The following is a 45,510-nucleotide window of genomic DNA, read 5'->3' as shown; positions in this document are numbered from 1 at the left end:
CCGGAGCGCTTCGCACGCCGTCCCCGTCCACCCGCACTGCCCGACGTGGCCTGGATCAACCAGCCCGCCGAGCAACCCCAACCAGCCCCGTAGACACAACCTGTCTCACTTGACTTGACAACTACCGTCCCGACCTCCTTGAGGGGATGTAGTGGGCGTCCGCGTTCCCGGACAGGTGGACGTCGCGTCGACCCTCGAAGGTGTCGGCATGCAAGGGGAAAGGTAGGATCTGTTAAAAGCAGGAAAAATATCCGATCGATGACCCTGTGGCCGCCCAGGCGTGCTCGCTGTCCGGCTCGGTGTCTCAATCGGAAGGCTATCGAAGCTTGCACGCCCGATTCATCCGATCTATGGGCAGGTGGATGGGCTGCCACGCAGCGCGGAGGCCGTAGTCGGGTGTCGAATCGTGCCGAGGCTGAATGGATGGCGCCATGCCTGCGCCTCGCACTGCTTGTGCCTTAAGGTGGCGGCCGTGGAATCCCGGGAGGCCGTGGACCGGCAGGTGAAGTTCGGCACGGCACGACTGGCGCCGGACCCGTACCGCCCGACCAGCTGGCTGCTCACGGTCGACGGCGTCCTCCAGTCCTATGTGGATCTGGCCGACCCGACGTACCTGCGCATGCCGTACGCCACGTGGGCCGCCCGAGTCCTGGACCTGCACTGGCCCGCCGGCGAGCCGGTGTCGGCCCTCCAGGTCGGCGGAGGTGGTTTCACGATCGCGAGGTACCTGGCCGCGACCCGTCCGGGTTCGCCCCAGACGGTCTACGAACTGGACGGCCCACTGGTCGACCTCGTGCGCTCGCACCTGGACCTGGACGCGATCGCGAACCTCCAGGTGCGGGTCGAGGACGGCGAGTCGGGAATCGAACGCACCCCCGACGCCACCGCCGACGTGGTGGTCATGGACGTCGCCCAGGCGGGCGCCGTGGCAATCCACCTGGCCGCCGTCGAGTTCCTGCGCGAGATCGCCAGGGTCCTCCGCGCCGACGGCCTCTACCTGGGCAACATGTGGTCCGCGGCGGACATGACCCTGCCACTCCGCGCCGTGGCGTCCCTCACCGAGGTGTTCCCGCACGTCGTGCTCCTCGCCGAACCGGGCCTGCTCCTGGGCAAGCGGGCGGGCAACGTGGTCCTGGCCGCCTCCAACCGCGAGTTGCCACACCAGGCCCTCACCACGTGGGCGGAGTCCGCCGGCAACCGCGTGTTCTGCCTCTCGGCCACCCAACTGGCGGCCTTTCGCGGTGTAGCACCCCCGCTGACCGCCGAGCACCCGGCGGAAGCCGTCACCCCCGTGCCCCGCTGGGCCCGGTAACCACCGTTCCCGGATGAGCGTGCGCCACCTGTGGCGCGTTTGCACCCTCCGGCGGTGGATCACGGGGAGACCGGCGACGGGACCGTGTGATCACCGCGGCCGCGGTGGTCGAATCAGCTCTTGAGGCTGTAGAAGTGCACCGGCGAGTTCGGTTTGAAGCCGATCCGCAGGTACACGGGCGCCCCGGCGACGGTCGCGTGCAGGGTGGCGCGGGTCAGTCCGGTAGCCCGGCCGCCCTCGTACAGCGCCTTCCGCGTCACCGCCTCGCCGTAGCCCCTGCGCTGCCACTCCGGGTCGGTGGCGACGAGCGCGACGAAGAGACGGCCTGCTGCTTCGACGGTCGCAGCGCACGCCACCGGAACACCCTCCCGCAAGCCCAGGTAGGCGTACGCCTGGTTCTTCCACAGCGTGGAGCCGGTGAGCCCGTCGCGGCCGTCCTCCAGCGGGAACCCGTAGGCGCGCGAGTTGAGGTCCGCATAGGCCCGCAGCTGTTCGTCGGTGGTCACGCGCACGAACGTCAGGTCGGGGTGGCTCGGCTCGGAGGTGGGCAGCAGGTCCCCTGCCATGCCGGTGCCGGGGAAGGCGTGCTGGAGACCTGCTCGCTCGGCCGCCGCGTTGAGCACGGCGCGTGCGTCGTCATCCAGGAGGTCCTCGAAGAGCCACAGGAAGCCGGGGTGCTGCTTCGAGCGCATGATGTCCGCCGCCTGGCTCAGACGTTGCTCGACGAGCTCCGCGTCCGCGCCGACATCGGTCAATGTGACGCAGTTCCAGAATGCGAACCGGCATTCGGCCCAGCGGACGGCGATGCCCGGGAGGTCTCGCACATCAGCACCCGAATCCCGATCGAGAACCATGCCACGCCAGACCACGGCGAGCTGCTCCATCGATTCGATCGAGTCCGCGGGATCCGTCATCGAGACTCCTTGTGGATTGTCGGGTCGACAGAGCCTACCGAGTAAGATCAAGTCTCGCGTGGCGGGTTCGGCCCCGTCAGTCGCCCCCTTCTTCGCCGGGACCGAGGCAGCGTCCGGGATCGCCTGCGAACAGTCTGCCGACGGCTTGCGCTGATCGACGCCGGCTTGCTGCGTGTGCTGGGTGTGTTCGTTGACGGCGGTCGGGGCGGGATGGTCTGACTACGAGAATTGCGGATACTCTCAGTTGCATTGAATTACGAAAATTGCGGACAACGCCGGTGGTGGTGTTATCCGGTCGCGCGAAAGGCGACTTCGGCTCACGTTTTCGGTAACGATCGAGTCGCATCGGCCGAAAATTGCGGACAAGCTCCTATCGGTGTAACGGTGATCCGCCAAGATGGCGATTGGGGGGTGTTGGACGACGGTGAATTGCATCGAGTCGCACGATGCGCGAGCACAGATTGGCGATCCGCATGGAATATGGGGGGAACCGCAGGCGTCGGTTGGCTCTGGTCGCGGCGGCGCTGTGCGTGGGGGCGTCGCTGCCTGTGTTCGCGCCGGTCGGGGGCGCGCAGGACGTGCCGGCGACGTTGCCGCCTCTTCAGGTAGTCGTCCTGGTCGACCAGTCGGGGAGTCTTGAGGACGCCGACGTCGTCAAGGAGAAGGAAGCCGCGCGGACGATTCTGTTCAGTGCCCTGGCGCCCGGCTCGGTGATCTCCGTGGTCGGTTTCGGGAGTTCCGACCGGCCTGGGCAGAGCGCGGTGGACGTCGTGTGCCCGCCGACTCGGCTTGATGCGGCGCAGAAGCGTGATTCGGTCGCGAAATGCATCGGGGACCTGCACAAGAGGACCGAGGAAGAGGGCGACGGCACCGATCACGTGGCCGCGTTGCAGCAGGCCCTTGATTTCGTCGGCTCGGGTGGGCCGGAGAAGAAGGTCGTGTTCCTGCTGACGGACGGCAAGCTCGACGTGTCCGGGAGCCCGCAGTGGGGTGATTCGCCGGACCGCCGCAACGAGGCGGCGAGGGCGAAGGTGGGCGATGTGCTGGCCCAGTTGGACGGCGCGGGCGCCCAGGTGTGGCCGCTCGGGTTCGGTGCGGTCGACGTGGGTGCGTTGGGTGGTTTCGCCAAGGGCAAGAGCTGCACACCGGCGGCGCCGGATCCGCACGAGCAGGTTGTGCCCACGTCTACCGAGCTGACCTCGGCGGTGGCGAACGCGTTCAGTTCCGCCAGTTGCATCAAGTACGGCCCGCCGGACACGGGCAGCGTCCCCAAGGGTGGCTCGGTCGACCTCCACGTCGACATCCCGGTCATCGCGAGTGACGCGTCGATCCTCGTCTACAAGCGTGACGCGCGGGTGCAGGTCTCGTACCTGGCTCCGAATGCGAACAACGCCGCTCCTGCCGAGGGCGGGAAGGACTTCGAGTTCGCGGGGCAGGCCACGGAGACGGAGTCGTTGCGCATCACCGACCCTCAGCCGGGGAGGTGGACGGTCCGGCTGTCGTCGGCCGAGGTGGCCGCGATGGACGTGGCGGCCACGGTGGTCTACCAGGCGGCGGTCAAGGCGTATCTCACCGTCAGCCCGCCGCAGCCGGCTGCGGGGCAGACCGTGGGTGTCGACATGCAGGTGTGGGCACGGGGGCGCGCGGTCGTCGACCGGCAGGCGCTCGAAGGGTTGGCGTTCGTGGTGACGTTGACCGGCAGCTCGGGTTTTCCCGCGCAGCAGGTGACGTTGGCCGATCCGGACGGCGACGGCACGTTCGGCGGGCAGCTCAAGGTGCCGGACAACGCGACGGGTGACCTCACCTTCACGGGCCAGGTCACGGGTATCGGCGTGGGCGGCGACACCCGGGTCTTGTCGACCAAGGTGCAGAAGGCCGCCTCGCTCCTGGAGTCGCGGATCCTGTTCGACGACAACAGCGCGTCGGCGACGCCGGGCGGCACGGTGCCGGGCACGGTCGAAGTCACCAACAACTCCGGCAAGCCCGCCCGTCTGCGGCTGGAACTCGTCGACGTCACGCAGGGGACGTCGCTGACCGTGGAGCCCTCGGACGTGGAGGCGAAGACGGGTGTCACCAACACCGCGTTCGCCCTGCGGTTCGGCCCGGACACCCCGGAGGGCGTGAGCGGGGCGAAGCTGCGGCTGGTCGACGACGCGAATCCGTCGGCGGTGGTGGCCGAGCGGCTGTTCTCCACGACGGTCAAACCCGCGCCGGGGATCGTGGAGAGGTTCTTCTGGGTGTGGGTGGCGCTGGCCGTGGTGTTGGTCGTCGCGGTGGTGTTCGGTCTGTTGAGGCTGTGGGCGCGCAGCAGGGCGAAGCGGGTTCGCGGGTTGAGCGCCCAGTTGTGGCGCGGTGGGTTCGCGATCTCGGATCTGGTGCCCCGCGACCCGGACGGCAAGGTCTTCACGTTCCTCGTGCACGACGACTTCACCGGTCTGCAACTGCAGCACGCCGGGCCGGGCGAGGCGAACGTGTACGAGGTGCGTCGCGCCGGTCGGACGATCGTGCTCACCCCGCCGGGGCGGCCGTCGGTCGTGGTGACGCCGGGCGAGCACCACGACATCGGCGGTGATCTCGCGGTAGTGGTGTTGGACGAGCGGGGTACGACCCCTGGGGCGCCGGCCGATCCGTTCGCGCCGCCCGCACCGGACCCGTTCGCGATGTCGCAGGCACCGTCCGCGCCGCTGGACCCGTTCGCGGGCACGACGGGAGCCGCCGCGCCGACCGCGCCGTATCCCTCGCGCGGCGGTTCGCCGGGGGACAACACCTACGCGGACCCGTTCGCCGGTGGCTCCGCGAACGGCCGCGATCACGCGCCCCCGCCCGGACCGGCGCCGTCCGCCGACCGCGGCTACTACGTCGACCCCAACAACCCCTTCGACTGACCGGACCTGGAACGGACCGCGCCGGAACCGCCGCTCCCGAGTGGGGAGTGCGGGCGCCGACGCATCCGTTCCCGCACAACCGATTCCGCTGCACGCTCGCTGTGCGCTCGCCACCGTGAGGACGGTTACGCAATGAGGATCTATCAACCGATGTTGTTCGTCGGACTCGGCGGGACAGGTTGCAAGGTCGGGGCCGAGTTCGAGAAGCGGTTGCGGGAGGAGCTCTGCGGTCCCGACGGCACCCGGCTGCTGTCGGACATCCAGAACCCGAACTTCCTGCCGTACCAGCTGCCGTCCTGCTTGCAGTTCGTCTACGCCGACCTCAGCGCCAACGAGCTCCAGCGGGTCCGCCGCGAGGTCGTGCCCGGCCGGGAGCACGAGCAGGCGGCGCAGAAGACGATGCACCAGATCGCGGACCTCGTGCCGGCCCGCCTGGGCAACTCGGCGGAGGTGTCGGAGAGCCTGCGGATCAACCTCGACGACCAGACCGTCGGCTGGTTGCCGTCCAGGGAGAGCGATCCCCGGATCGGGCCGCTGGTGCGCGGCGCGGGCCAGTTGCCGACCGTGGGCCGCGGCGTGCTGTTCGAGACGATCAGGCGCAACCCGGACACCGCGCTGCTCGGGATCAAGGACGCGATCGCGGACATCAACGAGTCGGCGGGCGACCTGTTCGTGGTCAGCGGCAAGCGCACCCAGCGCGTGGACCCGGTGATCGTGTTCGTCGTGTTCTCCGTCGCGGGCGGCACGGGCAGCGGCATCTACTACGACTACCTGCACCTGATCGGCGAGCTGATGAAGCGGGGCGGCAAGGAGGCCGAGATCTACCCGCTCGTCCTGATGCCCTCGGCGTTCGACGACGGCCAGGGCGGCGGACGACCGGCGGACCTCAACGCAGGTTCCGCCCTGGTGGACCTGTTCCGGCTCATCGACGACCAGAACGCGCAGGGCACGACGAGGCAGCTGGACGAGTCGGGCTCCTACGGCGCGGTCTCCGTCCGCTACCCGCAGCTCGACCAGGTGCAGTTGCTGCCCAACACGGTGCAGACGGCGTTCCTGTTCGGCCGCCCGGTCGGCGGTGTGCGGCGGGACGACCTGAACCGGTCCATGGTGTCGCTGATGACCTCGCTGATCGGGGCCGGTCCGACCGAGGACGACGAGAACGACGAGGGCGCGAACCAGCCCTACCACTCGTTCGCCGACGGGTTCATCAACGGCAAGGTGGACCGGCACGCCATCGCGGACACCGGTGTCGGCCGACGCGGTGTGACGACGAGCGCGGTCGCCGCGCTGACCACGCCGTTGCTCGAACTCACCGACGTGGTCAGCTCGCACCTGCTGGCCAACGCGGTCAACGAGCTGCTGGTCCCGCCCGGCGCGGCCGAGACCAACAAGCAGCACATCCGGCAGTTCATCACCGCCTCCGGGCTCGACCGGCTGTTGGAGGCCACGCCGTCCCGCATCCCGCCGCCGGGCAACCCGGTGGGTTACGGCGCGGTCGCCGCGGCCATGACCCAACGGGCCGAGGCGATGAAGCTCAACGTCGACCGGGGCCACGAGGCGCTGGCCGGGCCGATCGCGACCCTGGCCCAGGACTTCGACCCGACCGCCGCGGCCGCCGTGCTGCTGCGCGACCTCGACCTGTTCCGCTTGGAACGGGTCGTGTTCGGTCACCGGGACCTCGTGGACCCGCTGGACAAGGGCGGGTTCCGGTCCCTGCTGGAGGGTTGGCGGACACCTCCGCCCGCGCCGCCCGGCCTGAACGTCGCCACGCCGCCGTTGCCGAAGGACCTGCGCCGGAAGATCACGCAGCGACTGCGGATCTCAGACGAGTCCGTGCAGGCCGTGCTCCGGCAGCAGGACGCCTGGTACGCGTGGCAGACCCGGCGGATCTGGAACGGCGCCTGGAACGACAGCCACCGGCTGTGGAGCAGGCCGTGGGGCGCGTTCGTCGAGGAGCTCGGCGCGATCCGCGACCAGTTCCTCAGCCACGCCCGCAACGACCCGCACCAGTTCGACCTGCGGTCGCGGGACCTGTACAAGTCCCGGGTCGGCGTGACCTACCTGCTGCCGGCGGAGGACCGCGGCCTGGAGGGCTTCTACCAGAGCGTGTTCACCCGGTTGAAGCAGGACTTCGCCCAGTACCTCAGCCCCAACCCGCACGAGGGGCACGTGCTCAACCTCCTGCTCGGCCAGGACGGCTGGGCCACGGCGTTCGCCAAGGGCAGGCAGGACCCGGAGGCGGCGGTGGCCTACATCCGCCAGCGGATCAAGGAGGCGGTGACCGAGCGGCTGCGTCCGGGCGACCGCAGTCGCCCCGCCCTGGTGCCCCGCATGGACGACCTGCTGGCCAATGCCGTGCAACGGCGGGACGGCAGCGTCACCGAGGGCGACCTGAACAGGTTCCGGCAGAAGTTGGCCGAGCTGGTGCCCGGCGGGTTCGCCCCGGACGGCCACGGTCCGCTCAAGGCGTTGTTCACCTATCCCGCGGCGCAGCGCAACGACGACATCGAGCGGTTCCTCCGCCGTGAGGTCTCGCTGCCCGTCGACATGGTGGGCGAGCCGGAGTTCCGCGCGGTGCAGGCCGACACCATGGTCGTGGTGCTCAACCGCAGCTCCATGGGCGTGACCGAGGTGCCCGAGCTGCGCCGGGTCGTCCGGCTCTGGGCCGAGGCGCAACGCCACCCGCAGCCGCAGGACACGCTGTCCTGGCGGCGGCGGCTGAGCCAGGACAGCGACTACCTGCTGATGGGCGAACAGGACCGCAAGCAGGTGCTGCACCGGCTGCTGTGCGCGGCGTGGGACGGGAAGATCACCATCGACGGTCCGCCGGCCAGCCCTCACCACGTCACGGTGGAGGTCGGCGGGCGGGACGCGGTCGCGATGAAGCTCGAGCTGAGCCCGCTGGGCAGCCTGTCGTCGTGGGCGACCCTGATGCAGGCCTACGAACGCTGGATCCTCACCGACGACAACCCGACCCGGCGCAGTCTCGCGCGAAGGCTCATGTCCTCGGTGCCGGAGGGGGCCGACCGGTTCCCGTCACCGCCCAAGCCGCAGTTCGCCGCCATCGTCGACCTCGCCGGAACGGAACTGCAGAAGATCAAGGAAGCGGAACAGCACGCGGTGCTGGGCCGGGACCCCCAACTCGCGGTCTTCCGGGAGTTCTGGTCGCGGACCCTGCCGGAGGCGCTGCGCCAGCCCGTCGGGATCACCACGAAGAGCCTCCTGGACCTGCGGGAACAGGTCGACGTCGCACACGGGTTGGGTGGTGACGTCACGCGATGAGCACGTCGAAGGTCGTAGTGGTCGACCTGCGCGACACACCCGCCGACCTGCCTGACGGACTCGCCGGCGGCGTGGTCGTCCTCGACCACGCGCAGTCCCTCGTGGAGCACGCCGAGACCTACATGTCGCTGATCGGCGAGGACATGGTGACCGACGTCGTGTGCGTCGCGATCGGCGAGGCGGGCGCGGAAGACCGGGCGGACGGCGCGGTGCTCACCGTGCCGTCGGTGCTGCGGCACGCGACCGTCCTGTGGGTCGGGGATCCCGAGGGGGTCGACTGGGCGCCGGGGCAGGCGCACCCGAGCCCGGTGGAGCGGTCGGTGCTCGCGCTGGACGACCTGGTCGCCGCCTTGCGGGTGCCGAAGCTGTTCGACCGGGTGGTGGCGGTGACCGAGGAACTCGCGGGCGCCGCGGCGAACCCGGGTGTCCGGTTCGTGTCCGGCGCCGCCGACCCGGTCGAACTGTCCGAAGCCAGGGCGGCGGGCGTCCGGTCCCTGTGCGCCGAGGACGACGCGGTGTCGCAGCACCTCGAAGAGCCGGTGTCCTTGGCGCACACCCACAACGGCAGGGAGGGCGCCGTGCTCTCCGGGCCCGTGCTCGCGTCCCAGGCGGACGCGGTGCGGCGGCTGAACCACGTCGTCGAGCTGGCGCGGATCCTCGGCACGCCGCGGGCGTTGTTCGGCTCCGCCCGGCCGACGGCGCAACTCGGCGCCCAGGTGCTCTGGGCCGGCCAGGCCGCGGAGAACTACCGCCGTGCGGTGCTCGAACTGCTCGACCGCATGGACAAGCACATCCAGGGCGGGCGCGCGTCGGTCGAGGACGTGGTCGAACTCGGTGTGCCGCAGCCGTGGGAGGCCGACCGGGGCGAGATCGCCGACGAGCTGCGGCGGACCGTGGACGGCCGGCTCGGCGCGGGCGCGGCACTCGCGGCGCTGGCGCGACAACTGCGGGTCCTGGCGGCCCGCAGCGGCCCGCAGGGGTGCATGGCGGCGTTGGACGAGGTGCGCAAGCGGGGACCGCTCAGCCTGGACATGCCCGGGTTCCGCAAGTGGCCGCTGCGCCTGTGGTCCCTGCCGTTGGTCTTCGTCACCTGCGCCGTGCTCGCGTTCGTGCTCGGTTCCGGGTGGCCGGGCTGGGTGGGCGGCGGGCTCCTCGCCGCGGCCTGGTTCGGTTCGGGGTGGTTGTTGCTCGGCCGACGACCGGGCCCTCAGGAGGAGTTCGGCCTGTCCGACGCGGCGGTTCCGGCACTGGTGTACGGGGTGATCGCCGTCGCCGGGGTGGTGAGCGGCGGTGTCGTCGCGCAACGCGTGTCGTCGGTGCAGGTCCCGCCGTCGACCAGCCTGTTGGTGACCCTGGCCGTGGTCGCCGTCTGCGTGCTCACCGTCGTGTTGAGCTGGCGTGCGGCGGTGCGTCGGTGGCGGGCGGCGTTGCGGGTGGCGGCACTGCACGACGTGATCGAGGAACTGACCCGGATCGCCGAGCAGACCACGGCCCGCGAGTGGCTGCCGATGCGGCGCAGGCAGGTGAGCGCCGCCGTGGCCGCGGAGGTCGCCGCCGGACTCGACGAGATCGGCGCGACGCTCGCCGAAGCCGGGAACGGCCTGTTCGTCGACGTGGGCCCGCCGCCGTCGCCCGGTGACCCGGTCCGGCTGGTCCGGCCGGTTCCGCACGAGCTGTACGCGGTGGTCCGCGGCGACCTCGCGGACCTGTGCCGGACCGCCCTGGAACCGGCGTGGCGCGCCGCCGCGGCCGGGATGCCCGCACCGGACGGCGTGTACGCCCAGCGGCTGGACCGGCTGCTCGGCGAGTACGGCGCGGACGTCCGGCGGCACGGTCTGCTGGCGGCGACCCGGTTCGGCGACGACCACACGCCGCGCGACGCCCTGATGGCACGGGTCTGGTCGGAGTCGCCCGCGGCGTTGGCCGCGTTGCGCGTCGACGTGGACGGCGCGATGACCCAGCTGTGCCGCGGCGGCCAGCTCGGCTACCTCAGCACGGGCGCCGAGCCCGGCCTGGTCCGCTTCGCGCCGGCGGGGTTGCGGCGGGTCCTCGAACAGGAGGGCCTGCACAGGGAGCTCGTCGCGGACCCCCGGGTCACCTGGGGCGAGGGCGGGGAGCTCGTCGGAGCGCTGCGGTTGCTGCCGTTGCGGCCGGAATCGGTCCGCCAGGTGTTGGGTGGGGTGCGGTAGATGGTGGGGCAGAGCGAAGTGGTGCGCTGTCGGGACGTGATGGGGGTGCTGCGGGAGATCACGGTCGACGACGTCAACGAGTTCGTCTCGCCGGGATCGGTGCTCCAGCAGCGGCTCGTCCGGGTGAACCAGCGGGTGTACGTGCGCAAGTACGTCTCGCGGGCGGCCGGCCGCCAGAACCCCCGGCTCTACGAGCTGTTGGAGAACGAGGTGCGCGCGGGCACGCGGCTCGGCCAGGTGTTCCACGACGCGTACCCGCGCGAGCTGGCGCGGCTGGTGGCGTACAACGTCGACGTCGAGGAGCCGTTCGTGCTGCTGCACGAGTACATCGGCGAGCCCGCGGCCGGCGCCGTGACCCGGTTCGACGACGCCCGGCGCAGGAGGTTCGAGCACGAGTTGCTGCGTGCGCTGTGGTTGACCGCCCTGGCCGGCGTGGTGCACGGGGCGGTGACCATGGATGTCGTCAGGTGGGACGACGGGCGGTTGCAGCTGGTCGACTTCGAGTTCGCCGAGCGGATCGGTGAGCCGCGACGCCGTGGCGGCGGTTCGCTCGCCCGTTCACCCGAGCAGTTGGCCGGCACGGGCCTGGTGGACACCCGCGACGACCTGTGGGCCGCCGGTCTGCTCATCCGCGAACTGCACCTCGGCGTGCGGTCGACCGGGGCGCGGCCGGACCGGGACCACGACCCGGAACGGCTGCGTGCGCTGCTGGACCCCGTCTTCGGCAACCCGGTCGAGCGGCGGCCGTACGCGGCGGACCTGCTCGACATGCTGCGGGGCGACAGCCGGGTGCCCGCGTTCACCAACCCGGACGCGGTGATCGCGGCCGGGCGGGACATGTTCGAGCTCGTCAGCCGGGGCAAGCGCGGACCGGTCGCGCCTCCGGTCGGCGACTGGCAGGACCAGTCCGCCGATACCCACAAGCCGCAGGCCGACACGTCGAACCCGCCCGAGGCGTGGAAGCCGGCCGGGTCGTGGAGCCTGCCCGAGGCGTGGGACAGACGGGTCGTCACCGTCGTGGCGGCGTTCGTGATCGCGTTGCTGATCACCGGAATGGTGGTGCTGTCGTGACCACCGCGGACCGGGGACGCCCCCGGCGTCGGCTGCGCTGCCCGATCTGCGCCGACGACTTCGACTGGCCCGAGGACTCCGCGATCTCCCTGTACGACGAGGAGAACAGCCGCTACGAGTCGGTGGACGTGTCCGGGCTGCCCGAGATCAAGCGGGCCGACCTGGCGCGCAAGGGCTACCGCCGGTGCCCGAACCCGTCGGCGGACACCGCCGAGCACTACCTGCCCGCGACCTACGCGGACTACGGCGATCCGCTGGTGGTCGGTCTGGTCGGCGCACCCGCGTCCGGCAAGACCCACCTGCTGACCGCGATGGTGCGGCAGGTCCACCTCAACGGCCTCGCCGCGCACGGGATCACGGCGGCGCCGCTCGACTTCCGCAGGCACGAGAACTTCCGCAAGCAGTTCATCAAGCCGTTCGAGGAGGGCGGCACGCTGCCCGGCACGAGCACGGGCATCGTCGAGGCCGCCGACATCCTCCTGCTGCGCGGACCCGGTGGCGAGCGCCCGGTGACGTTCTTCGACGTCGCGGGGGAGGACCTGGAGAACACCGCGGCCCGCAACCGGGCGACCAGGTTCCTCGTGGGGGCGACCGCGGTGGTCTTCGTCCACGCCACGGAGGACCCGTTGGAGACCGGGCAGTCGGCGCCGCCGAGCGAGAACCTGTCGTTCAACCTGGCCGTGGAACGACTGCGGGGCCTGCCGGGAGGCAGTGGGCTGCCCGCGGTGATCGCGGTGACCAAGTCGGACCGGTTGCGTTACGTGCCACCGGTCGACCGCTGGCTGCGCCGTGGTGACGAGCGCGTCGTGGACGCGGCCAGGATCCGGGCCGAGAGCCGGGACGCCTACGCGTACCTGCACCACGTCGGCGCGGGGGCGTCGTTGCGCCCGTTCGAGGCGTTCACGCGGTGCACGCTGCACTTCGTCTCGGCCAGTGGCGGCGACGCCGTCGTCACCGACCCGGCCGACCCGTCGAAGAAGCACTTCCCCCGGGGTTTCCGCCCGACGAGGGCGTTGGAGCCGTTGGTCTCGATCCTCGCGATGACCGGGATGATCACCGGGCCGGAAGCGGAAAGGGTGGGCATGCCATGACCGCGCCTCGTTCCGGCGACGTGATCCACCAGGCGTTCTTCGGGTGGTCCTACGACACCACCGGGCACACGATCATCGCCTCCTCGTTCGAGGGGTTCGGGGGATCGGAAGGGGAGGAGCACCGGCGCTGGCTGGCGAGGTTGAAGGACCACGTCCGGCTCCAGCCGGTCGACAGCGTCGACCCGCCGCAGAGTGCCCTGTCGTACCTGCTGTTCGGTGACACGGCGGTGGCCATGCGCAGGGTCAGGCGCGGGCACTCCGTCGGTCGTGGGAACGCGCACGCGCTGATCGGGCCCGCCTCGGTCCTCGACGTGTCGCGTGCCCTGGGCCTCGGGATGCTGCCACCCGAACGGTGGATCTGGGAGGACACGGTCGATTCCGGGATTCGGCTGGCCACGATCGCGCCGACGTACTTCGACGACGTTCCCGACGTGGACGACCGGTTGCGCGCGCAGATCGCCAAGTACCGGACCGAGTTGGTCACCGTGCTGGCCCGGCTGCTCGACGATCCCGCTGACCCGTTGAGCGTCATCGGGTGCCCCGACCAGCTCCGGCCGGCGATGGTGTGGGCACTGCGCGCGGCGGCGGACCAGTACCTCGCCAGGCAGTCGTCGCACCACCGGCGGTGGTCGTTCTCCACCTACGAGGACCGCCACGACTCCAGCGTGGAGAACCTGCCGGAGATCGTGTTCCTGCCGGTGCAGCCGTCCACCACCGGGGTCGTGCGCCGCGCGATCGTCAACCTGGACCGGCCACCGGTGCAGCGGCGGCACACCGACGTCGCCGATCGGCTGGTCGCCGAGTTGTTCGGCGAGGGAGTCGTTCCGGTGGTGGCGGTGGGCGGCAACGCCGCGGTTCGCCCCGAGTTCCTTCAGCACCCGGACAGCTCCGGCCGTCCCGACCGCACCGATCGTTCCGACGAGGGCGTGCGCGACATGTCGTTCCCGGGGCGGCGCGACCACCAACCGTCGATCCCGTACCAGCCGACTCCGGGTGAACCCGTGCCGCCTCGGCCGGTGCACGCGAGCGTGCCGCACAGCGCGGTGCCTTCCAGCGCGGTGCCGACCCGGGAGGTCAGGGCCAAGGGCGTCGACCCGTTGATCGCCGCCAGGTCCCTCCGGGATTTCACGACCCACCTCGAACGGCTGAAGCGGGACCCTTGGCGTCGTGAACAGTTGCGCGAGGTGCTCGACGTTCGCGCGGTGGACACCGTGACCAGGTTCGTGGAGGTCGATGCGAGGCACGAACTGCTGCACACGTTCCTGCAGGTCCTCTACGGACCGGGGTTCGAGGACCTCGAACGTCGGGACGGGCGCAAGCACGCCGCGAAGCTGGTCGCGAAGTGCCAGTCCGACCAGCTCGCGACGATGCTCGGCAGCGGCGCCTGGCAGGGCGGTAACGACGAGATCAGCAAGGCCGCGTTCGAGCGGTGGTCGCAAGGCAGCCGACCATCCGCTCCGGTGGGCCACATAGCGCGGAAACTCGAGTCGGCACGGCGCAGTCGCCGTTACCCCGTCGTCCTCGCGGGTGTTGTGGTCGCGGTGCTGGCGGTCGTGTTCCTGGTGGGTGTCCTGGTCGGCGACTCCGGTTCCGGCGAGCCGGCCGTCGCGTCGACGGTGGAGCCGTCGTCGCAGGTTCCCGTGCAGCCGACCACGGAGGCTCCAGCTCCGACGACGGTCGACGCTCCCGCCTCGTTGGCGGAAGGCACCGTGGAGATCCGTCTCCCGTCCGGGAGCGCGAAGGTGTTCGCGTTCGTCCGGGTCGACGATTCCTATTACCCGCAGGGAGTGTGCGAGAGCGAAGGCGGCCAGGGCGATCGGTGGAGGTGCGTCAAAGTCCACGAGCCACTGGCCAAACCCGGAAGTCGGCCCGAGCTTGTCGCCGCCTCGGTGCCGGGTGCTCAGGTGCAGTCCCTCAGCGACGCGGCCAAGAACCGCGAGGCCGTCGAGCGGGACCGGGAGTGGGGAGAACCGACGCCGGTGGTGGGCTGACGGCGTGCTGCGAATTGGCGTCGTTGGCCCGGTGAGCCGAGGCCACGCCGGTAGCCGCCGTGACGGGTGTGTTTACGCACCCGAGTGGATGAACGGCGCCCACAGGAAGGGGAGCTCGGGGCGTCGCTTTCGGAATCGGAGCGCCGCTTCGTGCAGCGCTTTCGCCGCCGCGTCCCCGCCCGAGGTGTTGGCGAAGACTTGGTAGAAGTCCCGGACGATGCGCTTCGCCGCGGTGTCCGATACCGGCCAGAGGCTGGCGACCACTCGCGGGAAGCCGGCGAGTTGGAACGCCACAGCGAGGCTGAGGGCCTCGTCCGCCACGGTCACCCCACCGCTGTCGGCGCTCTCGCACGCGGACAGGAACGCCAGCTCGGCGGAGTCCAGCCGCAAGCGCGAGATGTCGTGGACCGTCAGTGGGTGCGCCTCGTGGTCCTCCAGGAGCAGGCGACTGGCCGATGGCTCGCCCGGTTGCGCCACGGCGTGGCAGGCGAAGTGGGCGACCCGTGCACCGACGAGGGCTTCTCGGACGCTCGTGTGCGTCGCTTGCGGCCCGGTCAACGTCACGGTGGAACCGGGAAACTCGCGGGACAGCAGGGCGACCTCGGCGGCGGCTCCGGGAAGGGTGTCCTGGTCGGGCGTGCTCGGCATGCTCACGGCCACCACCGGACCTCCGGGTCGGACCGCCGAGTGCTTGCGGGCGTGGATCAGCGCTCGGACCGTGGGCGTGTAGGAGCTGACGACGTGGTCGACCACCGACTGGCCCGGTCGGTCGTGGTGGCCCGCCGCGTGCAGCGGAAGCGCGGACAGCACTCCGGTGGCGCACCACCACAGCCGCGGGTGGTCGGACAGGTCCAGCCGGGTGAGGACCGGGCTCGCCACCATGTCCCACAGCCAGCCGAAGGAACGCGTGAACCAGCGGTAGTCGTCCTCGTCGTCATCCAGTGCGGCCTCGATCGAATCCGGTGACACGCCTTCCAGCGCGACCAGGTCGATCCCGCCGCGGTCGAGGATGATCGCGTCGCAGCGGACGGGGCTGACGTTCACGATCACGATCGGGCCGTCCGAGGCGGCGGCGACCAAGTCGGCGGCACGCGGAGCGAGCAGGAAGCGCTCGAAGCCGTCCTGCCCGCGGATCTCGACCAGTTTCGCGTCCCGTCGGGCGATCAACCGCTCGCGCCAGCCGAAGTCGCCGGTGCTCGGCGGCTCACGGTCGCCCCGGTCGCGGGGAAGCAGGTTCATGGCGTCGTCGAACGCCTGCCCGCCCGTCTCGTCGGCGTCCATGGTGTCGACCGCGGTGCGCAGGCGTTCGAACTCCTCCGCCAGCCGCGGATGCGCGGTGGTCAGCTCCGCCAGGTCGCTCCTGGCGTCGATCCCCCGCGCCAGCATGACCCCTCGGCCCAGTTCGAGCAGTTCGACCGCGCGTTCCACATCACCGATCTGGAGGAAGCAGGCGGCCGCGTCGGACGCCAAGCCGTACCGGGTGCCCAACACCCGGTTCCGGTCCGCGACCGGGATGCTGCTCGGTGCGGTATGACCGAGCAGTTCGACGGCTGTCTCGTACGCCGTGGCCGCTTCCGCCCAGTTGCCCGCCAGGCGTTCGAGGTAGCCCCACTCGCGCGCGGCGTCGACCCGTCGGTCCGGTGTGCCCAACGGCCACCCCGCGACCACGCGCAACGCGGCGACGGCTGCTCGACGGGACTCCTCGTCGTGCAGGGTTTCGTAGCGCGCGACGTGGCACACGGCGAGGTCGACGAGGCTCTCGTGGTGGATCCGTCCTCGGGTGGCCGCCACGGCGGCGCCCATGTGCCGGATCGCCTCGTCCAGGTCGCCTGCGTGAGCCGTGGCCTTGCCGCGCCTCATCAGGGCCGCGCCCAACGCTTTCAGGGCTTCGACGTGGTGCTGGTGACCGGGCCCGGCCAGGGCCAGCGCGGCTCGGCCGAACCGGACCGCTTCGTCCACCTCGCCGGGCACGTCCCGGAGGGCCGACGACAGCCTCGACAGGTAGGAGGGCTTCCGCGGATTCGAGTCCGGGCAGGCGTCGTTGGCGGATCTGATGAACCGCAGGGCCTTGTCACGAGTGGCGTCGTTGTCCGTCTCGTCGGCGAGCGTGCCGAGCGCGATGCTGAGGTTGTACTGGTACGTGTAGTGCGTTTCGCCGTCGGCGGGATGTTCTCGTTCGGCTCGGCACGCGTAGGTCACGGCCTTTTTCAGGTAGTGCATCGCGCCGGTGTGCTTGAACGCGGTGTGCAGCGTGCGCGCGAACGTGTCGAGCACGACCTCGACCGGCGGCATGCCGTCGACAGGCTCTCCACGCACATCGGCGAGCTTTCCCCAGAGTTTGAGCGCTTCGTCCACGTCGGCTGTGTCGTGGGCGATGTCATACCGCTTGAGCAGCAGCCAGGCGAGCAAGACCTGGCAGGTGGTGCGCCGGTGGGGGCTGACGGCCAAGGCGAGCCCGTGCCGGACCAGGCGGATCGCCCGGTCGAGTTCCGGCGGATCACCGCCGTGTTCGAGCCGGCGGACGACCGCCACGCCGGACGTCAGGTACCTCGTGCTTTCGTCGTCACGCAGGCCGTCGTCCAGGGGGATCCTGGTTTCGTAGGGAACGTCGTTCGCGACCGCCCACAGCTTGATCGTGCGGTCCAGGGCCAGGAGGGCGGCGACGTGCTCGGGGCGGTTGCCCGGCGTCAGCCTGAGCACCTCGCGCCGCATGTCGATGAGCTCGCGGGCGTCCTCGTCCTCGAAGTAGTGCGTGTACCGGGCTTCGAGCGCCTCGGTCAACCCCATCGCGCACAGGTGACGCGGACCGTGCGGGTGGTCGGCCGCTTCCCGCAGGCACTCGACCGCGGCGTTCACGTCGGCGCGCGTTTTCGTCCACTTGAACCGGACGGTCAGCAGGTTGCCCAGGTTCAGTGCGAGCAGCACTCGTTCGACGTCGTCCGAATAGGGCGGAAATCGTCGCAGGGCCGCGGTGAGCAGGTCTATCGCGCGGTCGAGGTTCGGCCGCGTCTTCTCGGCGAAGAACTGTTTCCTGGCCCGGTAGGCGCGGTCGACGTGGAACTTGCGGAGCATGGTCGTTCCCTTCGTGCCCGTGTCTAGCGGTTGCCGGTCACGTGCCCACCGCGAACCTCGATCGGCGCGCACTCGGCGAGCAACGCCTTCACGTAGGCCGCCGCGACCAGCGCGGCGTGGTTGCGCCACAGGTGACCGGTGCGCAGGTCGCCGTAATCACTGATGCCCCGCACCACGTACCACTCCAGACCGTTGGCGAAGCTGGACTTGCCGATGCCCGTGCCCTCCATCTCCAACGCGCGCAGGTCGTGGCGGGCGGCGACCTCGTCGCGCCTGGCCAGGTTGCGCAGCGAGCGGTCGGCGCTGCCGATGTGGCCGTGGTGCACCTTCGGTCTGCCCGGCCGGTGTCCGCTCGTCAGCGGGTCGGGGTGGGGGAGGACGGCTGTCCCGCCGTCCGTCGCGTAGACGACGTCGGTGTCCGCGGGAGGCCGCGCGAAGTCGGGGTGCAGGCTCACCGCGGCGTCGATGTGCGCCTCCCACGGTCGGTTCCCCATGCGCTCGTGGGTTTCCACGAGATTGGCCGCGTGCTTCAGCAGGGACGACGGTCGAGGGTGGGACTGGCGCTGCTCGGTGCCGTCCGGCCGGTCCACGACGTGGTCGTAGTCGACGATTCCCCAGCTGGCCACGACGACGTCACCCAGCCGAACGTGCTTGCGCGGCTCCGTCACCGCGGGCACGCCGGCGGCGATGCCGCACATCACCACGCAGTTGACCGTCCCGAAGCTGCGGGCGAGGTTCGCGCAGCCGTCGGCGGCGGAGCTGTTGGCGGTCTCGCCCAGCAACGTCACCACGACGACGTGCGGCTCGTCCGCGACCGCGCTGGGCATGGTGCCGATGAAGTAGTTCGCCCGATCTCCCCGGACGTTCAGCCGCTCCTCGTCGTCCAACATGAACCGCACGGCCGCGAACTCCTCGGGCATCGCGGTGACGATGCCGAAGGTCGGTTCACGGCGTCGTCGGGTGATCTCGGGCAGGAGATCGGTCATCTGTCGTGCGCCTTCCGCGGACGTTTCGAGGTAGGTGATGTCGTCGTCGAGCCTCTGGGTGAAGAAGTCCGCGAGCGCGCGGTCGTCGCCTATCGGGTCCGTGCCACCCGGCGCGCCCGCGGCCGGTCCCAGCGCGGTGACCGCGTTGGCGCTCGCGATCTCCACGGTCCGTCGCATGGCCCGGAGGGCGGCGAGCTGCCGGGCGATGTCGAACCGGCTCGCCTTCAGCTCGTCGTGGTCGCCGCGTGCCAACGCGTCTTCCAGTCGCCGGCACAGCTCGGAAGCCGGTGGCAGGGCCGCGTGCACCCGGATCTGGTAACGCAACTTGGCCACGTGCATGAGGTACCGCGCCAGCGGGGACATCGCCACACCGCCGTTGCCCCACGTCCAGTCGCTCAGCTGGTCATCGCGGTCCGTCGGCGCCAGCACGACGAAGCGCCTGTCCACGCGGGTGTCGACGCGGGCGGAGGTCTCCCGCAGCACGATGCCCGGCGCGAGCTCCCGGCCGCCTGCCGCCGAGGGTTCGTCATCCTTGCCCAGATACAGCCACGCCGTTCCGATGAAGGCCCGGGAGGGCGTGCCGAACACCGGCGCCAACAGATTTTCCTGCTGTGGCCAAGTCGTCCCGGGTGGACCCGCGAACACGGAGAGGTTGAGCACGTCGTGGTGCAGCCGCAGCAGGACCTGGACGTGCGTGTCCGGACGTTGTGCGGCTGCCAGAGCGATCGTGCCGCTTCCAGGAGGACCGAGCCCGCCGGGTTCGACGGGCAGACCGAGACCGGGAACGGCGTCCGTCGTGCCGAGCTCGTCACGGCAGCGGTCCCACATCGCGGCGACTTCCGCTGCTGCCTCGGCCTGGTGTGGTCCTTCCGCGTGCGTGTAGAGGTGAACCACCAATTCCTGTTGGGACACGATAATTGCGGACACCTCCCCTCGCGTGGTAGCTCGCCCGTCCACGATGCCATGGATAGAGTCGCGACATGAGCACGGTGAGCGACGACGAGATCCGTGACGACGCCCGAGAGGTCGCCCTGGACGTCCTCGGCTGGCGGACGACGTCGGCCGAGTGGGAGGAGATCGCCGAGCTCCTCGCGTCGGCGATCACCGCGACCGAGGCCGGAGACCGACAGGCGCTGCGCGCGGCGACGATCGCCCTCGAACTGGCCAGCCCGTTGCGAATCACTCGCCTGGGTGACGAACGGCGTGATCGGGAGCCGCCACCGGAACCGGTGCGCGAGCGGGTCAACCGGCTCGTGCACGTGTTGGACGACCAGCCGGACCGTCCCGTGCCCGAGGCGCCCTCCCGGTGATCGCGCCCTCCGCCGGGCGGAGCTCGCGTTGCCGGACAGCGGCGTCGGGGCTTACGCGGATCCGGGCACCTGGGCCGCGTTCGTCCTCATCGGGACCTTCCGGTGACCCGGCGCCGCTCGTGCCGCCGGCTCATCCGGTCGATCCCGGCAACCAGAGCCAAGCGGGAGCCGTGAACTCCTTCACCGCGACGTCCACCCGGCGGAACGCGGCGGCCGGCAGGTCCGCGTAACCCAGTCGGACGACGTGCGTGTACAGGTAGTCCGACACCAGGACGGCGAGGTCGTGACGCGGCTCGTCCGCGATGGCCCGGCGCAGGGGAGCGGCGTCCGTCATACGGGCCAGCTCCACGGCGAGCGGGCCCGAGAAACCCGTCTCGCCGGGCCCCATCAGCCCGAGTGTCATCGCCATGCGCAACCGAACGCGGTCGGCGTGCGCCCGGTTGTCCTCGGCGAGGCGCCGGGAAGTGGCGGTGACCAGCACCGCCAGCGCTCGGCTGGGGTCCAGGTCGTTCGGCAGGTAGACGGACGCGCCGTCGCCGAGCCATTCGTGGCGCACCTGGTCGAGGTCGATCCCCGCGTCGGCCAGCACCCCGCGCAGCAGTCGGACCAGCCGCTGCTGCACCGCATCACGGCCGGGCGCAGGGCGGCTGCCGAAGCCGACGACATCGATGGAGAACCCGATGTGGAGGGTCTTGGCGAGCGGCTCCGCCGGATTCGCGGGCACGCCGCCGATCCCGTCCCCGGTGTCGGCGGCCGTGAGCACCGGCGCGTCCTGGACCTGTTCGCCGGCGATGGGCCGCAGGCCCAACCGCTTGCACGCCTCGAAGCACGCGTCCAGCTCCACGTCCGTGTAAGCGAGCACGTGCACGGTCCTGATCGAGGAGGTCGGTGTCGCGGCGAGGTAATCGGTGACCGCGCTGGTGAGCACGACCGCGGTCTTGCGGGGGTCGCCACCACCCTGCCCGGCGCCGAGCAACGGGAACAGCACCGACTCGACCGGCCGGTGGTCGTCGATCCGATCGATTGCCGCGAGCACCGCGGTGACACACCGGCCCACTTCCCGCACCTGGCGGTAACCCGCTCCGGGCTCACCGTGGACGGCGGCCGAGTGCACGACGTACCGCACCCCGAACCGCGCCAACGCGCCCGCACCGGTGACGATCGCCGTGCCGGCGGGCACCGGACGCCGCGAACCGACCAGGCGGTCCAACTCGTCCACGATCAGGTCGGACGTGATCCGGCCGGTGGCGTCACGACGGGCACCCTCGTGGCGGATGATCGCGGAAACGGAGAACTCGTCGACCCGCGCCATCCTCATCTCGGTGTTCTCCGGGTTGACCCACACCTGTGCGGAGCGGACGCGGCGCAGGTCGCCGGTCACCACCCCCAGTCGGCGTTCCACCCCACCGCCGTCCAGCCGGTAGAGGTGCGTCCGGTTCGTCTCCAGGGGACGCGGAGCACGTGCCGGCTTGGTCCGAAGAGAAGTGCGCCAGAGTACGACGATCACGCCTGCGGCGAGCGCGGCGATGGTGGACACCGTCACAGCCGTCATCGCGTCCCTGCTCCTGCGTGCAACCGCTCCTGATCAGAGCGCGCCGGCCTCGTAGGCACTCGGATGACTTTTATACCGCTCGGCTTGCAGCCGTGTCATTCCAACTCCGCCGATGCCGGGAGGTCATGGCGGCACGATGCCCGGATCAGGCGCCGAAGTGCTGGTGGGACGCCCAAGCAGACGGACGATGGGGGTAACGGTCACGAGCGGCGCGCACGGCGGCGTGAAGCGCGAGAGCCGGGCTCGGGTGTTCCTGATCCGCTGTCAGCGTCGCATAGAATTTCTCGGCGACCCTCACGGCCGGGCGATCTCGTACTTCCCAAAGCGTGCCCACGACGTGAGGGAATCCCGCCAACTGGAACGCCGAGGCCAGGTGTGTGGCCTCGTCGATCAACGCTCGGTGGTGAACCACTGCGGTAGCGCACGCGGACAGGTACACGATGTGTGCACTGCCCAACTGGATCTGGTCCAACGTCGCCACGGTCAGCGGATCGGTTTGGTGATCGCGAAGCAGCAGAACGCTCTGCGACGGGTCCAGGTGATTTGCCCAGCCATGGCAGATGAAATGTGCGATCGTGCACTCCGGCAGGATCTTCAACACGTTGTTCTTCGTCGGACCACCTACCGCGCCCCCGATGTCGTCGTGTTCCGCCAAGAGCACGGATTCCGGCACCAGCCGCCGCACCACCTCGGCTTCCGCGGCGGCAGCCGGAAGGCTGCCGCCGGCTGCACCGGGTGTCGTCGGCATCGCGACGATCAACGCCCGATTCCGCAGGGACTTCTCGGTCGTGCGCGTACGCGCGTGCCGTAGCGCCCGGACGCTCGGCGTGTAGGACGACACCACCCGGTCGAGAACGGTGCGCCGATCCGGATCGTCCCGCGGATCGGTGTGGTGGCCGGCCGCGTGCAGCGGCAACAGGCCCAGAATGCCACCCGGGGCCCACCAGAGCCGCCGAACTCCGTCATGTCCGCGGTCGTATCCCAGGGCCGCGAAGACGGGGTCGACAGCTTTGTCCCACAACCAACTCAGCACTCGTGGCAGGACTACTGCCTCGTCGGGCGTGTGCAGAGCGTCGTAGAAGGTCCTGAAGTTCTCGATCAGCGCTTCAAGCGTCATCCCCGACAGCGGAACGGCACGCACACCTTCCCCGGTTATCAGCAGTGCGTCGCAGCGGTGCACGCTCGTGTTGAAGACCACGACCGGTCCTCGGCCGCCCTCGACCAGCAGATCGGACAAGTCCGGGGGAAGGCCGAACGACCCGAACCCGGGCAGGCCGCGGATCTCGGCCAGCACCGACTCCAACGCGTCAGCGAGCAGGTGGCGGTCCGGACCGATGGTGTACGGGACCGGGGGGCGGTCCAACAGGTCTCGCGCGGTCGTGAAGCGGGTGGCCAGTTCCGGGTGCCTGCGATGCAGATCGGCGAGCTCACCCCGAAGGTCGAACTGGCGCCCCAGCACGACCGCGCGCCCTGTCTCCAGCAGGCGCAACGCGCGAAGCGCTCGCTGCTCTTCCGGAACGCTGTCATCGGACAGCGCCAGCGCGGCGGCATCTCCGGCCAGGTTGGTCAGGTCGTCGAACACGTGTCGGTGGTCGTGCCGCTCCAACTCGCGCGGCGTGACCGCGGGCAGCAGTCGCACCGCCATCTCGAGCAGTCCTGCCGCTCGTCGAGGCTCGGTCCGCGCGAGCAGTGCCGCAGCGTTGCGCGCGGCTCTGACGCGGTGCGAAGGAGGCGCGGTCACGACGTGCGCCGCGTCGGCGTAGATCAGCGCCGCCTGCCTCATGCCGTCCTCGTCATCGGTACCACGAGCCTGGCATCGCAGCGCGTTCGCCAGGCTGAGCAGACGCCCCGCCGATTGGGGATGGCCTGGCGGGGTGAGGGCGACTGCTCGTCGGGCTACGACGACGGCCTCGTCGACGTCGCTGGAATCCCCGGTGTGCTCGAACCGGCCGTGGAGCACGTCGGCCAGCGTCGTCAGGTACCCCGGCAGCCTGCCGTCGTCCTGCCCCGTGACCTCGATGGCCCCACGTGCCGCGTGGACTGCCTCTTGAAGATCCTCGGGATCCTCGAGCAAGTCGTAGCGCTTGTGGAACGTCAGGGCCAGATTGGACAGCCTGCCTCCCCGGTGTGGATCGTCATCCGCGGTGTCTGCGAGTACGGCGCGCAGCATGTCGATCGTCGCGCTCAAGTGCTCGGGATCGGCGAAGCGGTCCTGAGCGGTCACCATCGCCGTCGCCAAACCCGACAGCACGACCGTCCGGAAAGGACTGTCAGGTGGTGTGATCGCCACGGCGTCCCGGTGGGCCGCCACAGATTCGACCAGGCTCGCCTGGTCGTTGGTCTCCTCGAACCGCACCTGCAACGCCAGTCCCAGGTTGTGCAGGAATCCGCTGCGTTCGACGACCTCGGCCGGGTGGGTCAGAGCCTCGCGACCCGCTGCGATCGACTCGTCCAGGTCGCCGGGCTCACGCGTATGGCCGTGTCGGAGCAGGAGGGCGTGTCCGAGGCTGGACAATGCGATCCCCCGCAACCGGTGGTCCTCGGGAAGAGCTTTGACGATGGCACGCCAGAGCACTGCGGTTCGCGAGCTCAACTCGGCGTCGCCGGAGTCGGCCGCCCGGCGCAGCGCGCGCGACGCGCCCGGCGCCGCCTGCTCGGCCAGTTCGACGAGCAGAGGAGCGGGCACGTTGTCCTCGCCGAAGAGGAAGCACGGGAGGAACATCTCCGCTGCCTTCGCTCTCTCGGTCGTGCTTTCCTCGCTGTCGAGCGCTTCATGGCGGAGCCAGTGCAGCCAACCGAGGGCGTGTCGCACTTCGAGGTCGCCGTCGAACGGTTCCAGGACTTCGTCGAGCAGTCGTGCTTCCACGATGGCCTCGGGTTCGAGAACCGGTGAGTGACTGTTGGTGCGCATGACCCGGTCCAACCTCGCGCAGACCTTGTCCAGTCGACGGTCCCTGTCTTGTCGCAAATCGCGCACGCGCCTGTCTTCCATGTTGACTGTGCCACTCGGGACGCTGATCAACCGTACGGCGCGAGGCGCGCTGACCACCGCTTCCGTGACGCCTTCAAACAGTTCCCGGCCTGTGAATTCCGGTTCCAGTCACTGGTATCGGGCCTAGGCCGCTCCCGGTTTCCGCGTGGGAGCGGACAGCGTTGCGGAGCCGAGCGCGCTCTCCAGTTGCTCCCAGCGCGTGACCAGATCCGACATCATGAGCATCATGACGTTGGGAAAGGCGTAGAGGAAGCTCTGGTACCGGTAGTGGTCCAGGTAGAACACCACGACGTCGTCGCTGAGCGCCGTGACCGATGTGGTGCGGGCGTTGAAGAACAGGTCGTAGTGGCCGAGCAGGGCACCGCGGCCCAGGACCGCGCGTTCGTAGATGCCACCGAAGTCGACCTCGACCTCGCCGCTCGCGACGAGGAACACCCCGTGCGCGGCGTCGTCCTCCCGGCAGATGGAATCGCCTGCGGTGAAAGGGATCTCGTCGAACATCGAGGCGAGCGTCTCCAACTCGGAGTCGACCAGCGAGGCGAACAGCCGCACCCCGTGGGGATCGACGCTCTCCCGCAGGCACGCCACCCGCTCGGTCAGCTCGCGCTCGGTGATGTGCGTCATCCGCATCCGCACGAAGCGCAGCATGCGGTCGGTGTTGCGCGACTGGCGGCGGGAGGTCCCGGCGCTCGGCGGGGTGTAGGTGGCGGAGTTCCCGCTGATCCGCGCGGCTTCGCGCCTGCCGGACTCGTAGGCGCTGTGCACGCAGCCCCAGTGGTAGGGATTGGTGCCCTCACCGGCGAAGAACAGCCGGTCGCCAACCGGTTCGGCGAGCGTGCCGATGTCCTTCGACGAGGCGTTGACGCCGATGCAGGTGTACGCGCCCCGGGCGAAGGGGTCGGTGGACCACGCGGTGCGCGAGATGTGTTCGGGTGCGGGCGCGCCGGCGCCGAAGATGTCCTTGACGACGGTGGTGGCGTAGGTGGAGACGTCCTCTTCGGACCAGGTCTCCATCTCGCGGCCGAGCGAGGCGCCGAGCAGCATCACCAGGATCGGCTTGCCGTGGGACTTCCACATGCTGATGACGACCGTGGGGTAGCGGTCGGTGTCGCGGCACAGGTAGCCGAAGACGTACTGCTCCTTCGGCCAGAAGGGTTCGCGGTAGTGCAGGGCGATCTTGTTGAGGGTGCCGAAGCCCAGCCGGGCGATCGCCGACCGCTTGGCCTCGGGCAGCGGGGGCTCGAAGCGCACCGCCTCGGCCTTGAGCACACCGAGCGGCACGGTCACCAGTACCTTGTCCGCCTCGAAGCGACCCCGGTCGGTCGTGACCCGCACCGGCCCGGCGCCGGTGTCGATCCGCGTGACCACGTGGCGCAACCTGACGTCCAGCCCTTCGGCGAGGGCGTCGACAACCGACTGGTAGCCCTGGTGCAGGATGCTGTCGCCGTAGCCGTAGACCAGGTAGCCGTCCTCCCAGAACTTCAGCGACAGGTTGTCGGGGTCCTCGGCGACGTCCTCGCGCAGGATCACGTTGAGGTGGTAGCGGACCGCGTGTTCGTCCTCGGGGGACAGTCGGCGCTCGGCGAGGATCTGGCGGACGGCCTCGCCGAGCGGGATGTCCGGGTGCTGCCCCTTGCGCGCGGTCTCGGCCCGCTGTTCGAGCTCGTGCAGCACGTCGTCGGCCAGTTCCAGGGTGCGGCTCTTGCGGCGGTGGTTCGCCAGGCGGTTGTCCGCGCCGAACAGGTCCAGGCTGTCGAAACCCCCGGTGTAGGCGCTGTCGCCGCCCACGTAGCTGTAGGGGATACCCAGGTCCTCGACCAGTTCGGTGATCGGATTGCCGTCCGTGCCGTGGATCCAGTGCGCGCCGAGGTCGACCCCGTGCTCGTCGGTCCAGATCCGCCCGCCGACGCGGTCGCGTGCCTCCAGGACGGTGACGGGGTGGCCGAGTTCGCGCAGTGCCCGCGCTGCGGCCAGCCCGGACATCCCGGCCCCCACGACCAAGACGCTGGGTGAACCGTCCGCGCCGGCTTTTTCTGACATGGCTTGATTGTCAGGTAGTCAGCGCGGGCACGGACAGTCCCGGATCGTGTGCTTGCGGTTGGTCCGTCCGGGTTGTCCCAGGGCCAATACCAGTGACCTAGCGCCAATATCCGCACGTCAGGACCCGTTCGAAGGCTCCACGGAGCGGTGTTTGGCGCGCCCCGCGTTGTGCGGTCCGTCAGCGCCCCAAGGGGGCTGGCGACAGCAGATGTCCGAGTGTCGCGATCACGACGCCAGTCGGTGCCGCCCAGCCGTTGCCGCACCTGCCTGAGCTGGGGAAACAGCCTGAGTCACTGGCATTGGGCCTGACCGGCGGCCGGGGCGTGGGTGGCCGGCGGCCGGGGAGCAGGGCTGCACGACGGAACCGGTGTGGTCACAGCACCGCGTGCCGGGTGGTGTTCATCGCCGCGGCCACCCTGCCTGCGGCCAGGGGCACGCCGGGTGGCAGCGGGTGGTGTGCCAGGCCGGTTGTGACCTCCTCGAACATCCGCAGCAGGTCGTCCAGCTCGGGCAGCTTCGGCTTGCGCCGTGCGTTGGCGAGTTCGGTCTGCCAGCCGCGCACGAGTTCGACCGCTCGGGCCGGTGCCGGTGCGGGCAGCAGCACCAACCGCTCGACGTCGGCGCGGCGGTGGCCTCCGGTGCGCTCGTCCAGGAGAGAGCCGATCGCGGCCGCCATGCCGAGCAGCGTGCCGTAGCGGGCCTCGGGTGTCGCGTCCGCCGTCCAGGCGGGCAGCGGCTGATCATGGCTCATGGGTGCGTTCCAGGTGGCGGTTTCGATCACTGTCAGGTCATCACATTATGCATCGCTTCACCCAATCGGGTGACAAGCGCCCTGTAGTCCACGACCACCTGGCCGCCGCTGCACCGTGCCGGCCGACGCGACCACCGGAGGGAGTGCGGCTCATGGGGCATCTCCCTCTCGGGACACCCGGCTCCTGCTCGGGGTGCTCGACGCGGGCGCCGCGGTCGCTCCCGGCACCGTCGACCGGGTGTGTACACCCGCCCGTGCACCCCTGCCGGGGTTCGACGCGCTGAGCCGGTCCGGGGGACAGACACTGTCACCAGCCCCCCCGGACGATCCGACGTGAGGAACCGCGCCATGAGGTTCACGACACCGTTCACCCGGCTCGTCGGCTGTGATGTGCCCGTCCAGCAGGCGCCGATCGGTTTCGCCGCTGCCGTCCCCGACCTGCCCGCCGCCGTGGCGGCCGCCGGGGGCCACGGCATGCTCGCCGCGGTCGCGATGCCCGCCTCCGCGCTTGCCGGGGCGATCGACGTGCTCAACAGCCGAACGCGGTGCTACGGCGTGAACTTCATCCAGCCGCTCGCCGACGAGGAGGTCGTCGAGATCGCCGCCGCGAAGGCCCCGCTGGTCGAGTTCTACTTCGGTCCGGCCGACCCGGCGCTGGTCGAGCGGGCCAAGGCCGGTGGGGCGCTGGTGTCCCGGCAGGTCGTCTCCGCCAACGAGGCGCGCGCCGCCGTGGACGCGGGCTGCGACCTGGTCGTAGCCCGCGGCATCGAGGCGGGTGGTCGTACGACCGGCGGTATCGGGCTGCTGCCGTTGCTGGACGGCGTGCTCGACGCGGTGGACGTCCCCGTCGTGGCCGCGGGCGGGATCGCGACCCACCGCGCCGTCGCCGCGGCCCTGGCCGCCGGTGCCTCGGCCGTGCGGGTCGGCACGCGTTTCCTCGCCGCCCGTGAGGCCGCCACGCACCCGGTACACCTCGCGGCCGTGCTCGACGCGGGCTACGAGGACACCGTGTTGACCGATGCCTTCTCCACCGACACCTTTCCCGTGGCGCACCGCGTCCTGCGGTCCTGCCTGCGGGCGGCCGAGGAGTTCACGGGTGACCACGTCGCGGAGATGAGCGTTGGCGGTGTGCGGACCGCCGTGCCGAGGTTCAGCCCGCACAATCCCGCCGCGGACGCCACCGGCGCCGTCGAGGCGATGGCGCTCTACGCGGGCCAAGGCGTCGGCTCGGTGACCCGGTCGGAGAGCGCCGCGGAGATCGTCGCCGACCTCGTGCGCGGTCTGGGCGTCGACTGACGGGCACGAGGAAGCCGTGGAACGTGAGACCGGCGTCGGCGTCAGCATGATCCACCCCGGCTCCGTGGACACCCCCATGCTCCGCCACGAGGTCGCCGGGGGCGGTTCCGCGCTGAACTTCCCGAGCCGCCCGCTGACCCCCGACCGCGTCGCGCACGCGGTGCTGGGCGCCCTGGACCGGCCCCGCATGGAAGTGCGTCGATAGTGGGTGCGGCTATGTTGATCTCACTACTGGGGTTGTCCGGCCCGGCGCCGGACTCACGACAGGGTGCCTTCTTTTGAGATCACACAGTTTGAGATCACGCAGGTCGAGGTCACGCGGATTCATCGGCGCGGCGGCGGCCGTCGCGCTGGTTCCGCTGCTGACCACGCCCGCGCAGGCCGCGGTCGCGAACGTGACCGTCGACTTCGGCGCGGTGGTGCGGCCGGTGCCCCGCGACACGTTCAGCGCCGACATCACCGGCTACGGGTACGACAGTTACATCACCAACGACCCGCAGCACCGCGCGATGCTCGCGGGCCGGTACGGCTCGTTGCGCATGCAGCTGGTGTACGCCACGCCGGGTGATCCCACCAGCGCCATCGTCGCCGGCGGCGACGGGGCGGACCGGAAAGTCGCCGGCGACGCCTGGGTCACCGCGATCAAGGACCTCGGCGCGGAGCCGGTGCTGATCGTGCCGGAGAACGCGACCGACGCGGCCAACCTGGTGCGGCACTTCAACCTCGGTGGCAACCGGGTCGGCCGGTGGATCATCGGCAACGAGCCGAACGCCAAGCCGGACGGTTCCCCGGCGGCCTACGGCGCCCGTTTCAACGCCGTCTACGACGCGATGAAGGCCGTCGACCCGGCGATCAGCGTCGGCGGCCCGGCCGTAGGCGACCCGAACATGGCCTGGATCAGGGACTTCCTGGCGGTCAGCGGCAGCCGGACGGACTTCGTGGACTTCCACAAGTACGGCGCGGGCGAGCACGCGGCGTGCGACAGCACGTTGCTGGCCGAGACGGCGCAGTGGAGCACCGACGTGGCCGCGGTGCGCGACATCATCGCGAGCGTCGTGCCTTCGCGGGCGGACCGGATCGGCATCCAGATCGGTGAGACCAACTCCGACTGGGGCGTCCACCCGAACCCGGCGGGCTGCGACAACATCGGCACCGAGCCCGTCCAGTACCGGAACGCGGCGATCTGGTGGAGCGCCAGCGTGTTCGGCCGGCTCGCCGAGGCGGGTGCGCGCGGTTACGTGTACGGCGACAAGAACGGCGCGCTGGGCCTGCTGTACGACCAGCCGAACACCAACGGCGCGGGTCGCAACGAGCGGATGCCGGTCTACCAGGGCGTCGGCTTCTTCACCGGCCAGGAGGGCACCGCGCTGGCGCACTTCGGGAGCAGCCTGGTGCGGTCGTCCACGACCCTCGGGAACAACGTGGAGGTGTACGCCTCCGCCAACCCCAAGGTCGTCGTCATCGTGAACAAGGGCACGACGCCGCACAACGCCGTGATCGGGGTCGGGTCCGGTCTGACGCAGGCCGCCGTGCACCAGAAGGACGGCAACACGGTGAGCTACGCCAAGCCGACCAACCTCGGGACGGTGGCGGTGAGCGCCGGGCAGGTGTCCGTGGCCCTGCCGGGTCCGTCGGTCACGCAGCTGGTGCTGAGCTGACCGCGGTGGGTGGGCGGGCCCGGCCTGTCCACCCACTCCGGGCTCGGGTCGTGGCGGCGGGCGTCGGTGGCGTCCAGGAGAACGCGCCCGCCGCGAGGCGAAGCTCGGCAACGGCGCGCGACGAACTGGCGGCGGCGTGCCGACAACACACCGATCGTCTGACCCCGCCGGTTCGAGGTGGGGACCCGTGAACCTGACAGATACCAACTTAACCAGCTCTGACCAGCAAAAACAAGACTTGTTCCGGCACTCGATCGCCGTCACCCTTGCCACCATGAGGTGGGGACCTTCTGGTGAACTCAGCACTGTCCTGTGGATCGGTGGAGCGCAGTGGGCGGGCAAGTCGACCGTCGCCTGGCTCTTGTCGCGCCGATTCGGGTTGACCGCGTACCACTACGACTTCCACGACGCCCGAGGCCACTACGACCGCGCGCTGGCCCACGCCGGCCGCTATCCGCACCGGCACGCGTGGCAAACCCTCCACGCGCACGATCCCGACACGACCTGGGTGCGACCGTCACCGCAGGAGATGGCCGAGCACTGCAAGCACAGCCACGTCGAGCGCTTCGGGATGGTGCTCGACGACCTGCGCGCCCTGTCCAGCGGCCGTCCACTCGTCGCCGAGGGGTGGGGTTTGCGGCCGGAACTCGTCGCTCCGCTGCTCGCCGAGCCGCGACAGGCCGTGTTCCTCGTGCCGACCGAGGCGTTCCGGCAACGTCAACTCCGTGAACTGCCCAGGGCGGGAAGGGTTTCCGCCGCGGTGAGCGATCCGGAACGCGCACAGGCGAATCGGGTCGAACGAGACCGTCTACTGGCCCAGGACGTGGTGGAAAGGGCACGGGAACACGGTTTGCGCGTGATCGAGGTCGACGGCAGCCTCAGCGTGGGCGGCCTGACTTCCGTCGTGGCCGATCACTTCAGCCCCTGGCTCAGCTGATCCGGCGCGGTCTGAACGCTCGTCGTCTTCGTCCCGTACCGCGCCCGGTGCAAGACCCGTGCGCAGCGCATCGCGTGCGGGGTCGCGATGCCCGAGGGCGACGAGCGTTCGACCGCGGTCGTCGAGGACGACCGCCGCGTCCGGCTACAGGTCGGCGAAGTCGTCCACCAGGGTCGCCGCGGCTTCGACGTCGGGGCTCAGTTGGCGGTCTGCCATGGTCGGGTTCAGCTTTGCCGACGCGAGGTCGTAGGCGGTGCGCAGGGGTGCGTTCGGGGAGGGTGCGAGGTCGCGCATGCGGAGTGCGCGGAGCGCCGCGACCAGTTCGCAGGCGAGGACCAGTCGGAAGGCGTTCAGCGATGCCAGGGATTGGCGTGCCGACTGGAAGGCGAAGCTGGAGTGTTCCTCCAGGCCGCGTGACACGACGGCGGTGCCGAGGCTCGCGGGTTCGGTGAGGCTGCGTACTTCGGCCAGGGCGGAGTTCGCGCTGTACTCCAGGATCATCACGCCGGAACTGCCGCTGGCGCCGTCGGCGAGGAACGGTCGCAGGCCGGTGAACCTCGGCTCGACCAGGCTCGCCAGACGTGCCGTGGACAGTTGGCCGGTGTGCAGCAACGCGAGCCTCATGCGGTCGAGCGCCTGGCCGAGGTAGGCGCTGTGGAAGGCGCCGTGGTGGTAGGCGGTGTCGTCGTCGGCGCAGATCAGCGGGTTCTCGGCGGCCGCGTTGATCTCGACGTCGAGTACCCGGCCGAGGTCGGCGGTCGCGTCCAGCGCGGGGCCGTGCACCTGGGGGAAGCAGCGGTAGCCGAACGGGTCCTGGATCCGCGCGGCGGGCTTGACGGGCGCACCCAGCAGTCGGCGCAGTTCGGCGGCGGCTCTCACCTGGCCGGGGTGTGGTCTGCCCGCGTGCACGCGTTCGGCGAGGGCCTCGTGCGAGCCGTCGACGGCCAGGAAGGACAGCGCGGTCACGACGTGTGCGGCGGACAGGAGTTGGTGCGCTTCGTGCCAGGCGATCGCGGCCATGCCGATGGTGAGGGCGTTGCTGCTGATCAACGCCAGCGCGTCGCCCGAGTCGAGGGTGATCGGCGCGGGGGAGGCCTCGGAGCCGAGCCAGAAGCGTTCACCCAGCAGTGTGAGGCCGGTCTCCGCCAACGCGGTCAGGTCGCCGGTCCCGATGGCGCCGAACTCGTGCACGGCGGGGAAGGAGCCGGAGTTGAGCGCGTCCGCGAGCACGTCGACCACGGCCGGGCGCAGTCCCGCGCCGCCGGCGAGCAGTTGGTTGAGCCGCACCACGAGCATCGCGCGCACGTACTCCTCGGGGAGCAGCTTCCCCAACCCGCCCGAGTGACTGCGCAGCAGCCGCAGCCCGTGCTCGGTCAGGTCCTCGGCGCTCACGGTCTCCGACCGGTTGGCGCCCACGCCGGTCGTACGTCCGTACACCGGTCGGTGCAGGACGACGCGCTGGGCGGCGTGCCACGACGCGTCGACCCGGCGCCTGCCGTCGTCGTCGACCACGACGGGGGTGCGCGAGCGGGCGACCCGTATGACCTCGGCACTGGTCATGGTTTGTCCATTCAGGACCACGGGGTCGACGGTGGGCAACGTGGCCGGGACGTCTGGGTGCATGGGCGGCCCTTCGGGGTCGTGCGGCGGCGGTGCACCGTTGCGCCGTTACGAGCAGGTGAAGTATGGCGCTCGGCCTCTTGACACTGCTCGACGTGGACCAGAGCATGCATGAACGCATTCACACATGACAAGAGGTGAATCGTCTTGATCAGTTTCGAGGCCGTGAACAAGAAGTTCGCGGACGGAACCACGGCAGTGCGCGAACTCGACATGGAGATCCCCGAGGGGCAGCTCACGGTCCTCGTCGGTTCCTCGGGCTGCGGCAAGACCACGACGCTGCGGATGATCAACAGGATGATCGACGCGACCAGCGGCAAGGTCCGAGTGGACGGTCGCGATGTGCGCGACGTCAACGCCTCCACCCTGCGCCGGAACATCGGCTACGTCATCCAGCAGTCGGGCCTGTTCCCGCACCGCACGATCGGCGACAACATCGCGACCGTGCCGCGCCTGCTGGGCTGGGACCGCAAACGGGTCCGCGATCGCGTGGTGGAGCTGCTCGACACCGTCGGGCTCGCCCGCGACCTGGCCGGGAAGTACCCGCACCAGCTCTCCGGCGGCCAGCAGCAACGGGTCGGTGTGGCCAGGGCTCTGGCCGCCGATCCGCCGATCCTCCTGATGGACGAGCCGTTCGGCGCAGTAGATCCGGTGGTCCGCACCCTTCTGCAGGACGAACTCCTGCGGTTGCAGGACGAGTTGCACAAGACGATCGTGTTCGTCACCCACGACATCGACGAGGCGGTCAAGCTCGGCGACCGGATCGCGATCTTCAAAACCGGCGGCCACCTCGTGCAGTTCTCCACGCCCGCCGAACTGCTCACGCACCCGGCGGACGACTTCGTGGCGGACTTCCTCGGTGCCGAGCGGGGTCTCAAACTCCTCTCGCTGACGTCGTTGGCCGACGTGCCGATCGAGCCGGTCACCACCGTGACCGAGTCCACATCGGTCGCCGAAGCGCGGCGGGCGGGCGACGGCTGGATCCTCGCCGTGACGGACAACGGCAGGCCACGGGGTTGGGTCCACGTCGACCACCTGCCGGCCGACGGTGTGCTGGCCGACGCCGAGCCGATCGTCGCCGCCGGGCTCACCGCGAACGCCTCACTGCTCGCGGCACTGGACGCCACCGTCTCGTCTCCCGTGGGTCTAGCCGTCCGCGTCGACGAGGACGGGTGCGTGGCCGGCGTGTCGAGCCCGCAGCAGATCAACGAGCGTGCCGCGCGGTTCCGGGCCGAGGTGCTGGTGCCGTGAGGTGGTCCTGGATCTCCGACCACGCCGGCGAACTCGCGATGACGACGCTGGAGCACAGCGCGATCGCGGCGGTCGCCGTCCTGTGCGGACTGGTGCTGGCCCTGCCGCTGGGTGTGCTGGCCGTGCGGTTCCCCCTGCTCAAGGGCGCGGTGCTCGGCATCTCGGGGGTGCTGTTCACGATCCCGTCGCTGGCGCTGTTCATCCTCCTGCTGCCGTTCACCGGGTTGAGCTATGAGACCGCCGTCCTCGGGCTGACCGTCTACACACTGGTCGTGCTCGTGCGCAACACGGTCGAGGGCCTGGCGTCGGTGCCGCCGAACGTCCGCGAGGCCGCCCGCGCGATGGGCTACGGCGGCACCCGCACCCTGCTCACGGTCGAGCTGCCACTCGCCCTGCCGGTGATCATGGCGGGTGTGCGGGTCGCGACCGTGATGACGATCAGCCTGGTGAGCGTCGCCGGGTTCATCGGGCACGGCGCGCTCGGCCAGCTGTTCATCGACGGGTTCCAGCGCGATTTCGCGGTGCCGGTCATCGCCGGTGTGGTGATCACGCTGATGTTGGCGCTGGTGGCTGATCTGCTGCTGGTCGTCACCCAGCACGCGCTCACGCCGTGGACCAGGAGGGGGCGGTAACCATGGGTGAGCTCATCGCCGAGGTGCTGCGCTGGTTCGCCGACGGCACGCGGTGGTCCGGTCCCGAAGGCGTCGTCCAACGCCTGTTCGAGCACCTGCAGTACTCGCTGCTGTCCACAGTGGTCGCCGTGCTCATCGCACTGCCGATCGGGTTGCTGATCGGCCACACGGGCAAGGGCGCGTTCTTCGCGATCAACCTCGCCAGTTTCGGCCGCGCCCTGCCCACGGTCGGCGTGGTGATCCTGGTGTTCCTGGTCAGCGGGCTGAACCTGTGGCCCGTGTACGTGGCGCTGGTGGTGCTGGCCATCCCGGTGATCGTCACGAACACCTACGCGGGCATGGCGGCGGTCGACCACGACGTCCGTGACGCCGCGCGCGGCACCGGTCTGAACGGGTGGCAGGTGCTGTTCCAGATCGAACTGCCGCTGGCCGTTCCGCTGATCATGAACGGCGTGCGGTTGGCCGTTGTCCAGGTGGTGGCGACCGCGACCATCGCGGCGTACATCAGTTTCGGCGGCTTCGGCCGCTACGTGTTCGACGGCTTCGCGCAGAACGACCTGGCCCAGGTCTTCGGCGGAGCCGTGCTGATCGCGGTCCTCGCGATCGCGCTCGACCTGGCCCTGAGCGGGCTGCAGCGGGCGCTCACGCCCCGTGGACTCGCATTGCAACGCCGAAGGAGCAACCGATGAAGCCCAGACTCGTCACCGCAGGCATTCTGACGAGCGTCGCCCTGGTGATGACGGCGTGTTCCGGCGGTGTCACGTCCCTGGATCCGCAGAGCAGCCAGTCCGGCACCGCCTCGGAAGGCGCGCTCACCGTGGGCACCGCCAACTTCAGCGAGAACGTGATCCTGGGCCACCTCTACGCGGGGGTGTTGAAGGCCAAGGGGGTCGACGCGTCGGTGAAGGCCAACCTCGGCTCGCGCGAGATCATCGTGCCCGCGTTGCAGCAGGGCGACATCGACGTCCTGCCGGAGTACCAGGGCAGTCTGTTGCAGTTCCTGGACAAGAACGCCAAGCAGAGCGCGGCCGAGGAGGTCCAGCAGGCGTTGGGCCCGGTGCTGCCCAAGGGGTTGAAGGTGCTGCCCTACGCGCCGGCGGAGAACAAGGACGTCTACGTCGTCACCAAGGAGACGGCGGACAAGTACGGGCTCAAGACCCTCGACGACCTGAAGGCGCACGGCGCGGAACTGGTCTTCGGCGGACCGGCGGAGGACAAGACCCGGTTCGTCGGACTGGTGGGCCTCAAGGAGGTCTACGGGGTGGAGTTCAAGGAGTTCAAGGCGCTCGACGCGGGCGGCCCGCTGACGAGGGGTGCGTTGGAGGGCGGCGACATCCAGGTCGCGAACCTGTTCAGCACCGACGTCAACATCGGCAACAACGGCTGGGTGGTGCTGGAGGACCCCAAGAAACTCGTCCCCGCCCAGCACGTGGTGCCGCTGATCAACGAGTCCAAGGCCAGCCCGACCGTGATCGCCGCCCTCGCCGCGCTCAACGACAAGCTGACCACGGAGGAGCTGACCAAGCTCGATTCCCGGGTCGACAACGACAAGGAGGACCCGGACAGCGTGGCCGAGGCGTGGCTGAAGGAGCAGGGGCTCACCTCCTGATCGGACGGACCCTGATCGGACGGACCCTGTTCGGACACTGATCGGACGATGAGAGCGGCAATGGACTCGACAGCTCTGCGGCAGCTGCTGGGCGGACGACGGTTGTCGCCCGCCCAGCGGCGGATCGCCCGATACCTGCTCGAACACCCGCAGGAGGCAGCGTTCCTGGGCACCGTGGACCTCGCGGAACGCGTGGGGGTGAGCCAGGCGTCGGTGACGCGGTTCGCCTTCGCCCTCGGGTTCGAGACGTTCCCCGAGTTCCGGGCGGCCGTGCGATCGCTCGTGCTCACGCAGCCCGCGGCGACCGCACCTGTTGACGAGCTCAACGAGATCCAGCTCCTGGTGGAAACCGAGATCAGGAACCTGCGGTCCCTGCGCGACAACCTCGCCGACCCGGGACCGCTGCGGGAGGCAGCCGAAGCACTGGCCGCCTCCCAGCCGCTCCCGGTCATGGGCCTGCGGGTGTCCGCGCCGCTGGCCCACCTGTTCGGTTACTTCGCGGCGAAGGTGCACCTGGACGTCCGGGTGCTGGACGTTCCCGGCTCACTGCTGGAGGACGGGCTCACCAGGGCGGTGGACGCCGGTGCGAGCTGGGCGCTCGCCTTCGCGCTGCCGCGCTATCCGCGTGAGATGCTCGACGCGTTGCTGTGGGCGAAACGGGTCGGCCTGCGCACGGTGCTGGTGACCGACCAGCCGATCAACCCGCTGACCGAACACGCCGACCTCGTGCTGACCGCGCCGGTCAGCTCCCACTTCGCGTTCGACTCGCACGCGGCGTCGACGGCACTGTGCGCGGCCCTGCTGCACGCGATGCTCGCCGCGCTGCCGACCGAGCGGCAGGCCAGCCTGGAGGCATTCGAGAGCATGGCGTCCCAACGCGAGGTGTTCCTGGCCGACTAGCGACCGTCGCTCGACGAATGTCGCTCGAACAAATGACGTGAATCGCGTCGTTTCACAGCTCGGTGCACGCCGCCGCAGGCCAAGATGTGTCCCATGCATTCGGATCAGGCACGGGAGTTCGTCACCGCCGTGCGCGCGGCGCTGTCCGCCGACAAGCGTGTGGTCATCGACAGCGCGTGGGAGGTGACCGGCTGATGCCGCTCCTCGGTCCGCTCGTGGTGCACGTCGCCTACGCCGCTGTCGCGGTGCTGCTGTTCCCGCCCGCGTTTCCACTCGTCGCGGCCGTCGGCGGGCTGGTGGTGGCACTGGTCGTGGGATGGCGGCAGCGCTTCCGCCCGCGGAACTGGACGGTTCCGGTGCTGGTGGTGTCCGCCGTGCAGGCGCTCGGCGTCACGGGCGCGGTGGCTGATCGCTTCGACACGCACCCCGCGCTCAACGCGGTGCTGTACCTGGCGTTGTTGATGGCGCCGATGGCGCTGGTCCGGTGGGCGGCGCGATCGGTGCCCGCGCTGGACGGCCGGTACGAGGCGGAGTTCGCGGTGCGCACCCACGCACAACCGTTCTGGTACAGCGATTCCGTGCGGGTGACCGGGGACGCGCTGGTGGTCGAGGTGCGGTCGGGCGGTGGACGGATGACCGCGCAGCCCACGGTGAAGACGGTGCCGCTGGACCGGATCACGGCGCTGGGTGTGCGGCAGGTCGTGGCCGGGGAGCCGCCCTGGATCACGTTGCCGGACGGGCGCGGGTTGTCCGTCCCGCCGGGTGACGTCGTGGTGGTGCGGACCGGGACCGAGGAGCACGTGCTGCCGGTGGAGAACCCGCGGCTGTTCGTGGAGGCCGTGCGGGGCCGCGTGGGCAGGCAGCTCCCGGTGGACGTGGCCCCCGTGGTGACCCGAGGGGAACACGTACCCGAGGTGCTGCCCGCACCGGAGCCCGTGGGTGTTCGCGTGCACCCGGTGCACGGTCCGCACACACCGCTGCCGGCAGGCCCTGGGCCGATCGTGCGATGGGCGGCGGCGGGTGCGTTGGCCCTGGTCGCGTTGGCGATCCCGGTGGTGGTGCTGCTGCGGGTCTCCGCTCCGGTGGGGTACCTGCTCTGGGTCGGCGTGGTCGCGGTGGTGTGGCTGCTGAACTGCCGCACACCCCGTGTGTGGGGCCGGGTGGCGTGGCTGCTGGTGCCGGTGGCGCTGTTCGCCCTGGCAGCGCGGCAGGAGTGGGCGCCCATGCCGCTGCTGTTGCTGTGCCCGCTGCTGGGGTGGGCCGCGGGCGCGGTGTTCCTGCGCTGGAAGGGGACCGACCTCGCCCGCACCGCGGTCGAGCTGCCGTTCCGCACCCGCGGCGGCGACGCGGTGCGGCTCCAGGCGCAGCGGCTGGTCGTCAAACCGGGCGCCGGCGGCGAGGGAGGCGCCCACCCCCAGGCACTGTGGCTGCACGACGTGACGGTGAACCAGACGGGCGCCTTCACCGGTGGCGACCTGGTGGTCTGGCCGCGGCCCGGTGGATTCCGCACCCGGCTCGGCAACGCCCCGGCGCTGCGCGTTGTAGCGGGTCGGCAGCAGTGGCTGCTGCCCGTGGACGAGGCCCGGCTCCTGCGCGAACTGATCCGGCACCGGGCAGGCCACGCCGCGCCGCCTCCGGCGAACGGCCTCGACCTGGAAGGTTGGCACCGTCTGCGCACGTGGGCGGTCGGCGCGACGACCGGCTCGCAGGAGGGCGGTGGCTTCAAGACCACCGGGATCGGGTGGCGGCTGGTGGCCGCCGCGTGCGTCGGGACGGTCGGCTGGGTGCTCGTCTGGCTCGTGCCGGTGGCCGGCGCGATCGGCTTGACGCTGTCCGCGGCACTGCTCGCGGACTGGCTGCGGGTGCGGCGGAGGATGCTCGTGGCGGAGCACCACGCGCTGCCGCCGGGCAGCCCGGACTGGGGCGAGACCCGACCGGATCACGCCCCACTGCCCGGCTGGCAGCCCTGGCTGTGACTTACTGCGGGTCCGGGAGGTCCAGGTCGCCCACCATGCGGGGTGGGTTGGCGCTGGACCCGCCGCGGTAGTCGTCGTCGTGCGGGTCGTTGACGTTGGCCGGCCCGCCGTCGCCGGGGATGTTCTGCGCGCGTCCGGAGTTCCAGCCGCCCGTGTAAGGGTTTCCGTCCACATTGGCCCGGGTTGTCGCGCCGTCCGGGCTCTGGAACGTGTGGCCCTGGGTGTTGTGGCCCGCCGTGTAGCCGCCGCCCGACCCGGTGTCCCAGGTGGCGTTCAGACCCCCGTGCCGGTTCGACATGCCGCCCACCGCGCCGCCGACACTGCCCGACGAAGCGCCGGACACGACGCCCTTGACCGTGTCCTCCAGGGTGAACTTGCCGTGCAGCGCGTTGTTGATGAGGTTGCCGCCCGCGCCCGCGATCGCGCCCTCCGCCGCACCGCGGCCCGCGGCCTGCAGGAAGTTCGTCGTGGTGTTGCCCAGCGCCTTGGACCCGGCGCCGACCAGACCGCCCGCGATACCCGCGGCCAGCCCCGACACGCCTGCCTCGACGGTCTTGCCGACGTCCCAGCTCTCGCGGTCGCCCTTGGCGAACTGGAGGCCCTGGATCAGGGCGTCCACGCCGACGTTGATGGCGACGTTGATCAGGATCTGCTTGACCAGCTCGCGGAAGATCATCTGCACGGTGAGCCGGGTCGCCGCCTGGGCGATCGGGATGCCCGCGGTGCTGGTGCCGAACGTGGCCACCGCCGATGCGATCATCATGGCGATCTGGGCGGCGAGGATGATCAGCGCGGCGATGATGCTGAGCTTGGTGTACTCGATGTTCAGCGCCGCTTCGTCGCAGCCGTCCGCCAGGTCGTCGCACAGCTTCTGCAGTTCGACGAGGTACTGGCTGCCCTCGACGTACTGCTTCCAGTACCGCTCGAACGCCTCGGCGGTCTCGCCCTCCATCGCGCCCAATGCGGCCTGCGCCGCCGCGTTGCCGTCGCCGATGACTTCCTCGACGGTCTTCGCGGCCTGCTCCCACGCGACGCCCACTCGGCGCAGCGCGGTCTCGTCGCCCTCCGGCCAGTCCGCGCCGACCACGATCGGCACCAGCCATTCCACGGCGCCCGGAATCTCGATGCCCATCAGCCACCACTCCCGAACGTCTGCGCCCCGGCCTGGTCGACCTGCTCCCACTGGGCGGCCGAGGCGTCCAGGCCCTCGCGGATGGACTGGAGACCGTCCGCGAGCCCCGCGAACGCCTCCCGGCCGAGCTGGGCACCCGGCTGGTACCCCTCGCCGAACTTCTGGCCCGCTTCGTCACCACCCCAGCACGCGCCCTCGGCGTCCAGCACGGACCCGAGGCTCGCCAACGCGTCGCGCAGCTTCTCCGACGCCGTGGTGAACTTCGGCGAGGCGGCGCGCAGGGCGACCGGGTCGACCTCGAAGCCGCTCACCAGCCGTCGCCCCGCAGCACCGGGCCGGACTCCTCGTCCGGGTCCTCGTCGCGGGCGCGGCGTGGGCGCTCGACGGGCGGCGGTGGTTGTGGCAGGAGGTTCTTCAGCGACGGCGCGCCGGGGAACAGGTCCGGCAGGTCGGGCATCGCGTTCTGGAACGGCGCCAGCGCTTCCTCGGCCTGGCGCCGCACGTCGAGCGTGGCCTGCTGGATGGTCTGGACGATCGCGCGGGACAGCTTGTCCGGCGTGCTCCGTTCGAAGGCGCTGGGCGCGAGCTTCACGTCGGTGACCACACCGGCGGCGTTGACGACGGCCTGCACCAGGCCGTCGGGCGAGGTCGCGGTGGCGGTCTGCGGGGCCGCCGCCTGCGCCTCTTTCAGCGCGGCGGTCTGCCGCTCCAGGTTCACCAGCATGGTGTCCACCTGGGACCGCAGCGCGGCGTTGCGGGCTTCCAGCGCTGCCCGATGTGCCGGATCGTTCATGAACCCTCCCGGTCGTGCTGTGTGTGCGCAGATTGTCACCCACCGGCACGAGCCCCACCCGGCAAATGGCCGAACTGCCGAGCGTCTCTGATCAGCTTGGTGATCCTCTGTCGGATGTGGTGTCCGGCGGTGGCTCTGCCCATCGTGGGGGAACGGGCGTGCGGGAGGTCGCCGGAGCAGGTCTGCCCGTCTGTACCGCGCGGTTGCCTGGTCGTGGGCCGACTGCGGACCCGGTGTCTGTCGAACGGGTGAACCGGCGTGGGCCCGGACTGGCGTAACCGGTGAGAGCGCGGGGTGCGATGGCCGAACTTCCCCGAGTGGATCGACGCCGGCCCGCCCGAGGTTCATGCTTGGCGGCGTTGGGCGCTAGGGGGTGCCGGCGTTGGCCGTGGAGTTCTTGTTGCTGGGCCGGGTCGAGGTCCGGGTGGACGGTGCCGTCGTGGACGTCGGGCCGGCTCGGCAGCGTTGTGTGCTGGTGGCGTTGTCGGCCGACGTCGGGCAGGTCGTGTCCGGTGACCAGTTGGTCGACCGGGTCTGGGGCGACCGGGTTCCGCACCGGGCTCGCGGCACGCTGCGGTCCTACCTGTTCCGGCTGCGCCAGGCGTTGGCGGTCGGCGGGGTGGGGATCGTGCGGCGCTCGGGCGGGTACGTCCTGGACGCCGACCCGTTCTCGGTCGACCTGAACCGCTTCGGCGACCTGCTCGCACAGGCCCGAACGGCCACCGACGACCGGGCGCTCGCACTCACCGACGAAGCCCTGCGGCTGTGGCGGGGCGAGGCGTTCGCGGGGTTGGACACGCCGTGGGTCAACGACCTGAGGGACGACCTGGAGGCCAGGCGCGTCGCCACCGAACTGGACCACACCGATCTGCGGCTGCGACTCGGCCGCCACGCCGGGCTGGTGGCCGAGCTGACCTCGCGGGTCGCGACCCGGCCGCTGGACGAACGGCTCGCCGGCCAGCTCATGCTCGCCCTGTACCGCGAGGGACGCCAAGCCGACGCGTTGGCCTGTTACCAGCGGATCCGGCGGCAGCTGGTCGAAGAGATCGGGGCCGAGCCCGGCCAGGCGCTGCGGGAGGTGCACCGGGGAATCGTGTGCTGCGACCCGAAGCTGGACGTCGCGTCGACGCCGGTGCCGCGTCAACTGCCCGCGCCGCCGGGGGTGTTCACCGGTCGGACGCGTGAGCTGGCCGAACTGGACGCGGCCGTCGGTCGTGGCACGGCGGTCATCTCCGCGGTCGGCGGGATCGGCGGCGTCGGCAAGACGTGGTTGGCCCTGCACTGGGCGCACCGCAACGTCGAGCGGTTCCCGGACGGGCAGCTGTACGTCAACCTGCGCGGGTTCGACCCGAGCGGCACACCGACACCGGCCACGATGGCGGTGCGCGGGTTCCTCGACGCACTGGGCGTGGACTCCGCCAGCATCCCCGTCGATCCCGATGCGCAGGCCGCGCTGTACCGCAGTGTGATCGCCGGCAAGCGCGCGCTCGTGGTGCTGGACAACGCCCGCGACACCGAACAGGTCGTCCCGCTGCTGCCGGGCACCGCGACGTGCGCGGTGATCGTGACCAGCCGCCACCGGCTGGGCGCGTTGGTCGCCACGCACGGCGCGCTGCCGGTCAACCTCGACGTGCTCGACGCCACCGAGTCGCGCCACCTGCTCACCGCCCACCTCGGCGCCGAGCGGATCGCCGCCGAGCCCGACGAGGTGGCCGAGCTGCTGGACCTGTGCGCGGGGCTGCCGTTGGCGATCGGCATCGTCGCCGCCCGCGCCGCGCTGTCGGGTCTGCCGTTGCGGGCGCTGGCCGAAGAACTCCACGACACCTCGACGCGGCTGGACGCGCTGGACGCCGGCGAGCTGACGGCCAACCTGCGCGCGGTGTTCTCGTGGTCCTACCGGGCACTCGACCCCGACACCGCCGACATGTTCGCGGTACTCGGTCTGGTGCCAGGCCCGGACATCGGCCTGCCCGCCGCCGCCGCGCTCGCCGGCGTCCCACCGGCACGGGCGCAGGTGCTGCTGAACCACCTGGAGCGAGCCAGCCTGATCCAGCGGCACGCGCCGGGGCGCTACCGGATGCACGAACTCGTCCGCCTGCACGCCGCCGAGGAGGCCTGCCGCCGTGCCGCGGACGTCCGGGACGCCGCCTCGCTGAGACTCGTCGAGTTCTACATCCACACGGCCTACGCGGGCGACCGCCTGCTCGCACCCCACCGCACACCGATCACGCTCCCACCGCCCGGCTGCCCGCCGCAGAACCTGGCCGACGCGGCGGCGGCCATGGCCTGGTTCGACGCCGAGCACGCGAACCTGCTGGCCGTCCAGCGGGCCGCGGCCGAGCAGGGACGGCACGGCCACGTGTGGCGACTGGCCTGGGCGCTGAGCACGTTCCACCGCCTGCAGGGCCACGCGCGGGACGCGTTCGAGGTCTGGTCGGCCGCGGTCCGGGCCGCCGACCAGCTCGGTGACGTCGGCGTCCGGAGCCTGGCCTACCGGTTCCTCGGCGTCGCCTGCGTCCGACTTGGCCGGCACGAGGAGGCGGCGTCGCGGTTGGACTGGTCGCTGGCGCTGGCCGAGAAGCCACTCGACCAGGCCCACACCCACCGGTTCCTGTCGCTGGCGTGGGAGAAGCGCGAGGACTACCGACGGGCGATCGAGCACGCCGACCAGGCCGTGCTCCTGTTCCGGGACCTGGGCGAGTCGGTGTGGGAGGCCGACATGCTGAACTCGGTGGGCTGGTGCGCCGCGCTGCTGGGCGATTACGAGCGGGCGTACGCGCCCTGCCTGGCCTCGTTGAGCCTGTGCCGCCGGCACCAGGACACCGAAGGTGAAGCGGCCGCTCTGGACAGCCTGGGCTACATCGCCCACCGGACCGGACGCCACTCCTCGGCCGTGGACTACTTCCGGTCGGCCGCGGCCGTGTTCCGCGACCTCGGGTACAGCGCCGGCGAGGCCGAGGTCCTGGACCGGCTCGGCCAGGTCTACGCCGACGACGGCCAGGACGGTCACGCACGCGACACCTGGCGACGGGCACTGGAGCTGTACCAGAGCCAGCACCGCGTCACCGAAGCAGAGCGCGTGCGCGCCCGTCTGGCCCCTCTCGACGGGTGAGTCGTCCACCCTCCACCCGTTGTGGATCAGCTGTCCGTGTACTCCCAGCGGGAGCAGCCCACGTTCGCCTCGCAGACCCGGAAGCGGTAGATCTCGTAGCCGTTCTCGGACAACTCGCTGCCGCAGCCGGAGGCACTGCCGTTCGCGTCACCGACGCTGAAGATGCGGGTGGTGCTCCAGGTCTCGTACTCGGCGCGCACGCCGTTGCCGTCCGCCTCGCGGTCGCACGCGGTGATCACGAGGTGGGTGGAGTCGGTGAACGCCTCGTCGCTACCGTGGGTGATGCTCTCTCGGTGAGCGGACGCCGGCGTGGCGACGACCAGCAGAGCCGCGATGACCGAAGCGCCTGCCACCACGAATGACTTGACCTTGCCCATGCGGAGCCTTCCTTCTTGAGTGGTTCCGGAACATCCAGCTCCGGAACCTTGTCCGCACGGGCGTTGAACATCAGTCGCAGAGGCGTTGATTCGCCTGGTCAGAGCGCTCCTGGCGGCTCCTTCGACCTGGGCGTTCGTGGTGGGCGTCGACCTCGCCCACCGGACCGGGGACCGTTCACCTACCGGAAGCGGAAGGCGTTGAGGGCGTCCGGGCGTCGGCCGGTCAGGAAGTAGTCCGTCAGGGCACGGCCCGTGGCGGGGCCGAGGGTGACGCCGAGCATGCCGTGCCCGGTGGCCACGAAGACGTTGTCGTGGCTGGGCGTGCGGTCGATCACCGGGAGCCCGTCGGCCAGGAACGGTCTGCCGCCGACCCAGGGGTCGCGGATGCGTTGCGGCAGGTCGTCGGGGTCGTCGAACCAGCGGCCGAGGTAGTGGCGGCTGCCCAGGGCGATCGCCACGACGCGGCGCCAGTCGAGTTTCCGGTTGTTGCCGCTCAACTCCATGGTTCCGGCGATGCGGGTCGCGCCGTTCATCGGTGACGCGACCACCCTCCGGTCGCCGAAGTACAACGCGTGGCTCGGCGCGGGGTCGAGGTCGATCGAGAAGCTGTAGCCCTTGCCCGCCTGCATCGGCAGCCGCACGCCGAGCTGCGCCAACAGCGGCTGCGACCACATGCCCGCCGCGATCACGACGGCCCGGCACGGCAGCTCGCCCTCGTTCGTCCGCACGGCCGTGACCCCGTCGCCGGTGCTGCGGAAGCCGGTGACCGTGGCGTTCTC

The 45,510-nt window shown here is 70.6% G+C and carries 32 protein-coding genes (1 of these 32 cut by a window edge); 19 read left to right on the top strand and 13 right to left on the bottom strand.

Going from position 1 to position 45,510, the window contains the following annotated elements:
* Positions 1–472 precede the first annotated feature (472 nt).
* Positions 473–1,312, top strand: coding sequence for a spermidine synthase (locus FM051_RS36635; RefSeq protein ID WP_158851442.1), 840 nt, complete (start codon positions 473–475; stop codon positions 1,310–1,312).
* A 113-nt stretch (positions 1,313–1,425) separates the two neighbouring features.
* Here FM051_RS36635 and FM051_RS36630 read toward each other — a convergent pair whose 3' ends face one another.
* Positions 1,426–2,226: a GNAT family N-acetyltransferase gene (locus FM051_RS36630; RefSeq protein ID WP_158851440.1), complete on the bottom strand. Its 801-nt coding sequence runs from the start codon at positions 2,224–2,226 to the stop codon at positions 1,426–1,428.
* A gap of 446 nt (positions 2,227–2,672) precedes the next feature.
* Between FM051_RS36630 and FM051_RS36625 the strand changes: the two genes are divergently transcribed.
* The 6 genes from FM051_RS36625 to FM051_RS36600 all read left to right on the top strand — a co-directional run bounded on the left by FM051_RS36625 (position 2,673) and on the right by FM051_RS36600 (position 14,735).
* Positions 2,673–5,111 (top strand): VWA domain-containing protein, encoded by a 2,439-nt coding sequence (locus FM051_RS36625; RefSeq protein ID WP_158851438.1) that lies wholly within the window; start codon positions 2,673–2,675, stop codon positions 5,109–5,111.
* A 132-nt stretch (positions 5,112–5,243) separates the two neighbouring features.
* Positions 5,244–8,393, top strand: a complete 3,150-nt coding sequence (locus FM051_RS36620; RefSeq protein WP_158851436.1) for a tubulin-like doman-containing protein — start codon at positions 5,244–5,246, stop codon at positions 8,391–8,393.
* On the top strand, positions 8,390–10,582 hold the full coding sequence (locus FM051_RS36615; RefSeq protein WP_158851434.1) for a hypothetical protein: 2,193 nt from the start codon (positions 8,390–8,392) through the stop codon (positions 10,580–10,582). The genes FM051_RS36620 and FM051_RS36615 overlap by 4 nt, the downstream gene beginning before the upstream one ends.
* Entirely contained in the window at positions 10,583–11,653 is a 1,071-nt protein-coding gene (locus FM051_RS36610; protein WP_158851432.1) for a serine/threonine-protein kinase, read from the top strand.
* Positions 11,650–12,744 carry a hypothetical protein gene (locus FM051_RS36605; protein WP_158851430.1) on the top strand — a complete coding sequence of 365 codons (1,095 nt, stop codon included), beginning with the start codon at positions 11,650–11,652 and terminating at the stop codon, positions 12,742–12,744. The genes FM051_RS36610 and FM051_RS36605 overlap by 4 nt, the downstream gene beginning before the upstream one ends.
* Entirely contained in the window at positions 12,741–14,735 is a 1,995-nt protein-coding gene (locus FM051_RS36600; protein WP_158851428.1) for a hypothetical protein, read from the top strand. The genes FM051_RS36605 and FM051_RS36600 overlap by 4 nt, the downstream gene beginning before the upstream one ends.
* Positions 14,736–14,807: 72 nt before the next feature.
* On the opposite strand, the gene FM051_RS36595 is transcribed toward FM051_RS36600, so the two are convergent.
* Both FM051_RS36595 and FM051_RS36590 read right to left on the bottom strand, forming a co-directional pair.
* A complete protein-coding gene (locus tag FM051_RS36595) occupies positions 14,808–17,807 on the bottom strand; it encodes a CHAT domain-containing protein (protein ID WP_158851426.1) in 3,000 nt (999 codons plus the stop codon).
* Positions 17,808–17,830: 23 nt separating this feature from the next.
* On the bottom strand, positions 17,831–19,705 hold the full coding sequence (locus tag FM051_RS36590) for a CATRA conflict system CASPASE/TPR repeat-associated protein (RefSeq protein WP_158851424.1): 1,875 nt from the start codon (positions 19,703–19,705) through the stop codon (positions 17,831–17,833).
* A 68-nt stretch (positions 19,706–19,773) separates the two neighbouring features.
* On the opposite strand from FM051_RS36590, the gene FM051_RS36585 reads away from it, so the two are divergent.
* A complete protein-coding gene (locus tag FM051_RS36585) occupies positions 19,774–20,103 on the top strand; it encodes a CATRA system-associated protein (RefSeq protein WP_158851422.1) in 330 nt (109 codons plus the stop codon).
* 130 nt (positions 20,104–20,233) lie between these two features.
* On the opposite strand, the gene FM051_RS36580 is transcribed toward FM051_RS36585, so the two are convergent.
* The 4 genes from FM051_RS36580 to FM051_RS36565 all read right to left on the bottom strand — a co-directional run bounded on the left by FM051_RS36580 (position 20,234) and on the right by FM051_RS36565 (position 27,438).
* Complete coding sequence (locus FM051_RS36580) at positions 20,234–21,655, bottom strand: macro domain-containing protein (protein WP_158851420.1); 1,422 nt, start codon at positions 21,653–21,655, stop codon at positions 20,234–20,236.
* A 145-nt stretch (positions 21,656–21,800) separates the two neighbouring features.
* Positions 21,801–24,647, bottom strand: coding sequence for a CHAT domain-containing protein (locus FM051_RS36575; RefSeq protein ID WP_158851418.1), 2,847 nt, complete (start codon positions 24,645–24,647; stop codon positions 21,801–21,803).
* Between the two features lie 123 nt (positions 24,648–24,770).
* Positions 24,771–26,687 (bottom strand): FAD-dependent oxidoreductase, encoded by a 1,917-nt coding sequence (locus tag FM051_RS36570; RefSeq protein WP_158851416.1) that lies wholly within the window; start codon positions 26,685–26,687, stop codon positions 24,771–24,773.
* Between the two features lie 373 nt (positions 26,688–27,060).
* Positions 27,061–27,438: a hypothetical protein gene (locus tag FM051_RS36565; RefSeq protein ID WP_158851414.1), complete on the bottom strand. Its 378-nt coding sequence runs from the start codon at positions 27,436–27,438 to the stop codon at positions 27,061–27,063.
* 348 nt (positions 27,439–27,786) lie between these two features.
* Between FM051_RS36565 and FM051_RS36560 the strand changes: the two genes are divergently transcribed.
* The 4 genes from FM051_RS36560 to FM051_RS36545 all read left to right on the top strand — a co-directional run bounded on the left by FM051_RS36560 (position 27,787) and on the right by FM051_RS36545 (position 31,329).
* A complete protein-coding gene (locus FM051_RS36560; RefSeq protein WP_158851412.1) occupies positions 27,787–28,734 on the top strand; it encodes an NAD(P)H-dependent flavin oxidoreductase in 948 nt (315 codons plus the stop codon).
* Positions 28,735–28,750: 16 nt separating this feature from the next.
* Positions 28,751–28,939, top strand: a complete 189-nt coding sequence (locus FM051_RS36555; RefSeq protein WP_158851410.1) for an SDR family oxidoreductase — start codon at positions 28,751–28,753, stop codon at positions 28,937–28,939.
* Positions 28,940–29,027: 88 nt separating this feature from the next.
* Positions 29,028–30,392: a GH39 family glycosyl hydrolase gene (locus FM051_RS36550; RefSeq protein WP_158851408.1), complete on the top strand. Its 1,365-nt coding sequence runs from the start codon at positions 29,028–29,030 to the stop codon at positions 30,390–30,392.
* Positions 30,393–30,579: 187 nt separating this feature from the next.
* Complete coding sequence (locus tag FM051_RS36545; protein WP_338019513.1) at positions 30,580–31,329, top strand: hypothetical protein; 750 nt, start codon at positions 30,580–30,582, stop codon at positions 31,327–31,329.
* A 144-nt stretch (positions 31,330–31,473) separates the two neighbouring features.
* On the opposite strand, the gene FM051_RS36540 is transcribed toward FM051_RS36545, so the two are convergent.
* The gene (locus FM051_RS36540) at positions 31,474–32,889 is read right to left on the bottom strand and encodes an aromatic amino acid ammonia-lyase (protein WP_238412910.1); all 1,416 of its coding nucleotides are present in this window, start codon (positions 32,887–32,889) and stop codon (positions 31,474–31,476) included.
* A 207-nt stretch (positions 32,890–33,096) separates the two neighbouring features.
* Here FM051_RS36540 and FM051_RS36535 point away from each other — a divergent pair, with 207 nt between their 5' ends.
* The 6 genes from FM051_RS36535 (at position 33,097) to FM051_RS36510 (ending at position 39,317) form a co-directional block, all read left to right on the top strand.
* Entirely contained in the window at positions 33,097–34,200 is a 1,104-nt protein-coding gene (locus FM051_RS36535) for an ABC transporter ATP-binding protein (RefSeq protein WP_158851404.1), read from the top strand.
* On the top strand, positions 34,197–34,832 hold the full coding sequence (locus FM051_RS36530) for an ABC transporter permease (protein ID WP_238412909.1): 636 nt from the start codon (positions 34,197–34,199) through the stop codon (positions 34,830–34,832). Before FM051_RS36535 ends, FM051_RS36530 begins: the two co-directional genes overlap by 4 nt.
* 2 nt (positions 34,833–34,834) lie before the next feature.
* A complete protein-coding gene (locus tag FM051_RS36525; RefSeq protein WP_158851402.1) occupies positions 34,835–35,521 on the top strand; it encodes an ABC transporter permease in 687 nt (228 codons plus the stop codon).
* Positions 35,518–36,441, top strand: a complete 924-nt coding sequence (locus FM051_RS36520) for an ABC transporter substrate-binding protein (RefSeq protein WP_158851400.1) — start codon at positions 35,518–35,520, stop codon at positions 36,439–36,441. Before FM051_RS36525 ends, FM051_RS36520 begins: the two co-directional genes overlap by 4 nt.
* A gap of 60 nt (positions 36,442–36,501) precedes the next feature.
* A complete protein-coding gene (locus tag FM051_RS36515) occupies positions 36,502–37,341 on the top strand; it encodes a MurR/RpiR family transcriptional regulator (protein WP_238412908.1) in 840 nt (279 codons plus the stop codon).
* Positions 37,342–37,535: 194 nt separating this feature from the next.
* On the top strand, positions 37,536–39,317 hold the full coding sequence (locus FM051_RS36510) for a hypothetical protein (protein WP_158851396.1): 1,782 nt from the start codon (positions 37,536–37,538) through the stop codon (positions 39,315–39,317).
* Position 39,318: 1 nt separating this feature from the next.
* Here the strand turns inward: FM051_RS36510 and FM051_RS36505 are convergent, their stop codons facing one another.
* The 3 genes from FM051_RS36505 to FM051_RS36495 are packed head-to-tail and all read right to left on the bottom strand — an operon-like array spanning position 39,319 to position 41,242.
* A complete protein-coding gene (locus tag FM051_RS36505; protein ID WP_158851394.1) occupies positions 39,319–40,449 on the bottom strand; it encodes a WXG100-like domain-containing protein in 1,131 nt (376 codons plus the stop codon).
* Positions 40,449–40,760, bottom strand: a complete 312-nt coding sequence (locus FM051_RS36500; protein WP_158851392.1) for a WXG100 family type VII secretion target — start codon at positions 40,758–40,760, stop codon at positions 40,449–40,451. Before FM051_RS36500 ends, FM051_RS36505 begins: the two co-directional genes overlap by 1 nt.
* Positions 40,757–41,242: a YbaB/EbfC family nucleoid-associated protein gene (locus FM051_RS36495; protein ID WP_158851390.1), complete on the bottom strand. Its 486-nt coding sequence runs from the start codon at positions 41,240–41,242 to the stop codon at positions 40,757–40,759. Before FM051_RS36495 ends, FM051_RS36500 begins: the two co-directional genes overlap by 4 nt.
* 388 nt (positions 41,243–41,630) lie before the next feature.
* Here FM051_RS36495 and FM051_RS36490 point away from each other — a divergent pair, with 388 nt between their 5' ends.
* On the top strand, positions 41,631–44,354 hold the full coding sequence (locus FM051_RS36490) for an AfsR/SARP family transcriptional regulator (protein WP_338019514.1): 2,724 nt from the start codon (positions 41,631–41,633) through the stop codon (positions 44,352–44,354).
* A gap of 26 nt (positions 44,355–44,380) precedes the next feature.
* Here FM051_RS36490 and FM051_RS36485 read toward each other — a convergent pair whose 3' ends face one another.
* Together FM051_RS36485 and FM051_RS36480 are read right to left on the bottom strand one after the other, a co-directional pair.
* Positions 44,381–44,731 carry a hypothetical protein gene (locus FM051_RS36485; protein WP_158851386.1) on the bottom strand — a complete coding sequence of 117 codons (351 nt, stop codon included), beginning with the start codon at positions 44,729–44,731 and terminating at the stop codon, positions 44,381–44,383.
* A gap of 179 nt (positions 44,732–44,910) precedes the next feature.
* A protein-coding gene (locus FM051_RS36480) for an NAD(P)/FAD-dependent oxidoreductase (protein WP_158851385.1) crosses the window boundary here: on the bottom strand, positions 44,911–45,510 show its final stretch. The gene runs 666 nt beyond the window's last position; 600 of the gene's 1,266 nt are visible here — the last part of the coding sequence; the start codon falls outside the window, past its right edge — the gene reads right to left on this strand; it ends in the stop codon at positions 44,911–44,913.

Origin of the sequence: Saccharothrix deserti (genome assembly GCF_009769385.1) — a bacterium.
In the GTDB taxonomy this organism is placed as follows: domain Bacteria; phylum Actinomycetota; class Actinomycetes; order Mycobacteriales; family Pseudonocardiaceae; genus Actinosynnema; species Actinosynnema deserti.
This window is presented reverse-complemented; position numbering and strand designations above follow the sequence as displayed.

What these genes read in the sequence shown, in the direction of transcription:
- FM051_RS36630 (WP_158851440.1), bottom strand. Translation starts at nt 2,226, where the DNA reads ATGACGGATCCCGCGGACTCGATCGAATCGATGGAGCAGCTCGCCGTG.
- FM051_RS36625 (WP_158851438.1), top strand. Translation starts at nt 2,673, where the DNA reads ATGCGCGAGCACAGATTGGCGATCCGCATGGAATATGGGGGGAACCGC.
- FM051_RS36620 (WP_158851436.1), top strand. Translation starts at nt 5,244, where the DNA reads ATGAGGATCTATCAACCGATGTTGTTCGTCGGACTCGGCGGGACAGGT.
- FM051_RS36615 (WP_158851434.1), top strand. Translation starts at nt 8,390, where the DNA reads ATGAGCACGTCGAAGGTCGTAGTGGTCGACCTGCGCGACACACCCGCC.
- FM051_RS36610 (WP_158851432.1), top strand. Translation starts at nt 10,583, where the DNA reads ATGGTGGGGCAGAGCGAAGTGGTGCGCTGTCGGGACGTGATGGGGGTG.
- FM051_RS36600 (WP_158851428.1), top strand. Translation starts at nt 12,741, where the DNA reads ATGACCGCGCCTCGTTCCGGCGACGTGATCCACCAGGCGTTCTTCGGG.
- FM051_RS36595 (WP_158851426.1), bottom strand. Translation starts at nt 17,807, where the DNA reads ATGCTCCGCAAGTTCCACGTCGACCGCGCCTACCGGGCCAGGAAACAG.
- FM051_RS36585 (WP_158851422.1), top strand. Translation starts at nt 19,774, where the DNA reads ATGAGCACGGTGAGCGACGACGAGATCCGTGACGACGCCCGAGAGGTC.
- FM051_RS36580 (WP_158851420.1), bottom strand. Translation starts at nt 21,655, where the DNA reads ATGACGGCTGTGACGGTGTCCACCATCGCCGCGCTCGCCGCAGGCGTG.
- FM051_RS36575 (WP_158851418.1), bottom strand. Translation starts at nt 24,647, where the DNA reads ATGGAAGACAGGCGCGTGCGCGATTTGCGACAAGACAGGGACCGTCGA.
- FM051_RS36570 (WP_158851416.1), bottom strand. Translation starts at nt 26,687, where the DNA reads ATGTCAGAAAAAGCCGGCGCGGACGGTTCACCCAGCGTCTTGGTCGTG.
- FM051_RS36565 (WP_158851414.1), bottom strand. Translation starts at nt 27,438, where the DNA reads ATGAGCCATGATCAGCCGCTGCCCGCCTGGACGGCGGACGCGACACCC.
- FM051_RS36560 (WP_158851412.1), top strand. Translation starts at nt 27,787, where the DNA reads ATGAGGTTCACGACACCGTTCACCCGGCTCGTCGGCTGTGATGTGCCC.
- FM051_RS36540 (WP_238412910.1), bottom strand. Translation starts at nt 32,889, where the DNA reads ATGACCAGTGCCGAGGTCATACGGGTCGCCCGCTCGCGCACCCCCGTC.
- FM051_RS36525 (WP_158851402.1), top strand. Translation starts at nt 34,835, where the DNA reads ATGGGTGAGCTCATCGCCGAGGTGCTGCGCTGGTTCGCCGACGGCACG.
- FM051_RS36520 (WP_158851400.1), top strand. Translation starts at nt 35,518, where the DNA reads ATGAAGCCCAGACTCGTCACCGCAGGCATTCTGACGAGCGTCGCCCTG.
- FM051_RS36515 (WP_238412908.1), top strand. Translation starts at nt 36,502, where the DNA reads ATGGACTCGACAGCTCTGCGGCAGCTGCTGGGCGGACGACGGTTGTCG.
- FM051_RS36510 (WP_158851396.1), top strand. Translation starts at nt 37,536, where the DNA reads ATGCCGCTCCTCGGTCCGCTCGTGGTGCACGTCGCCTACGCCGCTGTC.
- FM051_RS36505 (WP_158851394.1), bottom strand. Translation starts at nt 40,449, where the DNA reads ATGGGCATCGAGATTCCGGGCGCCGTGGAATGGCTGGTGCCGATCGTG.
- FM051_RS36495 (WP_158851390.1), bottom strand. Translation starts at nt 41,242, where the DNA reads ATGAACGATCCGGCACATCGGGCAGCGCTGGAAGCCCGCAACGCCGCG.
- FM051_RS36485 (WP_158851386.1), bottom strand. Translation starts at nt 44,731, where the DNA reads ATGGGCAAGGTCAAGTCATTCGTGGTGGCAGGCGCTTCGGTCATCGCG.